The organism is Mycobacterium sp. E735, assembly GCF_001666955.1.
Taxonomy (GTDB): Bacteria; Actinomycetota; Actinomycetes; order Mycobacteriales; family Mycobacteriaceae; genus Mycobacterium.
Genome location: NZ_LZIX01000269.1, coordinates 1 through 46,152, shown reverse-complemented (window position 1 = coordinate 46,152; position 46,152 = coordinate 1). Strand labels below are relative to the sequence as shown.

Here is a 46,152-nt window from a genome sequence, read left to right as displayed (position 1 = left end):
CGCGCGGCTGGGTGTGCGTGTCCATCGGCTACCGCGTCTCCCCCCGCCACACCTGGCCCGACCACATCGTCGACGTCAAACGGGCGCTGGCCTGGGTCAAGGAGAACATCGCGGACTACGGCGGTGATCCCGACTTCGTCGCGGTCACCGGCGGCTCGGCGGGCGGGCACCTGTGCGCGCTGGCGGCGCTGACCCCCAACGACCCGCAATTCCAGCCGGGCTTCGAGGACGCCGACACGTCGGTGGCGGCCGCCGTCCCGATCTACGGCCGCTACGACTGGTTCTCCACCGAGGGCGAGGGCCGACCCGAATTCGTCTCGCTGCTCGAAAAGTTCGTGGTGAAGCGGGAATACGACGCGCACCGCGACGTCTACGTCGACGCCTCGCCGATCCGGCGGCTGCGGGCCGACGCGCCACCGTTCTTCGTCCTGCACGGCTGCGACGATTCGCTGATTCCCGTCGGGGAGGCCCACGAGTTCATCGAGGAGCTGCGGGCGGTGTCGAAGTCGCCGGTCGCCTACGCCGAATTGCCCAACGCGCAACACGCTTTCGACATTTTCAGTTCCCCGCGGGCGCATCGGTCCGCGGAGGCTGTCGCCCGGTTCCTGTCCTGGGTGTACGCGACGAACCCGCCCGAGCGCGACTAGGCCGGGGCTGGCGCCCCCAGCGTCACGCCCCCTCCGCCCAGCGTCACGCCAGCGTGGCTCAGGGGCGCGAGGGTCACGCTGGCGTGGCCGATTGTGGATAGCCGGGCCCTACTGACCTGACGTTCGTTGCGGTTTGTGCGACGCTGCCGCGATGGCGGAGCCTTTCATCGGCAGTGAGGCAGTCTCGAATGGAGATGTCGTCAAGAGCGCTTTGCGCACTCACTACCGGAAGTTGTTTCGCGACGTCTATGTCGACCCTCGCGCCGAACTCACCCCTCTTATCCGAGCCCGCGCGGCATGGCTGTGGTCGCGTCGGCGGGGCGTTGTCGCGGGCCTGTCGGCTGCCGCCGTTCATGGTGCCCAGTGGGTCGACGCCACGGCACCGATTGAGATCCTCCATAGCAACAGAAACCCATTGCCCGGACTACGGGTTCACGGTGGTCCCCTAGAAGACGACGAAATCACGCTGTTCGACGGTGTTCCCGTGACCACGCCGGCCCGTACCGCCGTCGATCTGGGATGCTGGCATCCGACGAACGACGCTGTGGCCGCGATCGACGACCTGCTTCGCGCAACGAACTGCAAGGAGGCTGAGATCGAGTTGCTCGCTGAGCGATACGCGGGGCGACCCGGCATTCGGTCGGCGCGCAATGCGATCAGTCTCGCTGACGCCGGCGCGCAGTCCCCGAAGGAAACGTGGGTGCGACTGTTGCTGATCCAAGCGGGGCTGCCCCGACCGCAAACCCAGATCCCGGTCAGTGACGAGTTCGGCGACCTAACGTACTACCTCGATATGGGGTGGGAGGATTTCAAAGTCGCAGCCGAGTACGACGGTGAGCAACATCGTCGGGATCGCTGGCAATACACGTGGGACATCAGGCGGCGCGAAACGCTCGAGCGCCTGGGCTGGATCGTCGTTCGAGTGGTGGTCGGTGATCGTCCCACGGACATCGTCGGGCGGGTACGAGCCGCGTTGGCCAGGCGCGCGGTCACGCTAGCGTGATAGTCGCTTGCGGCGGACACGCTAGCGTGACGCTCGGCGAAAGGCACGTTCGATGGTTTCCGGCTCACTCCCGGGTGGCGGCCTTCTCCAGTTCGGTGAGCGCCGGCTCGATGCGGTCGGCCATGTCGTCGATGTCGTTGGCGACCTCGGGCGTCGTCACGAAGCCGAAGTCCAGGTAGTCGGTGTAGGAGAAGCAGGTGATGTTCAGGGCGACGTCCATGACGGGCGGCCCCAGCGGCACCAGCGAATCCAGTTTGGCGCCGGCCATGTACAGCGGGAACGGTGGGCCCGGCACGTTGGACACAACCAGGTTGATGGGGGCCAGGTTTCGCGACAGCCCGCTAGCCGTGTAGGCGCGGGCGGCCAACTGCAGCAGCCCCGGCGGGGTGGTCTCGGTCAGCCCCATGATCTGGTGCGCCGACAACGCCTTGGCCATCAGCTTGGCGTTCTGGGTGCTCTCGTGGATGGCCCGGAGCCGCTCGGCGGGGTCCTCGACGTCGGTGGCCAGCGACACGGTCATCGAGCTCACCTGGTTGCCGACGTCGTCCTTGTTCTCGTCGGTCCGGGTGGAGACGGGGATCTGGGCGATCAGCGGTTTGGCGGGCAGCTCGCCCCGCTTCTGCAGGTACTCGCGGGCGGCACCGGCCACCAGCGCCAGCACGACGTCGTTGAGCTTGACGCCATAGGCATCCTTGACGGCCTTGGCCCGGGCCAGCTCCACGCGGCAGCCGGTGATCCGGCGGTGCGGCGACACGGGCGCGTTGAACCGGGTCTTGGGCGCTTCGAAATAGCGCGGGGGCCTGCCGCTCACACCGAGCGCGGCGATCTGCTGGCGCACCGTCTGCTCCACCAGTCGGGCGATGCGGAAGGGCGTCTTGACGCCGACGTTGATGAGCGCGCCCACCGCCCGCCGCTCTATGCCCGGAATCCGGTTGCCGACCAGGGATCCCACCGTTTCCTGTTGCGGTGGTCGAGGTTCCGGGGTGATGTCCAAGAGAATTTCGCCCAGCCCGGCTCCCGAGACGCCATCGACGATGGCGTGGTGCATCTTGGTCAGCGAAGCGATCCGGCCACCCTCGACCCCCTCGATCACCCACATCTCCCACAGCGGCCGCGCACGATCCAGCTTGTAGGACATCAACCGGCCGACCAGCTCCTCGAGCTCGCGCCGGCCGCCGGGCGCTGGGACGGCGATGCGGCGGATGTGGAAGTCGGGGTCCAGGTCCTCGTCCTCGACGAACCACGGCCGGTCCAGCCCGAGCGGCGCCCCGGTGACCCGCCACCGCAGCTGCGGCAGCTCCGGCAGCCGTTCGATGATCAGTTCGCGCAGCCGCTGGAAGTTGTACTCCGGTGCGTCCTTCGGGTCGCAGATCGCGAGCGCGCCCACATGCATGTGCCAGCCCGCAGTCTCGGCTGACCAGAACGCCGCATCAACACTCGAGAGCCGTTTCATCCCCCGACCGTAGCCCCCCGACCCCCGTCGCGACCAGCAATGGCAAACAAACTACCCGCAGGCTGAGCCGGGCGCGCATCCGCCCGGTCGCCAGGTCGTTGCGACCGCCTGCGCCGTTCGGGACCGGTCCCGAGGAGCCCGCCGCGCAAAGGTGCCGACGGACGCCGGCGGGCACCGCCGGCACGCGAGGTCCGCGGTTGACGTCATGCGTCGCGCGCACAGCGGCGGCGAATGACGGGAACCCTTGCGCCGCAACTCGTCGGCCGCGGATGGCTCACTGGCTTCGATCGACGGGACTCGCTTGCGGACTCGGCCATGGGGGGCTTGGCATCGACCGAGTCCACGCCCTGGGGACCGACAAGGCCCCCACCGCTGCGCGGTTACCGACGCTCACACGCGTCGCGGCGTCGTCCGCGCCGGACGCGGTAACCCACCGGGACCGCACGGCCGAGGCCCTATCCAGCGCGGCGGCCTTGTTGAGGGAACTCAGGTGGTTGAGCGCGACGTCCAGCGGCGCCGACAGTGAACTCAACCTGGACAGGGCCGCCGTTTTCGGCAGCAGGGCCACGTCGAAGGAGGCCAGCGGCGAGGAGGCCAGCGCATCGAGCGCTTCGGAGATGGTCGAGATCACCTGCGCCCCAGTCGATATGACCTCCGGCGCCACCGTCAGGCGCCATCGACGGGACGGCTCGGTGACCGCCGCAGCGTGGCGCGTCGTCTCGCTCAGACGAGCGCAAGGCGAACTGAATGGTGTAAGCGTGATGGCCGCCGAGGCGCGGGCGTAGGCAACCAGAGCGGCGGTGTCTTGGGCCCACATCCGGTCGTAGTCGGCGTCGGCGTCGGCGATGGCCGGACTCAGCTGGCCTAGGCAGTTCGCCGCGGCCAGCCAGATCCGCCGCAGCCGGTTGGCGATGATCGCACCAGGCGCCGCTGCCGCCGCACGGGTCAGACCGTAAGCGCTTGCGGCCGCCCCGGCCTGGGTGGCCGTCTGCCGGGCCTGGGCAGCGGTGGCGTCGAGCCACGCCGCGTGGGCGGCGAGGGCTTGAGTTATCGCCCTCACCGAAGCGTTCTGTTCCGCCACACCCAGCTCGGAGATCACCGCCCGGTATTTCTCTGCCATCTCACCGAGTTGAGCAGCGAGCACTTCCCACGCCCTGGCGGCTTCCATCATCGATTCGGCGCCGGGCCCCGAATGCATTCGACCGGAAATGGCTTCCGGCGGCAGGGCACCGGAATCCAGCACCGGCTCCAGCTGAATGGCTGGCGACTTGTGTTGCGACATCGGGTTTTCTCTGCGACGGGGGAACGTGAGTGCTTATCGACCGCGACTCATACCGCGGCGTTGGCTACTTGGCGTTTCAGGCACCGCCTAGCTCTTCGCGGAAGCGTCGAGTTGTCGCGGGCAGAACGACTTCGCTGATATCGTCGCGAACTGGGCGGCACCGTTGGTCGTCAGCGCGGGATTGTTGTCCCGCAGGTCATTGAGCAGCTGAAGGCCGGACACGCCACGAGAGATCAGGCCGCACACCGCCTTTCCGGCGGCGACGGCTTGATCGGGGTCCGCGAAACTGATCCCCACCCTGTGCAGGTCGGCGATGAAGACCTCGTTGTTCTCGTCGGTCGCCGCTTCGTCCTCCCCGGGGATGGCGTGCGCGGGCGCCGCGGCAACGATGCCCAGCGACACACCGAGAAGCGCTAACAACAGTCTCATCAGTCCTCCTTCGTGCGGATTGCCCGCTATGGCCCGGCCCGGCCCGCGATCACGACGCGAAACCCGTTGCGCCCCAACTATCCCGACTTGGCTTCGGCGCCGCCGACCGCGACCTCCGCGCCGTCCGTCACGTGCACGGCGTGCACGCCCGGCGTCGTTCTGAGTTTGGCGACCAGGTCATCGAGCCCGGCCTCGTCGACGTTCCAGTGCTGCACCTGGTCGGGCATCTCCTGGAGCTGGGCGATGATGCGGTCGAGCTTGACCGGTGGGGTGCGCCGCTCGCCGGTGCCGACGCGGGTCTGCTGGACGCCGGTCGAGCTGACCACGCGCGCCGCCGGGCCGCCCAGCGCGCCGCCGGCCAGGCTGCCCAACGTCGCCTCGTTGACCAGGCCGGGGAAATCCGTCGCCGCGGCCGCGGCCACGCTGGTGCCGGGCAGGGCGGCCAGCCGGATCGCCGGGGCCGCGGCCGCCCAGCCCGGCGGCACCGAAAGCTTCCCCACCGCCGGCGCGTTGCCCAGCACCGCCGACACCGGCCTGGCCGCGACCCCGGCAACGTGGCCCGGCGATGCCAGACCGGCGCCCAGCGCGCTCTTCGACATCGCGGCGCTCCACGGCGCGTAGATGAAGAAGTTCTTCCACTGGGAGACGCCCAGGCCGATGCTGGCGTTGGTGACGTTGGTCCACGTCGCCTGCGTGCCGATTTGGGAAATGCTGGAATACAACGTTTCCCACAGGGGTGCCACGTCCGGGCTTCCCGTAACTCCCCCGATCAGCTGCTGCCAGAACTTGGTGTACTGGCCGGTGAGCGAGGTGAGGTAGTCCTCGATCTGTTTCAGCCAGGATGACAACGACGTGGGCTCTGACGCGGCCTTGGCGGCCGCCTGGGCCGCCGGCCCGCCGTCGTTGGTGGTGGCCGGCGCCCCCTCGAAAGCGGTCAGCTCACCGGCCGATTCCGACGCGCCGGCGTAGCTGAACATGGCGGCGACATCCTGGGCCCACATCTGGCCGTACTCGTCTTCGATCGCCGCGATCGCCGCGTCGTTCTGCCCCAGTAGGTTCGTCTGCAACAGTTCGGCCAACGCGATGCGGTTCGCCGCGACGAGCTGCGGCGGCACGGTCGCGGCCAAGGCGGCTTCGTAGGCGGCGGCCGCGGCGCGGGCCTGGGCGCCGGTCTGCTCGGCTTGGCCCGCGGTGGTCGACATCCACGCGAGATACGGTGCTACCGCCGCGGCCATCGACTCCGCCGACGGACCCTGCCAGGCCTCGCCGACGAGGTCCGAGATCACCGTGCCGTAAGAGGCGGCGGTGGAGTGCAACTCGGCGGCCAGCGTGTCCCAGGCCGCGGCGGCGGCCAGCAGCGGCGCGGCGCCCGGGCCCGCATAGATCTGGGTGGAGATCACCTCCGGTGGCAGCGTTGCGAAATCGCTGAAGACCATTGCCGCACCCTTTCTCATTTGGCGTTCGGCGGGATCACGATGACGGTGGACGTGGTCGCGATGTCGTCGACGGCGACGGCACCCGGCACGCGAACGGTCGACCCGGCGACCGCGCGAGTCGCGGTGTCCCCCATGGCACGTCCGGCCAGACTTGACAGGGCAGCCGGGCCGAACATCCCTTGTTGGCCGTTCACGGCCATCGCGGGAGCAGCTTCCACGATCGTCTCCGGCAGCTCGGCCGCCACCGCGCGGATCGCGGGAACGGCAGACGCCCAATTAGCCGGCACCGACAACGACCCGACCAGCCCGGCCTGACCCGTCGCGGCCGAAACCGGACTCGCACTCGACAACGCGGCCGCGCCGGTCAGCAGGTCGCTGCGCAGCAGCGGCGCAAGGACCCCGGTGAGCGCTTTGGGGTGCAATAGCGGCCCGATACCTTGGATGCCCGTCCCCACGCTCGGGATGCTGAGGGCGATCTGGTACCAGTTCTTCGCGAGGTTGGCCACCCCGAGCGGGGTGTACGGGCCGGAGATCGTGCCCATGATGCTGTTGAAGGTCTTCAGGATCCCGGTGATGTCCGCCAGGCCCAACGGCAGGGCGGCCGCCGGCGTCGTCACCGCGTCCGCGCTCACCGCGAGGCTTTGCAGCCCGGCCGGCGCCTGCGAAACCGCCTCCGAGAGCGCAGATTCCACCCTCGAGGCGCTCGACGACCCGAGCGCGGAGGCCACCGCGGCCGACTGGTCGGCCTCCGCGCTGCCGTCGGTGGTCGGCGCCGGCGCCGCGAACGGTGTCAGTTGCGCCGCCGCCGCCGACGAGGCGGCATAGGCATACATGGCGCCCGCGTCCTGCGCCCACATCTCGGCGTACTGCGCCTCGGTGGCCGCGATCGCCGGGGTGTTTTGACCCAGGATGTTGGTCGCGATCAGCGAGGCCAGCAAGGCCCGGTTGGCCGCGACCACCGGGGGCGGGACGGTGGCCGCGAAGACGGCTTCGTAGGCGGCCGCGGCCGCCTTGGCCTGCACGGCGGTCTGCTCGGCCTGCACGGCGGTACCGTCTAGCCACGCGATGTAGGTCGTCGCCGCGGTCGCCATCGTCGTCGACGCGGGCCCGCGCCAGAGGGCTCTCAGCTCCGAGATCGTGGAACCGTAAGACCCTGCTGCCGAACGTAATTCGGCCGCCAAACCGTCCCAGGAAGCCGCCGCCGCCAGCAGCGGCGCCGGCCCCGGCCCTGAATAGACCCTGCCGGAGTTGATCTCCGGCGGTAACGCCCCGAAATCCATGCCATCCTCCGCCTCCGGCAGTGTCGCCACCGCCGGCCCTGTGCTTGCGTCCGCCGACCAGCCGAACGCCGCCAATCGAGCCCTTCGTGCCGCCGCCGAAACGGGATAAGAGAATTTGCTGGCGAGCGGGCGATTCCTTGCAGACAGGACACTAGCCAGCCGCGGCCGAAATGCCTTCCGCCCGACTCGCCCGGTTCGGCACCGTCGCAGCGCCCGGGGTGGACGACCGCTTCTGAGTGGGCCCGGCACGCAAAACGGCGATAAACCTCCCTACCTCGCGCGAATCGGACAAGGCGACCGCATGAATACTTGGTGAAAATGCGAGTGGGAAGCCCGGGAAGCGCCGGCGGATGAATAAAAATCTCACGAGCATAAATTGCGATCACGGCGAAATGAGACCGCTGCCGGACGCCTCCACGGGACGGGGCGACGGAGCAGTACCTGGCCATGAGTTGCGTCTGGCCCCAACGGATTCGCCGTGGCACGGGTTACCTGCGCCCGCGTGACTCACCGAAGACCGACACGTCCGAAACTCATATGATCTTCAGAGAAGATATGTGCGTTGTATGAATTCGCCAGTCACCGGCTTGCGTAACAGCGGAGCGGGCGTGCCGCAGTCAGCCGCCTAAGCGCCCGAAATGGGATTGCATGTCACCAAAGAGCGAATTTATGAATTACATGATCTATGTGAATTGAATGTGGAATGTAGATCAGCGCTGCCAGTCCCGGATTGTTTGGCACCAATCACGCGGGGCAAGCATTGCCGGCGTGATCACTCATGCGCTCGAACGGGATTTGCCAGGGACAGGGCGGCGGTTAGCTCAGCGTCGCGCCCCCGCTACAAGCCGCTGTCCGGGTCAAGCGTCTTCCAGCAGATCGGGCGTGACCGCCGATTCGGTGTCCGGGATGCCCTCGATCTTCGCCTTGCGGTCGGCCATCGACAGCAATCGCCGAATTCGGCCCGCCACAGCGTCTTTCGTCATCGGCGGATCGGCGAGCCGGCCGAGCTCCTCCAGCGACGCCTGCCGGTGCTCGACCCGCAGCTTGCCGGCCGAGGCCAGGTGGTCGGGGACCGTGTCGCCGAGGATCTCGAGTGCGCGTTCCACCCGGGCGGCCGCCGCGACCGCGGCCCGGGCCGAGCGGCGCAGGTTGGCGTCGTCGAAGTTGGCGAGGCGGTTGGCCGTCGCACGCACCTCGCGGCGCATCCGGCGCTCCTCCCAGATGAGCCGGGTGTCCTGGGCGCCCATCCGGGTCAGCAACGCGCCGATCGCCTCGCCGTCACGCACCACCACCCGGTCGGCGCCGCGGACCTCGCGGGCCTTCGCGCTGACCCCGAGCCGGCGCGCCGCGCCCACCAGCGCCAGGGCGGCCTCCGGGCCGGGGCAGCTGACCTCCAGGGCCGACGACCGTCCCGGCTCGGTCAGCGAACCGTGCGCCAGGAAGGCCCCGCGCCAGGCGGCTTCGGCGTCGGCGACGCTGCCGCCCACGACTTGGGCGGGCAGACCGCGCACCGGCCGGCCGCGGTTGTCGAGCAGTCCGGTCTGGCGGGCCAGCGCCTCACCGTCGTTGGCCACCCGCAGCACGTAGCGGGTGGTCTTGCGAATCCCGCTGGCCGACAACACATGCACGACGGCGTTGTAGCCGTAGAGCTCGAAGATGTCCTTGCGTAGCCGGCGCGCGACGTTGCCGAGGTCCACCTCGGCCTCCACCACCACGCGACCGCCGACGATGTGCAACCCGCCGGCGAACCTGAGCAGCGACGTGACCTCCGCCCGGCGCGCGCTGACCGACTTCACGACCAGGCGGCTGAGCTCGTCCTTGACTTCGGTCGTCATCGCCACGCGTCGTCACCCCTTGGTCCGCTGCCAGCCGGTCCGCTCCCACCGGTCTGTGGACTTGCACTGTCGACCCGAATATCCGCGGTGGCCGTGACCGGAGGCGCTCCCGGAGCCTTGTGGGCCGTCCGGACCCCGTCCAGGGCCGCCGCGAGTTTGCCCGGATCATGTAAAGGTGTACCAGGTCTGGCCACATCGGCGAAGTGGACCTCGGCTTGAAGCAGCATCGCGGTGCGGCGCAGGTGCTCCCGCTCCCGCTCGCCGGGCACCCGTTCGGCGTCGATGATGATGTCGTGCACGGTGAACCCCGGTGCGTGCTGGGCCAACACGTGCAGATGACGTTCGACGGAGAAGCCCGCCGTCTCCCCCGGCTCGGCCACCAGATTGAGCACCAGCGCCCGACGGGCCGTGGTCGCCCGCAGCGCCGCAGCCAGGCCCGGCACCAGGACATGCGGGATCACGCTGGTGAACCACGAGCCGGGACCTAGCACCACCAGGTCGGCGGCCATGATGGCGTCGACGGCCTGCCGGGTCGCCGGCGGGTCGGACGGGAGCAGCCGCACCCGGCGCACCTTGCCCGGGGTGGTGGCGATCGCCACCTGGCCGCGAATGAGCCGGAACATCCGCGGATCGGTCTCCAGGCCGGAGACGTCGGCCTCGATCTGCAACGCGATCGGGCACATCGGCAGGACGCGGCCCTTGACGCCCAGGATGCGGCCGAGCTCGTCGAGGGCGGCCACCGGATCGGCCAGCACCTCGGACAGCCCGGCGAGCAGCAGGTTGCCGATCGGGTGCCCGGCCAACGCCCCGTTGCCGCCGAATCGGTGTTGCAGGATGGTCGCCCACAGCCGCCCGTGGGGGCTGTCAGATGCCAGGGCCGCCAACGCCATTCGCAGGTCGCCCGGTGGCACCACATCCAATTCGCTACGCAGCCGCCCCGACGAACCGCCGTCGTCCGCGACGGTCACCACGGCGGTCACGTGTGGGGTGAGCCGGCGGGCCGCGGACAGCGTCGCGTACAGGCCGTGGCCGCCGCCCAGGGCGACGATGCCGTGATTCGTCGGCCCGCTCATTCGCGGCCCAGATCCCGGTGCAGCACCCGCACCGACAGTTGAGGATTGGCCTTCAGCAGCCCCATCAGCGCCTCGGCGATCGCGACACTGCGATGCTTGCCGCCGGTGCAGCCGATCGCCACCGTCATGTAGCGCTTGCCCTCCCGGCGGTAGCCGTCGACGACCAGGGACAGCAACCGGTGGTAGGCGTCGAGGAAGTCCGCGGCCCCGGGCTGACTCAAAACGTACTCGCTCACCGCGGGGTCCTGCCCGGTGAGCGGGCGCAGCTCGTCGACCCAGTGCGGGTTGGGCAGGAAACGTACGTCCATCACCATGTCGGCGTCCATCGGCAGGCCGTACTTGAAGCCGAACGATTCGACGGTGACGCTGATCGACGTGCCGGCGTCGCCGCCGAACGCGCGCTCGATGCTCTCCCGCAACCCGCGCACGGACAGGGTCGACGTGTCGATGATCAGATCGGCCGTGGCGCGCACCTGGGCCAGCATCCGGCGCTCGGCGGCGATGCCCTCCGCCAGGGTCGCCTCGCCCTGCAACGGGTGGCTGCGGCGGTTCTGCTCGTAGCGGCGCACCAGCATGTCGTCGGAGGCCTCCATGAACACCACGCGCGGGGTGATGTTGCGGGTGGCCAACTCGTTGCGCACCTCGTCGAGGTCGCCGGTGAAGCCGCGCGACCGCACGTCCATCACCACCGCCAACCGGGTGATCCGAGATCCTGCGTCCATGCCGAAGTCCACCATCCGCGTGATCAGCTGGGGCGGCAGGTTGTCGGCCACGTACCAGCCCAGGTCCTCGAGCACCTTGGCCGCGGTACCCCGCCCGGCGCCCGACAATCCGGTCACCAGAACGACGTCGATGCCGGCCCCGCCTTCGGGGCGGGCCTCCACCGGGTGGCCCTCCGCCACTTCACCCGTCATTCGGCTTCTCCGGGCTGCTCCGGTCGCAGCGCCTCCAGAACGGCGGTGGCGGTGGCCACACCGATTCCGGGAACGGCCGTGATCTGGTCGACGGTGGCCTCCTTGAGGCGGGCTATGGATCCGAAATGGGTTACCAGCGCCTTGCGGCGATGTTCCCCCAATCCTGGCACCGAATCCAGCGCTGAGGCGGTCATTCGCTTAGATCGCTTGCTGCGATGGTAGGTGATGGCGAACCGATGCGCCTCGTCGCGAATTCGTTGCAGCAGATAAAGCCCTTCGCTGTTGCGCGGCATGATGACGGGGTCCGGCTCGGAGGGCACCCATATCTCTTCCAGGCGCTTGGCCAGGCCGATCACCGCGACATCGGTGATGCCGAGGTCTTCGAGCACGGCGCTGGCCGCGTTGACCTGCGGCGCGCCACCGTCGACGACGTAGAGGTTGGGCGGATAGGCGAATCGGCGCGACTTCCCTTCGGGGGAAAGCATATTCGGGTCGTTCTGTTCGCTGAGGTGTCGCGCGAACCGGCGGCGGGTCACCTCGGCGATCGAGGCGACGTCGTCGGAGCGTCCCTGCCCGGCGGCCTCCCGGATCCCGAAGTGGCGGTAGTCCGACTTGCGTGGCAGGCCGTCCTCGAACACCACCAACGAGCCCACCACGTCGGTGCCCTGCACGTGGCTGATGTCGACGCATTCGATGCGCAGCGGCGCGTCGGCCAGCCCCAGCGCCTCCTGAATGTTCTGCAGCGCAGCAGATCTGGCGTTGAAGTCGCCGGCGCGCCTCAGCTTGTGTTGTTGCAGAGCCTCTTTGGCGTTGCGTTGCACCGTCTCGGCCAGCGCCCGTTTGTCACCACGGCGCGGCACCCGCAGCACGACCCGGGAGCCACGCAGGCCGGAGAGCCAGCTGGCCAGTTCATCGGAGTTGGACGGCAGGCAGGGCACCAGCACCTCGCGCGGCACCGGGTTGGCGGCTTCGTCGGCCCCTTGGTTGTCGTGGCCACCCAGTTCGGCCTGCTCCCCGTAGAACTGCGTCAGGAACTGCTCCACCAACTGCTCCTCGCCGGAATCACCGGCCTCCGCGGACTTTTCGACGATCCAGCCGCGCTGGCCGCGCACCCGGCCGCCGCGGACGTGAAACACCTGAACCGCGGCCTCCAACTCGTCGTCGGCGAAGGCGACGACGTCGGCGTCGGTGCCGTCACCGAGCACCACCGCCTGCTTCTCCATCGCGCGCTTGAGCGCCCCCAGGTCGTCCCGCAGCCGCGCGGCGCGCTCGAAGTCGAGTTCGTCGGATGCGGCCTGCATCCGCTGTTCCAGCTCGCGGGCGAAGCGGTCGGTCTTGCCGGACAGGAAGTCGCAGAAGTCGTCCACGATCTGGCGGTGCTGCTCGGCGCTGACCCGCCCGATACAGGGCGCCGAGCATTTGTCGATGTAGCCGAGCAGGCACGGACGGTCGATCTGCTTGTGCCGCTTGAACACACCGGCCGAGCACGTGCGGGCCGGGAAAACGCGGGTGAGCAGGTCCAGCGTCTCCCGGATCGCCCAGGCGTGGGAGTAGGGCCCGAAATAGCGGACCCCCTTGCGGCGCGGACCGCGATAGACCATCAGCCGCGGAAATTCCTCGTTGAGGGTGACGGCCAGCACCGGGTACGACTTGTCGTCGCGGTAGCGGACGTTGAAGCGGGGGTCGAACTCTTTGATCCAGTTGTATTCGAGCTGCAACGCCTCGACTTCGGTGTTGACCACGGTCCACTCGACCTTGGCGGCGGTGGTCACCATCTGCCGGGTGCGCGGATGCAGGCTTGCGATGTCGGCGAAGTAGGACGTCAGCCTGCTGCGCAGGCTCTTGGCCTTCCCGACGTAGATGACTCGCCCGTGCGCGTCCCGGAATCGGTAGACGCCCGGCTCGACCGGGATGGACCCGGGCGGGGGACGGTACGTGGCGGGATCTGGCACTCATCCAGGCTAGTAGCCGCCCGGGACACGCCGGCGCCGCGGGAGCACGGCTCGACGCGGCGAAAACGCCGCCCCCGGTTCGGGCACATCCTGTAACGCATTCGAGCGCTTGTTCGATAGACAAGTAGCCCACCGACCGATCCGCCAATTCCCGAAAAGGCCCAATGACCTCGGATTATGACGACCGGTCGGCGGTGTGGACGGTTTGTTCTGGTTACCAAGGGGGTAGCTGGACGTTACAGTGGGTGGCAATCAATGGAGGGAGTCCACAGATGTTCAAGCGCTCGTTGACCAGGATCGCGATGGGGGTCGGCGGCCTGGCATTGGCGTCGACCGCCGCAGCTGGGGTCGCATCCGCGGCCCCCGACTACGGCCCGATGATCAACACGACCTGCAGCTACGACCAGGCGATGCGGGCGGTGCACGCGGAAAACCCGATGGCCGCTCAGTACCTCGACCAGTCGCCGCCGAACCAGCAGTTCTTGCAGCAGTACCTGGCGTCGTCGCCGGATCAGCGCGTGAACCTGCTGCACGCCATCGAGCACAACCAGGGCGCGCAGCAGGCTTTGCCGATCTTCCAGCAGATGATGACCGACTGTAAGAACTTCTGACCCGCTCACCTGAAGGGAGCTATCCGTGCCGGCACGGATAGCTCCCTTCAGTGCGTAGGAAGGTCGGGCCGGTACTGCGCCAGCAGCGACCGCACGGTGTCCATGGCGTTGACCGCGCGTTCCTTGTCGACGGCCTGGATGGCCATCACGGGAATGTATTCGTCGTCGGGTAGATCGACGCGCGCCCACCGGTTGCCCACCGGGAACGAGACGCCGGCGACGTCCGGCCACTCGATGAGCTTGTCGCCCAACAGGTTACGCACGGAGATTCCCGCCGCCCCGATCCGCAGCCGCGGCCGGGCGAACAGCAGCACCAGCCCGGCGAGCACCAGGCCGAGCAGGGCCATCGCCACCTGGTCGGTGGTCTGGAACACCACCCCGGTGGATCCGACCTTGAGCAGGAAGCCGATCGCGATGTGCACCGCGGCGATGGTGAACGCCGCGACGTAGACGAATATCGGTGTGCGGTGGGGACGCAACTCGACGTCCCAGCCCTCGCTCGTGGTCACGACCGAGCGCGCAACTCACGCAGCGTCAGCGCCGCGGTCAATGCCGCCCCGGCCGCCTGGGCGCCCTTGTCTTCGACCGATTCCGGAAGCCCGGCGCGATCAAGCGCCTGCTGCTCGGTGTTGGTCGTCAGCACCCCGTTGGCGACCGGCGTCGAGGCGTCCAGCGCTACCCGGGTCAAGCCCTGGGTCACGGCGTCGCAGACGTACTCGAAGTGCGGTGTTCCCCCGCGGATCACGACGCCGAGGGCGATGACCGCGTCGTGGTTGCGAGCGAGCTCCTGTGCCACCACCGGGAGCTCGATGGCGCCCAGCACGCGGACCACCGTCGGGTTGTCGATGCCCGACTCGGCGGCAACCCGGCGGGCGCCGTCCAGCAGCGCTTCGCAGATCTTGCTGTGCCAGGTGCTGGCCACGATGCCGACGCGCAGGCCGGACGCGTCGAGCGCCGGGATGTCCGGCTCCCCGCTACCGCTCACCTGCGCCGTCCCCCACCAGCGGGAGGCGCCCCCGCTGCGTCGTCGCCGGCGGTCACAGGGCGCCGCCGAATTCGCCCGGCAGGTGAACCGATTCGTGGAAGTCGTCGAGACCGGCCAGGTCGTGGCCCATCTTGTCGCGCTTGGTCATCAGGTAGCGGATGTTCTCGGCGTTGGCGCGGACGGGCAGCGGCACCCGCTCGATGATGTGCAGGCCGTAGCCGTCCAGCCCGACGCGCTTGGCCGGATTGTTGGTCAGCAGCCGCATCGAGCGCACCCCGAGGTCGACCAGGATCTGCGCCCCGATTCCGTAATCCCTTGCGTCAGCGGGCAATCCGAGTTTGAGATTGGCGTCGACGGTGTCCTCGCCGGCGTCCTGCAGCTGGTAGGCCTGCAGCTTGTGCATCAGGCCGATGCCGCGGCCCTCGTGGCCGCGCATGTACAGCACGATGCCTCGCCCCTCCCGCGCGACCATCGCCATCGCGGCGTCCAGTTGGGGCCCACAATCGCAGCGCCGGGAGCCGAACACGTCACCGGTCAGGCACTCGGAGTGCACGCGCACCAAGACGTCGTCGCCGTCGGCGTTCGGCCCGGCGATCTCGCCGCGCACCAGCGCGACGTGTTCGACGTCCTCGTAGATGCTGGCGTAGCCGATGGCACGAAACTCGCCGTGCCGGGTCGGTATGCGGGCCTCGGCGATCCGCTCGATGTGCTTCTCGTGCTTGCGTCGCCACTCGATGAGGTCGGCGATGGTGATCAGTGCGAGGTCGTGCTCGTCGGCGAAGACCCGGAGCTCATCGGTCTGCGCCATCGAGCCTTCGTCCTTTTGGCTGACGATCTCGCAGATCGCGCCGGCCGGCTGCAACCCGGCCATCCGGGCCAGGTCGACGGCGGCCTCGGTGTGCCCGGGCCGGCGCAGCACGCCGCCGTCCTTGGCGCGCAACGGAACCACGTGCCCCGGGCGGGTGAAATCGTTGGCGATGCTGGCGGGGTCGGCCAGCAGCCGCATGGTGGTGGCCCGATCGGAGGCCGAGATTCCGGTGCCCACACCGTTTTTCGCGTCGACGGTGACGGTGTAGGCGGTCCCGTGCTTGTCCTGGTTCACCGCGTACATGGGCAGCAGACCCAGCCGGTCGCAGATCGCGCCGTCCAGCGGCACGCAGAGGTAGCCCGAGGTGTAGCGGACCATGAACGCCACCATCTCCGGCGTCGCCTTCTCGGCGGCGAAGATCAGATCGCCTTCGTTCTCACGATCCTCGTCATCGATGACGACCACGGCCTTACCGGCCGCAATGTCGGCAACCGCCCTCTCGACGGAGTCCAACCTCGTCATCGTCGCTACCTTGCTGTCTCAGGGGTCCGCAGGAAGAGCCCAAGTCTTGCATTCAGTATGAACCACCGGGCGAGGCCGGTTATTGCGATGCTGTTCACAGGGACGCGCGGGCGCGGGCGACCCCGGGAGGTTGTGGCCCTATACATTCGTCGCGGCTCGCACTGCATCATCGGCCTGAACCGCGGGCAAAAGCGCCCCGCTCGCGGTCGCCGGCCGCGGGTGGGCTCCAGCAATAGGCCGACTGCGGCGAAACGGCTCCCTATTCGCGGCCAGCAATCTACTCTGACCGGCATGAGCATCACAGTGAGACTGGCGGTACCGGTCGTGACCTCGATATTCGCGGCCGGACTTGGAGCGGGCATCGCCTGCCCGCAACGGGCCACGGCCGACGCGTGCGCCGACGTCGGCGGTCGGCACGTGAGCGTCGGTGGCTGCACCGACCCGGGGCGCTGGGGTAACTGGGTGCTGCCCGCCGGTGCGATGACGGTCCCGCCGCCCGACGCACCACCGCCGTGCTACACCCCGTCCGGCGAGCCGTACTGGACGCCGCCGGGCGAGCCCTGCTGACCCGAGGCGGCAGGCTTATCGCGCGGTGAGCAACCGCTCTACGTACTTCGCGATCACGTCGACTTCCAGGTTCACCTGCGTCCCGACCGGGGCGCGACCCAACGTGGTCAGCTCCCGGGTGGTGGGGATCAGCGAAACCTCGAACCAGTCGGGGCCGAGCCCGGAGACCGTCAGGGAGATGCCGTCGACGGTGATCGATCCCTTCTCGACGACGTAGCGCGCCACCGCCGCGGGGATCTCGATCCGCACCACTTCCCAGTGCTCGGAGGGCGACCGGCTGACCACCTGACCCGTCCCGTCCACGTGCCCCTGCACGATGTGCCCACCGAGCCGGCTGTTCACCGCCGCGGCGCGCTCCAGGTTGACCGGGCTGCCGACCTCCAGGGCGCCCAGGTTCGACCGGGTGAGGGTTTCGGCCATCACGTCGGCGGTGAACTGGCCGTCGGGCAGCAGCTCCGCGACGGTCAGGCAGACGCCGTTGACGGCGATCGAGTCGCCGTGCCCGGCGTCCGAGGTGACGACGGGTCCGCGGATGGTGAGCCGCGCGGCGTCGGCCAGCACGTCGCGGCCCGTCACCTCTCCGAGTTCCTCGACAATTCCGGTGAACATGCCATCAGGTTAATCGGACGCCCAAACGCGGCGGTCGCGCTGGTGAGCAGCCCCAAACCGGCGTCGCCGGGCGGGCGCCGGGCCCCCGCGTCTCCAAAGCCGGCCGGCGGCACCCTCTACGATGCAAGGTATGCAGACCCGCCGCCGTCTATCGGCCGTCATCGCATCCCTGACCCTCGCCACCGCCTTGATCGCCGGCTGTTCATCGGGTTCAAAGCAGAGCGGCGCCCCGCTGCCCGACGCCACGACCCTGGTCAAGCAGTCGGCCGACGCCACCAAGGCCGTCAAGAGCGTGCACCTGGTCCTGTCGATCCAAGGCAAGATCCAGGGGCTGCCCATCAAGACGCTCACCGGTGACCTCACCACGGCGCCGGCCACCGCCGCCAAGGGCAACGCCACCATCACCCTGGGTGGATCCGACATCGACGCCAACTTCGTGGTCATCGACGGCACCCTGTACGCCACCCTGACGCCGAACAAGTGGAGCGACTTCGGCAAGGCTTCCGACATCTACGACGTGTCGGTGCTGCTGAACCCGGACACCGGGCTGGGCAACGCGCTGGCCAACTTCAGCAACGCCAAGGCCGAGGGCCGCGAGACCATCAACGGGCAGAGCACCATTCGGGTCAGCGGCAACGTGTCGGCGGACGCGGTGAACAAGATCATGCCGCAGTTCAACGCGACGCAGCCGGTGCCCAGCACGGTGTGGATCCAGGAGAGCGGCGACCACCAGCTGGTGCAGGCGAACATGCAGAAGAGTTCGGGCAATTCCGTTCAGGTCACCCTGTCGAACTGGGGTGAGCAGGTCCAGGTCACCAAGCCCCCGGTGAGTTCATGAGTTCGCAGACCGGACGCCGCGTCGCGATCAGCGCCGGCAGTCTGGCGGTGCTGCTGGGCGCGCTGGACGCCTATGTCGTCGTGACGATCATGCGCGACATCATGAGCGACGTTCACATCCCCATCAACCAGCTGCAGCGCATCACGTGGATCATCACGATGTACCTGCTGGGCTACATCGCCGCCATGCCGCTGCTGGGCCGGGCCTCGGACCGGTTCGGCCGCAAGCTGGTGCTGCAGGTCAGCCTGGCCCTGTTCATGGTGGGCTCGGTGGTGACCGCCCTCGCCGGGCACTGGGGCGATTTCCACCTGCTGATCGCCGGCCGCACCATCCAGGGTGTGGCCAGCGGCGCGCTGCTTCCGGTCACCCTCGCCCTGGGCGCCGACCTGTGGGCGCAGCGCAACCGCGCCGGCGTGCTGGGCGGCATCGGCGCCGCGCAGGAGCTCGGCAGCGTGCTGGGCCCGCTGTACGGGATCTTCATCGTGTACCTGTTCCACGACTGGCGCTACGTGTTCTGGATCAACGTGCCGCTCACCCTGATCGCGATGGCGATGATCCAATTCAGCCTCCCGTCGCACGAGAAGGTCGAGAACCCCGAGCGGGTCGACCTGGTCGGCGGAGTGCTGCTCGCGGTCGCCCTGGGCCTGGCCGTCATCGGCCTGTACAACCCGCAACCCGACGGCAAGCAGATCCTGCCGAGCTACGGGCTCCCGCTGGTCATCGGGGCGGTCGTCGTCGCGGTGCTGTTTTTGCTCTGGGAACGGTTCTCGCGCACCCGGCTGATCGAGCCGGCGGGGGTGCACTTCCGCCCCTTCCTGGCCGCGCTGGGCGCATCGTTGGCCGCAGGTGCGGCGCTGATGGTGACGCTGGTCGACGTGGAGCTGTTCGGCCAGGGCGTGCTGCAGATGGACCAGACGCAGGCCGCCGGCTTGTTGTTGTGGTTCTTGATCGCGCTGCCGATCGGGGCCGTGCTGGGCGGCTGGATCGCCACCCGCGCGGGCGACCGGGTGATGACGTTCATCGGGCTGCTGATCGCGGCCTACGGTTACTGGCTGATCCACTACTGGCGCCAGGACGTATTGAGCCAGAAGCACGACATCTTCGGGGTGTTCAGCGTTCCCGTGTTGCACGCCGACCTTCTGGTCGCCGGCATCGGCCTGGGCCTGGTGATCGGGCCCCTGACGTCCGCGGCGCTGCGGGTCGTGCCGTCGGCACAGCACGGCATCGCCTCGGCGGCCGTGGTGGTGGCCCGGATGACCGGCATGCTGATCGGGGTCGCGGCGCTCAGCGCGTGGGGCCTCTACCGGTTCAACCAGATCGTCGCGGGGCTGACCGCTGCGATACCGCCCAACGCCTCCCTGCTGGAGCGGATCGCCGCGCAGGGGACGATGTACCTCAAGGCGTTCGCGATGATGTACGGCGACATCTTCAGCGCCACCGTGGTCATCTGCATCGTGGGAGCGCTGCTCGGCCTGTTGATCGGCGGTCGCAAAGAACACGCCGAGGAGCCGGAAGCCGTTGAGCCGCAAGCGGTTTCGTTGGGCGAGCGCTAGCGCTACGCGCTTCCGATCGTCACCGGCGGACCGGTAGCACACCCGACAGGGTGGCCGGCACCGGCGCTTGGGTCCCGCACGGTGGCCCCGGGTCTCCTATTCTGGCTGCGTGCCGTGGCGCATTGATCCTCAACCGTCAGCCGAACGGTTGCACGCGATCGGCTGCACGGCGTTCCTTGCGATGCTCGGCTTATACGCCGCGGCCGGAGCGCACGCCGGAACCACCGGCCGCGACACCACCCTGAATTGGGCGCTCGGCGCGGCCGCGTTGCTGGCGGCGTTCGTCGCGCTGACGGGCCGGCTCCGCGGTTGGCAAGGCCGGCGCGGATTGCTGGTGGGATGGCCGGTGGCGTCGCTTGTCGTCACCCTCCTCGCCGGAGCCATCGAACCGGCCGCCACGCGCGACTTCCCCGGCACGATCACGATCACCTTCGCCTACCTCGGCCTCACCGGTCGGCGGTGGCGCTCACTGGCCCTGCTCCCGCTCGGCGCCGCGGCGTTCGTGGTGGCCTGCGTGAAACCGCTTCCCGCCTCGACGCTGACCGTGGTGCTGGCCGCGACCATGTGGGTCCTCGTCGCGGAGGTGCCGGCCTGGCTCATCGACCGGCTCGTGCAGCAGAGCCTGTTACTGCGCGACATCGCGCAGACCGACGCGTTGACCCGATTGCTGAACCGGACCACCCTGGCACACCGGCTGTCGCAACACGCCGGCCGGTGCGCCGTGGTGCTCGCCGATCTCGACAACTTCAAGCGCTACAACGACCGTCACGGCCACGAGGCCGGCGATGAAGTTCTGGTCGCCTTCGCCGACGCGCTGCGCCGGTCGGCCCGCAAGAATGACGTCGCCTTCCGCATCGGCGGCGACGAATTCCTCCTCCTGCTGATCGATGCCGATACTCCAGAGGCCGGGCGGATCCTCGATCGGCTCCGCCGCCGGTGGGCCGAGGTCGGCGCGCCGGTCGACTTCAGCGCAGGCATTGCCGCCGGCGAGCGCGACGTCATGCGTCTTGCCGACGCAGACATGTATGCCGACAAGCGTGCGCGCGGCCTAACCGGCAAGGACCCGATGCAAGGCGATTCGGCCGGTCACCGCTAATCGACGCGTGGAACCAGGCTGAGCACGAGATCCGGCCCGAGCCGGTCCACTCCGTCGAAATGCCAGCGCAACGCCCGCGCGATGGTGGGCACCCCGACGTCGTCGACGACGGAGATCGGGCCGCCCAGCAGCGTCGGCGCGACGTACGCCAGGATGCGGTTGACCGCCCCCGCCCGCAGGAACGCGCCCGCGAGGGTGGGACCGCCCTCCAGCAGGACGTCGGTGCGGTCCGACAACGCCTTGATCACCTCCATGGGGTCGTGCGTGCGAATCACCATGGTCCGCGAGTCGTCGTTGAGAACCTTTGCCTCCGAAGGTATTTCGCGCATTCCCACCACCACGCGCAGCGGTTGCCGGTCGGCCAGCGAGCCGTCGGGCAACCGGGCGGTCAGCGCCGGATCGTCGGCAAGCACGGTGCCCGTGCCGACCACGATCGCGTCGGCCGCCGCGCGGCGGCGATGCAGGTCCAGCCGCGAGGCCTCGCTGGAAATCCATTGGCTGGTGCCATCGGCGGCCGCGCTGCGGCCGTCGACGCTGCCGGCGTACTTCCAGGTGACGTGCGGCAGCCCGGTCCGCTGCTTGTGCAGCCACTCCCGCAAGGGCCCGCCGGCCACCTCGTCGCCCAGCACCCCGGCCGTCACCCGCACGCCGGCCTCGGTCAGCCGGGCCGCGCCACCGGCGGCGTCCGGGTTCGGGTCGGCGACGGCGTAAACCACCGCCGCGAGCTCGGCGGCCAGGAGGGCGTTCACGCACGGCGGGGTCTTGCCGTAGTGGTTGCAAGGCTCGAGGGTGACCACCGCGGTTCCACCGGCCGCCAGGTCGCCGGCCCGCCGCAACGCCAACACCTCGGCGTGGTCGCCGCCGGCGGGTTCGGTACCACCGACGCCGACGACCACGCCCGCGGAGTCCAGGATGACCGCACCCACGGGCGGGTTCGGATAGGTGGTGCCCTTGACGTGGTTGGACTGCTCGATCGCCAGGCGCATGGCCGCGTCGAGGCCGCCCGCGGGCTGGTTCATCGGCGCAGGTGCGGTGAGGCGGCGGCGGCCTGCCTCCGCAGCGCCTCGATGGCGGCCTCCGGGTCCTCCGCGCCGTAAACGGCCGACCCGGCGACGAAGCAGTCGACGCCGGCCTCGGCGGCCTGCTCGATGGTGTCGTCGTTGATGCCGCCGTCGATCTCGACCAGGATCGTCAGCTCCCCGGCGTCGATCAGCTTGCGCGCGGTGCGCACCTTGCTCAGCACGTCGGGGATGAAGCTTTGGCCGCCGAAGCCGGGTTCGACCGACATGATCAGCAGCGTGTCGAACTGCGGCAGGATCTCCAGGTACGGCTCGAGCGGGGTGCCCGGCTTGACGCTGATGCCGGCCTTGGCGCCCGCGGCGCGGATATCGCGCGCCACGCCGACCGGGTTGTCGGTGGCCTCGGCGTGGAACGTCACGTTGTAGGCGCCGGCCTCGGCGTAGCCGGGCGCCCACCGGTCGGGGTCCTCGATCATCAGATGGCAGTCCATCGGGATGTTCGTGGTGGCCAGCAGGCTTTCGACCACCGGCAGGCCGATGGTCAGGTTCGGCACGAAGTGGTTGTCCATCACGTCGACGTGCAGCCAGTCGGCGCCCACGACGGCGGCGGCCTCGTCGGCTAGCCGCGCGAAATCGGCGGACAGGATGGACGGCGCGATCAGCGGCCTACCGGTGTTGCCAGACATGTGCGCCAGACTACTGAGCGCCGCCGGCGGCTTCACGCCGGCAAGCCGCGCCGTTCCCCGCCCGCGCCCGATTGCCCGGGCGCTCGCCGCGGCCCTACCCCGCTTCTCGGCGCACCGCGGCCGCGAACATCGCATCGGTGCCGTGTCGATGCGGCCAGAGCTGGACGTGCGGCCCATCCCCCAGCCCGGTGACCGGCTCGAAGAGCGGCCGAGTGTCCAACGCGGACACCGGATGCCGGCGCAGCGCGTCGGCCACCACGCCGACGGTCTCGGCGAGATGCGGCGAGCAGGTCGCGTAGAGCACCACACCGCCCGGCCGGGTCAGCTCGATCGCGGCGCCCAGCAGCTCGCGCTGCAATTTGGTGAGCGCGGGCACGTCGCCCGGCTGGCGTCGCCACCGGGCCTCGGGCCGGCGCCGCAGCGCGCCCAGCCCGGTGCACGGCGCGTCGACGAGAACCCGGTCGAACGTCGGCTCGAGTCCGCTTTGCCGCCCGTCCACCCGCAGCACGTCGACCGGGAGGCCGCGGGTGTTCTGCACAACCAGGTCGGCGCGGCGGGGCGCGGGCTCCACGGCCGTGACGCGGGCCCCGGACTCCGAGCCCAGCGCGGCCAGCAGCGCGGTCTTGCCGCCCGGTCCGGCACACAGGTCCAGCCACCGCCCCGCATCGCCCTCGACCGGCGCCAAGGTCAGCGCCCGCGCGACCAGCTGGCTGCCCTCGTCCTGGACCAGCGCGGCGCCATCGCGTACCTGGGCCAGCCGACCCGGGTCGCCGCCCGGCAGGTACACCGCGTAGGGCGAATACCGGCCGACCGTGCCGCCGACGGCGTCGGCCAGCTCGGCGGCGCTCAGCACACCGGGGCGGGCCGCCAGGTGCACCTGCGGGCGGTCGTCGTCGCTGGCCAGCACCGCGTCGAGCTCGGCCGCGGCCGGCCCCAGCGCATCGGCGAAGGCCTGCGCGATCCAGCGCGGGTGCGCGTGCACGAAGGCGGCATGACCGACCGGATCGCGCGCCGAATCGGGCGCCAGCTCCTCGACCCAGGACTTCTCGTCCCGGGCGGCGACGGCGCGCAGTACGCCGTTGACGAAACCCGCTCGCGCCGAATCGAATTCGATCCCCGCCTGTTCCACCGTCGTCGAGACCGCGGCGTAGGTGTCGACCCTGGTGCGCAGCAACTGGTAGGTGCCCAACCGGAGCAGATCGAGCAGCACCGGGTCGATGGTGTCCGGCGACCGGTTGGCGGCGGCCCCGATGACCGCGTCGAGCAGGCCCCGGGTGCGGCAGGTGCCGTAGGTCAGTTCGGTGGCGAACGCGGCGTCGCGGCCGCCGATTCCGCGTTCGCGCAGCAGGGCGGGCAGGGCCAGGTTCGCGTAGGCGTCGCGCTCGCTGACCGCCCGCAGCACGTCGAACGCGGCGGCGCGTGCCGGGTCGAACGGCCGCCGCCGCCTGCCGCGCCCGCGGTCGGTGGGCCGCGGCGGGCTCATGTCGCCCGCGCCGCGGAGTCGAGACGCGCTCCCCGGGCCCAGTCGACCGCGCTCATGAGCTTCTTGCCGGGTGGTTGAATTTGGCCCAGCCGCACCGCCTGCGAGCCGGTGCCGATCCACACGTTCTTGCGGTCAACGTGAATAGCGCCGGGCGCCAACGGTTCTGGGGCATCGGCGTCGATACTCACCGGGCCGAGCTTGATGCGCAGGTCGCCGATCAGCGTCCAGGCGCCCGGATTGGGTGTGACCGAGCGGATCCGGCGCTCCACGACCGGCGCCGGCAGGTCCCAGCGCACGCGGGCCTGCTCGACGGTGATCTTCGGCGCGATGCTGACCCCGTCGGCGGGTTGCGGTCGCGGCGTCAACGTCCGGTCTTCGATGCCGTCCATGGTGGTCGACAGCAGCGCCGCGCCCGAAACGGCCAGTCGCCCAAGCAGTTCCCCGGCGGTGTCGGTCGGCCGGATCGTCTCGGTGACGACGCCGTAGACGGGCCCGGAGTCCAGGCTGGGCTCGATCTGAAAGGTCGTCGCGCCGGTGACGGTGTCCCCGGCCGCGATCGCCGCCTGCACCGGCGCCGCCCCGCGCCAGGCTGGTAGCAGCGAGAAGTGCAGGTTGATCCATCCGTGCGGGGGCACGCCGAGCAGGCCGTCGCGCAGCAAGGCGCCGTAGGCCACGACGGCGCAGCAGTCGGGCGCCAGCTCTCGCAGTTCGGCGACGAATTCGTCCGAGTTCGGCCGCGCCGGCCGCAGCAACGGGATGCCCCGGTCGAGCGCTTCGCGGGCCACCGGCGACGGCTGCGGCCGACCGTGTCGGCCGACGGCCGCGTCGGGCCGGGTCAGCACGGCGATCACCTCGTGACGGGGCGAGTCGATGAGGCGGCGCAGCGCGGGCAGCGCGGGTTCGGGGGTGCCGGCGAAGACGAGACGCACCGGCACAGTCTAGAAAGCGGCGCCCGCCACCCACCAAAAACTTGCGCGGGTCGATTATTTCTCATGCATACTGTTTCTAGCGGTTACCATCTGCCGATGTGACCGCACTGCCGTGCTGGTGACAACGGGGTCGAGTGGGCAGCCCTTTTCCTTACCACGAAGGAGGTCTGATGACCCTCGACACGACGATCAGCGACAGCGCCGTGCATCGCACCGTATGGGCGCTGGGAGACTACGCCCTGATGGCCGAGGAAGTGATGGCGCCGTTGGGCCCGGTCCTGGTCAGGGCCACCGGCATCGGCCCCGGCGTCCGCGTGCTCGACGTCGCCGCCGGCTCCGGAAACATCTCGCTGCCCGCGGCCGCCACGGGTGCCACGGTGGTGTCCAGCGACCTCACCCCCGAGCTGCTGCAGCGGTCGCGGGCCCGCGCCGCGGCGCAGGGCCTGACGCTCGACTACCGGGAAGCCAACGCGCACGCGCTGCCCTTCGGCGACGGCGAGTTCGACGTCGTGATGTCCGCGATCGGCATCCAGTTCGCCCCCGATCAGCAGCGGGCCGCCGACGAGCTGGTCCGGGTCTGCCGGCCGGGCGGGACGATCGGCGTGATCAGTTGGACGCCGGAGGGATTCTTCGGCCGGATGCTCGCCACCATCCGGCCGTACCGCCCCAGCCTGTCGCAGGCCGTGCCGCCCGCCGCGCTGTGGGGGCGCGAGGGCTACGTCACCGGACTGCTGGGCCGCCGCGTCGGGCGGGTGACCGCGGTGCGCGGACTGCTCAAAGTGAACCGGTTCGACAGCGCCGAGGCGGTGCACGCCTACTTCAAGAACCACTACGGCCCGACGATCGAGGCCTACACGAACATCGGCCACAACCGCGTGCTGGCCGCCGAGCTGGACGCGCAACTCGTCGAGCTCGCGGAGCAATATCTCGCCTACGGCAGCATGGACTGGGAGTACCTGCTGGTCACCGCCGAGAAGCGGTGACGGCTAAAGGTCGATCTCGGCGTCGAGGTGAACGTCCGGCTCGCCGCCGGCGGCGGTGAAGGCGGTCAGGGCCCGCACCAGCCCGTGGCGCTCCGCCGGCGGCATCTTTTCCACGATGGCCGCGATCTCGGCGCGCCGGTAGGAGGTGACCTGGCGAACGACCTCGCGCCCGCGCTTCGTCAGCGCGGCCAGCAGCTCGCGCCGGGAGGTCGGGTGCGGGAGGCGGTCGATCAGCCCGGCCGCGACCAGCCGGTCGACCATCCGCCCGGTGGCCGACGGCTGCACCCCGAGCAGGCCGGCCAGCGTGGCGAGGTTCACCGAGCCCCGATTGGACAGGATCACCAGCGTCCGGAACTGCGGAATCGTGATGGTCTCGTCCACCTGCCCGATGGACCGCGCCGAAATGGCGACCAGCAAGCGGGAAGCCGTCAGCAAAGCGTCGGTGATTACGTCCAGCGAATCGTCCGCCGTGGTCACGTTCTCCGCTGCCATCTCGCCCCTTCTTCGGGATCGTCTCCGGCCTATCGGCGGCAGAAGACCAGGAAGTGTAACAACCTTCCAATGTCGTAGTCAGGCATTATTTCCGACGCATACTATCGCCTCGGGCAGGATTTGGCGAGGTCATCCGATGTGCAGCGGATCGATCTGCACCCGGACCGGCTCGTGGGTCTGGCGCGCGGACAACACGCTCACGCCGCGGCGCAGCGCCGCGGCCAGCGCCAGCCCCTGCTCCCGGCGGGCGCGCACCAGCATCCTGGTCACCGGCACGCCGGCCGGGGTCCCCGCCGGCCGGCGGATACCCGCCGGCAAATCCACCGGCCCCAACACGTCGGCGCCCTCCGGTAACCCGGCCTCCTCGAGCAGCGCCGCCACCGCGTCGGCGGCGCCGTCCAGGGCCGCCATGTGCACGCTCGGCGGCAGGCCCACCTCTGTCCGGGCCGCCAGGTCGGCCTCGGCATGACCCACCGGATCCCAGCGGATCAGCGATTGCACCGTGGGAATCGACGATTCGGCCACCGCCAGCACCACCCCGCCGTCGCCGCGGGCACGCACCAGCGCCGCGGCGGACATCCAGCGCCACAGCGCGTCCTCCGCGGCGCGCAGGTCCTGGCGGCCCAGCAGCGCCCAGGTGTCCAGCAGCAGCGCCGCCCCGTAACCGCCCGCCGCGGCGGGCTCCGCCCCCGGCGTGGCCACCACCAGCGCCGGGCCCGCGGCCACCTGCGGAACGACGCCCTCGCCCGACGAGGTGACCACCGCGGTGCCGGGAAACGCGCGCCCGAGTTCCTCGGCGGTGCGGCGCGCCCCGACGACCACGGCGCGCACCGCGTCCGACCCGCAGCGCGCGCAGCGCCGCGTCGGCTCAGTCCGCCCGCACCAACGGCAGACCAGCGCCGGGCCGCCCTCCCGCAACGACTCGGCCAGGGAGAGCGGACCCGTGCAGTGCCGGCACCGGGCGATGGTGCGGCAGCGCGCGCAGGCCAGCGACGGGACGTATCCGCGCCGCGGCACCTGCACCAGCACCGGCGCCCCGGCCTCCAGCGACGAGCGGGCGGCGCGCAGCGCGATCGACGGGATGCGCGCGGTCCGCGCGGCCGGGTCGCGTTCGTCGGCGTAACCGGTGTCGTCGAGGGCGACCACCCGCGGCGTGCGGGCGCGCACCACCGCCCGGGCCGCGACGATGTCGTGCGCCCACCCGCTGCGCACCAACGCCTGCGCCTCGGCGGTGCGCGCGTAGCCCCCGATCAGCGCCGCGCACCGCGCCTGGTGGGCGCGCAGCATCGCCACCTCGCGGGCGTGCGGGTACGGCGCCCGGGGCTCGGCCAGGCTGTCGTCGGCGTCCGCCCACACCATCACCAGACCCAGATCGCTCAGCGGCGCGAAAGCCGCGCTGCGGGTGCCGATCACCAGCCTGGCCTGACCGCGCAACGCTGCCAGCCATCGCCGGTAGCGGGCCGCCGGCCCCAGCCCGGCCGACAGCGCCACCACGCCGCTCTCGTCGATCCGCGCGGCCGCGGCCCGCACCAGCGAGTCCAGGTCGCGCTGGTCGGGCACGATCGCCAGCACCGCCCGACCTGCGCGGATCGTCTGCACGGCGGCCTCGGCGAACCGGTCCGCCCACGACTCCCCCGGCAGGGCCTGCCAGACGGCCCGCGCGGCGCGGGACTCGGCCAGGGCGTCCAGGAACTGGGCGCCCCGCCCGTAGACCGCCCACGCCGACGGGTCGACCGGCGCGGGTGGCGGCGGCCGCACCGCCGCCGTCGGTTCGCGCTCCACCCGCGCGTGCCGGGGCGGCACCGCCAGGCGCAGGACGTCCGGCCGGGTGCCGGCGTAGCGCGCCGCCACCGCGTCGACCAGCCGGCGGATCTCGGCTGTCAGCACCGGTTCGGCCGAGACGACGCGGTCCAGGTAACCGAGCTTGCCCTGATGGTCGGTGTCGTTGCGGCGCTCCAGCACGAACGCGTCGACCAGCCGGCCGTGAAACCGCACCCGCACCCGCACCCCCGGCTGGGCGTCGTCGGACTGCTCGGCCGACACCAGGTAATCGAACTCGCGGTCCAGGTGCGGCACCGAGAGCATCGGCAGCACCCGGGCAATGGGCTCGACCTGAACGGGTGTGCGCGCGCTGCCGCTCAAGGCGCTCTCATGGCCCGGCTGGTGCTCAACCCCGTACCGTCCGGGTCAGCTTTCGGCCGGTTCCGGGGTGCCGGCGTCGGCCGGCACCTCACGACCGAAGAAGAACCCCGCGGTCATCAGGATCAGCGCCGCGGCGTACGACCACCAGATCGGCACTGCCAGCGCCTCGTTGCCCAGGATGAAGCGGCCGATGGCGATCAGCGAATCCGACGCCGCGAAACACACCGCCCCCACCGCCGTCCAGATCGTCGGCAGCTTCGCCACCAGAGCGGCGCACACCATCGCGGTCAGCACCAGAATGTAGGCCGCCACCGGGAGCGTCAGCTTGCCCAGGTGCGGCCAGAACCAGGCCAGCAGCGCGACGGTGGCCACACACATCGCGACCACGGCGGCGATGCGCAACCGCGACGGGCGCCTGGCGGCCAGGGGCAGCAGCGCGCCCAGGAAACACAAGTGCGCCAACAGGAATGCGCCAAGGCCCACGACGAACGACTGGGCCCACCACGGGATCGCCAGCGACCAGTCACCGACGGCCGACAGCAGCAGCGCCGGCATCAGCCAACGCCGCTCACGCACGACGGCGTGGCCCGCCGCGGCGGCGGTCAGCAACAGCGCCATCGAGGCCTTGAACAGCGGCTGCGCCACCCAGTGCCCGGTCAGCTCGGCCCCCGGCTCCGAACCCAGCGCCAACACCGTCAGGTACACGCCGTAACCGAGGGCCGCCCAGCCTGCCAGCACCCAGCCGCCGAACACCAGCCGAGGTGCGTACGGTACGTCCATGCCCAGCTTGGACAACACAGCCGACGAAAAGCCCGCTATCGACCCCATCCTGCAGAAGGTACTGGATGCGGTTCCGTTCCGGCTATCCACCGAGGACGGCGTCGACGCGGCGCGGCAACGGTTCCGCGACCTGCCCCGCCGGCCGCTGCACCCCGAGCTGCGCGTCGAGGACCGCGCCATCCCCGGTCCAGGAGGGTCGGTCGGCGTCCGGATCTATTGGCCGCCAATCGAATCCGAGAGCGCCACCCCGCCCGTCGTGCTGTATTTCCACGGCGGCGGATTCGTGGTGGGCGACCTCGACAGCTACGACGGCACGGCCCGCCAGCACGCGGTCGGCGCCGACGCCATCGTGGTCTCCGTCGACTACCGGCTGGCGCCGGAGCACCCCTACCCCGCCGCGATCGAAGACGCCTGGGCCGCAACGCTTTGGGTCGCCGAGAACGCCGCCGGGCTGGGCGGTGACCCGAACCGGATGGGCGTGGCCGGGGATTCGGCCGGTGGCACGATCAGCGCGGTGATGGCCCATCGGGCGCGGGACCACGGCGCACCGGCCATCGCGTTTCAGCTGCTGTGGTACCCGTCGACGATGTGGGACGCGTCGCTGCCGTCCTTCACCGAAAACGCCGGCGCGCCGATCCTCGACGTCAAGGCCGTCGCCGAGTTCTCGCGTTGGTACGCGGGCGAAGTCGACCTGTCCGCCCCGCCGCCGGGCATGGCGCCCGGGCGGGCCGGCGACGTGTCCAACCTGCCGCCCGCCTACATCGCCGTCGCGGGTCACGACCCGCTGCGCGACGACGGCATCCGGTACGGCGAACGCCTTGCCGCCGCCGGCGTGACCGTCGAGGTGCACAACGCAGAGACGCTGGTGCACGGTTACCTCGGCTACGGCGGCGTGGTGCCCGCGGCCACCGCCGCGATGGAACGCGGGCTGACGGCCCTGCGAACGGGGCTACGCCGCTGAAGCCGGAGCGTACGGTGAATCCATGACGGAGCCCACCTTCGCCCGACCGGGGATCGACCCGACGTTCAAGGCGTTGCTCGACGCCTTCCCGATGACCTTCACCGCAGCCGACGGCGTGGAGACCGCGCGCTCGCGGCTGCGAATGCTCAAGGTGCCACCCGAGATGCTGCCCGACCTGCGCGTCGAGGAGCGCACGATCGGACATGGCGACGTCAGCGACGTCGGAGTGCGGATCTACTGGCCGCCCCTGGAACCCGAAGAGCCGCTGCCCGTCGTCGTCTTCTATCACGGCGGCGGCTTCTGCCTCGGTGACCTCGACACCCACGACCCCCTGGCCCGCGCGCACGCCGTCGGCGCCGAGGCCATCGTGGTGTCCGTGGACTACCGGCTCGCCCCCGAGCACCCGTTCCCGGCCGGCGTGCACGACTCCTGGGCGGCGCTGCAGTGGGTCGCCGAGAACGCCGCGGAGCTGGGCGGTGACCCCGGCCGGATCGCCGTCGCCGGCGACTCGGCCGGCGGCAACCTGGCCGCCGTGATGGCGCACCTGGCCACCGCGAACGCCGGGCCGGAGCTGAGCTTCCAGCTGCTCTGGTACCCGGTCGTCACCGCCGACCTGTCGCTGCCGTCCTACACCGACAACGCCAACGCGCCCATCCTGGACCGCGACGTGATCGACGCCTTCCTGGCGTGGTATCTGCCCGACATCGACATCAGCGACCCGACGGTGCTGCCCACCACCCTGGCCCCGGCGAACGCGACGGACCTGTCCGGGTTGCCGCCCGCCTACATCGCGACCGCCGAACACGATCCGCTGCGCGACGACGGGGCCCGCTACGCCGAGCTGCTCGACGCCGCCGGCGTGCCCGCGGAATTGAGCAACGAGCCCAACCTGGTGCACGGCTACGCGAGCTTCGCCCTGGTGATCCCCGCGGCCTCCGCTGCCACCGACCGCGGGCTGGCCGCGCTGAAGAAGGCGCTACACCCCTAGGCGGTCACGATGAGCAGCACTCCCGACTACCACACGCTGATCGTCGGCGCCGGCTTCTCCGGGATCGGCGCCGCCATCAAGCTCGACAACGCCGGGCTGTCCGACTATCTCGTCGTCGAGGCGGGCGACGGGGTCGGCGGGACGTGGCACTGGAACACGTATCCCGGTATCGCCGTGGACATCCCGTCGTTCTCCTACCAGTTCTCCTTCGAGCAGAGCCCGGACTGGTCGCGGACCTACGCGCGGGGCCGCGAACTCAAGGCCTACGCCGAACACTGCGTCGACAAGTACGGCATCCGATCGCGAATCCGGTTGAACACCAAGGTGCAATCCGCCGAGTTCGACGACGAGCGGTCCCTGTGGCGGGTGCAGACCGACCCCGGCGGAACCGTCACCGCCCGCTTCCTGATCAGCGCGTGCGGCGTGCTCACCGTGCCCAACCTGCCCGACATCGACGGCGTGGACAGCTTCGGCGGCGTCACGATGCACACCGCGCGCTGGGATCACGACCAGGATCTGAGCGGCAAGCGCGTCGCGATCATCGGCACCGGCGCCTCGGCCGTCCAGGTGATTCCCGAAATCGCGCCGATTGTCAAGCAGCTCACCGTTTTCCAGCGCACCCCGATCTGGTGCTTCCCCAAGCTGGACGTCGCGCTGCCGGCCCCGGCCCGCTGGGCGATGCGGATCCCGGGCGGCAAGATCGTGCAGCGGCTGCTCAGCCAGGCCTTCGTCGAAGTCACCTTCCCGATCTCCGCGCACTACTTCACGGTGGTGCCGCTGGCCAAGAGGATGGAGTCGGCGGGGCTGGCCTACCTACGCAAACAGGTGGACGACCCCACGGTGCGCGACCAACTCACCCCGCGCTACGCGGTCGGCTGCAAGCGCCCCGGCTTCCACAACGAGTACCTGGCCACGTTCAACCGCGACAACGTGCGACTGGTCACCGAGCCGATCGACAAGATCACGCCCACGGCGGTGGCCACCACCGACGGCGAAGCCCATGAGATAGACGTGCTGATCCTGGCCACCGGTTTCAAGGTGATGGATCCCGACGACGTCCCGACGTTCGCGGTGACGGGCAGCGGCGGCAAGTCGTTGAGCCGGTTTTGGGACGAGCACCGGCTGCAGGCCTACGAGGGCGTGAGCGTGCCCGATTTCCCCAACCTGTTCACGGTTTTCGGCCCGTACGGCTACGTGGGCTCGTCGTATTTCGCGCTGATCGAGACGCAGACCCACCACATCGTGCGGTGCCTGAAACGGGCGCAGCGCGACGGCGCGACGCGCGTGGAGGTGACCGACGAGGCCAACGACCGGTACTTCGCCGAGATGCTGCGCCGACGGCACCGGCAGATCTTCTGGCAGGACAGCTGCCGACTGGCGAACAGCTACTACTTCGACAAGAACGGCGACGTCCCGCTGCGGCCCACCACCACCGTCGAGGCCTATTGGCGCAGCCGGCGCTTCGACCTCGACGACTACCGATTCACCGGCAGTTCCGCCTAGCGAACGCACCGAAAACAGGGTGATGGCTGTCACCACCCGGCGCTAGGCTGCACGCGTGGCCAAGGAGTTTCCGCGTCTCGACGAGTCGCTCACCGAGTTCATCAACGATCAGGCCATGTTCTTCGTCGCCACCGCGCCGTCCGAGGGAGGCCGAATCAACCTCTCCCCCAAAGGGTATCGGGACACCTTCGCGGTCATCGACGATCACACCGTGGCCTATCTGGACCTGTTCGGCAGCGGGGTGGAAACGATTGCGCACTTGCGTGACAACGGCCGGATCACCATCATGTTCTGCTCGTTCACCCGCAACTCGCGCATCCTGCGGCTGTTCGGCACCGGACGGGTGGTCCGCCCCGACGACGCCGAGTTCGGCGAATTCGTCGGCAAGTTCGGGAACCCGCACGCGGGCGTGCGCGCCGTCATCGTCGTCGATCTCGAGCGAATCGCCGACGCGTGCGGGTTCGCGGTGCCGTACTACGAGCTCGTCGACGAACGCCCGGTGCTCGACGACTACCACAGCAAGGCGCCCGGCGAGGCCTACGTTCGCCTGGTCGGGCGCAACCGGCGAAGCATCGATGGATTGCCGGCGCTGGACGCCGACCACCCGCTGCCTAGATAGCGCGCTTGAGGTCGTCGACCTTGTCGAGCTGCTCCCACGGCAGTTCGACGTCGGTGCGGCCGAAGTGGCCGTAGGCGGCGGTCTGCGCGTAGATCGGACGCAGCAGGTCCAGGTCACGGATGATCGCGCCGGGCCGCAGGTCGAACACCTCGGGCACGATCTTCTCGATCTTGACCGGGTCTACCGTCGCGGTGCCGAACGTCTCGATGAACAGGCCGACCGGGGCCGCCTTGCCGATGGCGTAGGCCACCTGCACCTCGACGCGCTCCGCGAGCCCGGCGGCGACGATGTTCTTCGCCACCCAGCGCATCGCGTACGCCGCCGACCGGTCCACCTTGGACGGATCCTTACCGGAGAAGGCGCCGCCGCCGTGGCGGGCCCAGCCGCCGTAGGTGTCGACGATGATCTTGCGGCCGGTGAGGCCGGCGTCGCCCATCGGCCCGCCGAGGACGAACTTGCCGGTCGGGTTGACCAGCACCCGGGTCGACGACGAATCCAGGGTGTCGTGCGCCAGCTCGCTCAGCACGCTCTTGAGCACGTGCTCCCGGATGTCGGGGTCGAGCGTCTTCTCCAGGTCGATGCCGTCGGCGTGCTGCGTCGAGACGACCACGGTGTCGAGGCGTACGGGGACGTCGTCCTCGTAGGCGATGGTGACCTGGGTCTTGCCGTCCGGGCGCAGGTATCCCAGCGTGCCGTTCTTGCGCACCTCGGTCAGCTTCCGTGACAGCCGGTGGGCCAGCGCGATGGGCAGGGGCATCAGCTCGGGGGTGTCGGCGATCGCGTAGCCGAACATCAGGCCCTGGTCGCCGGCGCCCTGGGAGTCCAGCGGGTCCGCGGCGCCCTCGACGCGCGCCTCGTGGGCGGTGTCGACGCCCTGGGCGATGTCGGGCGACTGGGCGCCGATGCCGATGTTCACCCCGCACGACGCCCCGTCGAAGCCCTTGTCCGACGAGTCGTAGCCGATGTCCAAAATGCGCGCGCGGACCGTGCTGGTGATGTCGGCGAACGCCTCCTTCGCCGTCGTCGTCACCTCACCGACGACGTGCACCTGACCGGTGGTGACCAGCGTCTCCACCGCGACGCGTGAGCGGGGGTCCTGCGCCAGCAGGGCGTCGAGGACCGAGTCGCTGATCGCGTCACAGATCTTGTCGGGATGTCCCTCAGTCACCGACTCACTGGTAAACAGGCGACCCTTTTCGCTCACAATCGAATCCTTCCGAATAGTTAGTTAACCGAATTATATCGGCTGGCATCGGGCCGGCCGGCGCCTGGCCCCGCGCCACAGCAAAATCGAACCGTATTACCCGCCGCCGTGCAGGAACGTGGCGATCGCATCCACGATACGACTGGCCATCAGCGTCTTGGAGCCGTGTTGCAGCGCCGACTCGGTGCCGTCGGAGGCCAGCAGCCAGCCGTCGTTGCTGTCCACCTCGAACGCCCTGCCGTCGCCCACCGCGTTGACCACCAACAGGTCGCAACCCTTGCGGCGCAGCTTGGCCCTGGCGTGAAACAGCACATCGCCGTTGGCGTCGCCCGTTTCGGCGGCGAACCCGACGATGGCCCGCATGTTGGGCAGCTCGCCGCCGGCGCGCGCCCGCACCGCACCGGCCAGCACGTCGTCGTTGCGGACCAGCTCGATCGTCGGTGGCTGTTCCCGGTCGTTCGAGCCCTTTTTGATCTTCGCGGCGGAAACCTGCGCGGGGCGGAAGTCGGCGACGGCCGCGGCCATCACCAGCACGTCGGCCGCGGGCGCGTGCTTGGCCACCGCGTCGCCGAGTTGCTCGGCCGAGCTGACGTGGACCACCTCGACGCCGGCCGGGTCGATCAGGCCCGCGGTGTGCCCGGCGATCAGCGTGACCTCGGCGCCGCGCTGGGCGGCGACGCGCGCCACCGCGTAGCCCTGCTTACCGGAGCTGCGGTTGCCGATGAAGCGCACGGGGTCGATCGGTTCGCGGGTGCCGCCCGCGGTGACCAGGAGCTTGCAGCCGGCGAGGTCGTACGGGAGCGCGTCGTGGCGTTCCAGCAGCAGTTGGGCGAGCGTGGTGATCTCCTCGGCCTCGGGCAGCCGGCCGGAGCCGCTGTCGGACCCGGTGAGCCGCCCGAACGCCGGCTCCAGCACCACCGCCCCGCGGCGGCGCAGGGTGGCCACGTTGTCGACGGTGGCCGGGTGCAACCACATCTCGGTGTGCATGGCCGGCGCGAACAACACCGGGCATCGCGCGGTGAGCAGGGTGGCGGTCAGCAGGTCGTCGGCGCGGCCGTGCACCGCGCGGGCGAGCAGGTCCGCGGTGGCCGGCGCTACCACCACCAGATCGGCCTGCTGGCCGAGCTGGACGTGCGGCACCTCCGGGACGTTCTCGAAGATGCCGGTGTGCACCGGCTGGCCGGACAGCGCCTCGAACGTGGCGGCCCCGACGAACCGCAGCGCGGACTCGGTGGGCACGACCCGGACCAGATGGCCGGCCTCGGAGAGCTGACGAACTACCGTGCACGCCTTGTAGGCGGCGATGCCACCGGAGACGCCGACGACAATCCGTTTGCGGTCCACAGTTGGCCGGCCCTGCCCTGTTACTCGCCCTCGGTGTGCTCGAGCAGGTCGGCGTGGATCTCGCGCAGCGCGATCGACAGCGGCTTCTCCTGAAGCCCCGGCTCGACCAGCGGCCCAACGTATTCGAGGATGCCCTCGCCGAGCTGGTTGTAGTAGTCGTTGATCTGACGGGCCCGCTTGGCGGCGTAGATCACCAGGGCGTACTTGCTCGACACGCGGTCGAGCAGCTCGTCGATGGGCGGGTTGGTGATGCCCAGCGGGGTGTCGTAGGCGCCCTGCCCCCCGGCCGATGGGTCGAACCGGTCGGGGACGGCGGCCAGCGCCGCGTCGGACTGCGGAATGCTCACTTAGGTCAAACTCCTTGGCGGTCAGAGCCCCGAAACGGATTGGCTACCGCTGATGATTCGAATGCTCAATCTCGATTGGATCTGGTCTGGCTCCTGGTCTGGCCAGGTGGGTCATGCGGACTCGGCGCAGTTCCTAGCAGCAAGGATACCAATTCGGCGCACGCGGACTCCAATTGACTGTTGACCACGACCTCGTCGAAGTCGTCCTGGGCCGCCATCTCGACGCGGGCGGTCTCCAGGCGGCGCTGCATGGCCTCCGGCGTTTCGGTGCCGCGGCCGACGAGTCTGGCCTCCAGGTCCTCCCAACTGGGCGGCGCCAGGAACACCGTGATGGCCTCGGGCATCGCCCTCTTGACGGCCCTGGCGCCGGCCAGGTCGACCTCGATGAGTACCGGGATCCCGGCCGCGGTGGCGGTCCGCACCGGCTCGGCCAGGGTGCCCGACCGGTGCAGTCCGCCGTGGATCTCGGCCCATTCCAGCAGCGCGCCGTCGTCGATGAGCTGCTGAAAGCGGTCCGGGCTGACGAAGTGGTAATCGACGCCGTCGACCTCGCCCGGCCGCGGCGCCCGCGTCGTGGCCGAGACGGAAAAATGCAGCTCCGGAATTCGCTCGCGCAGGCAGCGGACGACTGTCGACTTGCCGACCGCGGAGGGACCGGACAGCACGACCACACGCCCCTTACCTGGTGGTGCGGGACGCGTGCCGTGCTCGACGTCCGGTCCCCCGCTAGCGCTCACTGGCGCTCCTGGGCTGGTGGCCCATAGCGCGGGTTGGCCGGGGCCGGGCTAGGAGCCGAACTTTTCCAGCAGGGCCTTGCGCTGGCGGTCGCCGAGGCCGCGCAGGCGGCGGGTGGGGGCGATCTCCAGCTCAGTCATGATTTCCTGCGCCTTGACCTTGCCCACCTTGGGCAACGCCTCGAGAAGCGCAGAAACCTTCATCTTGCCAAGGACTTCGTCGGTCTCGGCGTCCTTGAGCACCTGGGTGAGGTTGGTGCCGCCGCGCTTCAGCCGGTCCTTGAGCTCTGCTCGTGCTCGACGTGCGGCAGCAGCCTTCTCCAACGCGGCCGCGCGCTGCTCGTCGGTCAACTGGGGAAGGGCCACGATTCCTCCGTATCTGATCAATCAATTTCAATCGATCTCTTTTTGTCTCGCCGGTTCTTCTGCCAGCGGAGACGACCGTACTCAGGCCTCCTGACGAAATCTAACCCGGCCCCCTGGTTCAGGGGACAAACTCCCAGCATGAGCCCCGCCTGTGGCCGGAAAATGCCGTCCGGCGGACGCATGCGATGACCGCCCGGCCGGGCCCCGCCTGCGCTTTGCGAGCGCCCGGCCCTGATCCGAAATATGGGCTCTGAGCTGCGGTTTTACCGAGTGGGCCCGGCGTCCGGCCGGCCGCCGGGGCGGCGGCCAAGGGCGGCCGCGGCGCGGCGAAACGCCTCGTGCCGGGGATCACGCATTTTTCGTTGCGTGTCGCGCGTGTCGCACCCGCGCGGCCCCCGCGTGGCGCGACGACGCCCTTCGCTGGTACGGCCGCCAGCTAATACCCCGCGAGTTACCATCTAGCGGTGTCGAACCTGCGGATCCGTCAGGCCGCTGAACTGCTCGGAGTCAGCGACGACACCGTCCGGCGCTGGATCAACCAGGGATCGCTGACGGTCAGCCACGACGCGGCGGGCCGCAAGGTCATCGCCAGCGAAGATCTGGCCCGGTTTTCCCGGAACAACGCCCCCGCCCCGCCGCCCGACCCGCTCAGCATCGGCAGCTCGGCCCGCAACCGCTTCGTCGGGCTGGTCACCAGGGTCACCAGCGACAAGGTGATGTCCCAGGTCGAGATGCAGTGCGGCCCGTTCACCGTCGTGTCGCTGATGAGCACCGAGGCCGCCGAGGAACTGCAGTTGCGGCCCGGCAGCGTCGCCGTGGCGGTCGTCAAGGCGACCACGGTGATCGTGGAGACCGCGCGGCCAAGTACGGCCCTAGCGTCCGACTGAGCGCCGGGGCGGCCCTACGGCGCGCCCAGATAGGCGACGGCGTCCAGCATCCGCTCGCCCGCCGCCCGCAGTTCGTCCACGCCCGGCCCGGCCCGCAGCACCTCGCGGGCCACCGCGGGCAGCAGCTGGCCGGGGGCCGCCCCGCCCAGCCCGGCGAGCGCGTCGGGCCGTCCGCCCTGCACACCGAGCCCGGGCACCAGCACCGGCCCGCCCAGCGCGCTGAGATCGGGCGCCTCGAGCACCGTCGCGCCCACCACCACGCCGACGTACCCGGGCCCCGACGGCGTCGCCGACTTGTTCACCACCGCCGCCTGGTCGACCACCAGCTGGGCCACCGTGCGGCCGTCGAACGCGGCGCGCTGCACGGTGGCGCCCTCCGGGTTGGAGGTCGCCGCCAGCACGAACACGCCCCGGTCGTGAGCGGCGGCGGCTTCCAGCAGCGGCCGCAACGACCCGAATCCCAGGTACGGCGAGGCCGTGACGGCGTCGGCCGCCAGTGGCGAGTCGCCGGCCCAGGCGGCGGCGTAGGCCGCCATCGTGGTGCCGATGTCCCCGCGCTTGGCGTCGGCCAGCACCAGCACCCCGACCGAACGCAGGGCCTCGACGGTGCGTTCGAGCACCGCGAACCCGGCGGCGCCGTAGGCCTCGAAGAACGCCACCTGGGGCTTGACCACGGCGAAGCCGGCGAACGCCTCGATGCAGATGTCACAGAAGGCGGCCAGTCCGTCGGCGGTGGTCGGCAAATCCCAGGCGCGGAGCAGCTCGGGATGCGGGTCGATGCCCACGCACAGCGGGCCGCGTTGCGCTTTCGCCTCGGCCAGGCGGACGCCGAACCCGGTCACCGGGCGCCTTCGCCGGGCGCGGCGCCCAGGCCGATCACGCTGTGCAGTTCTTGCAGGGACCGCACGCCGATGTCGCCGCGGATGCCCGCCTCGATGCCCTGGATGGCGGCGGAGGCGCCCTGCACCGTGGTGACGCAGGGGATGTTGACCGACACCGCGGCCGAACGGATCTCGTAGCCATCGATGCGTGGCCCGGAGTTGCCGTACGGCGTGTTGATCACCATGTCGACCTCGCCGGCCTTGATCGCGTCGACGGCCGACGCGGCCGGGCGGCCCGCCTGGGGGGGCTCGAAGTGCTTGCGGACCTCGTCACACGGAATGCCGTTGCGCCGCAACATCTCCGCGGTGCCCTCGGTGGCCAGGACGCGGAAGCCCAGGTCGGCCAGCCGCTTGACCGGGAACACCAGGGAGCGCTTGTCCCGGTTGGCAACCGAGACGAACACGGTGCCCTCGGCCGGCAGCGAGCCGTAGGCGGCCGTCTGACTCTTGGCGAAGGCGGTGCCGAAGTCGCGGTCGATCCCCATCACCTCGCCGGTGGACTTCATCTCCGGGCCCAGCAGCGAATCGATGGCCGCCCCGTCGATCCGGCGGAACCTGTGGAACGGCAGGACCGCCTCCTTGACGGCGATCGGGGCGTCGAAGGCCGCGTGGGCACCGTCCCCGGACGCCGCCAGCATGCCTTCGTCACGCAGCTGGGCAATGGTGGCGCCCAACATGATCCGGGCGCACGCCTTGGCGAGCGGCACGGCAGTGGCCTTCGACACGAACGGAACGGTGCGGCTCGCCCTCGGGTTGGCCTCCAGGACGTAGAGCACGTCGTCCTTGAGGGCGTACTGCACGTTGAGCAGCCCGATCACCCCGATGCCGTGGGCGATGGCCTCGGTCGCTCGGCGCACCTTCTCGATGTCGCTGCGGCCCAGCGTGACCGGGGGCAGCGCGCACGCCGAGTCGCCGGAGTGGATGCCGGCCTCCTCGATGTGCTCCATGATGCCGCCGATGTAGACCTCCGCGCCGTCGCACAGCGCGTCGACGTCGATCTCCACCGCGTCCTCGAGGAACCGGTCGACCAGCACCGGGTGCTCGGGCGAGAGCTCGGTGGCGCGGGTGATGTAGCCCTCCAGCGTCTCCTCGTCGTAGACGATCTCCATCCCGCGGCCGCCCAGCACGTATGACGGCCGCACCAGCACGGGATAACCGATGCCCTCGGCGATCCGGCGGGCCTGCGCGAAAGTCGTTGCCATGCCGTATTTCGGTGCGGGCAGGCCGGCGCCGGCCAGCACGTCGCCGAACGCGCCGCGGTCCTCGGCCAGGTCGATCGCCTCCGGCGGGGTGCCCACGATGGGGACCCCGGCGTCGGCCAGGCGCTGCGCCAGCCCGAGCGGGGTCTGGCCGCCCAGTTGCACGATGACGCCGACCACGCCGGGGCCCGCGCCGGCCGATTGCTGCTCGGCGCGGTACACCTCGAGGACGTCCTCGAACGTCAGCGGCTCGAAGTACAGCCGGTCGGCGGTGTCGTAGTCGGTCGACACCGTCTCGGGATTGCAGTTGACCATCACGGTCTCGAAGCCGGCCTGGCTCAACGTGGTTGCGGCGTGCACGCAGCTGTAGTCGAATTCGATGCCCTGGCCGATGCGGTTGGGTCCCGACCCGAGGATCAGCACCTTGGGCCGCTCGGCCTGCGGCGCGACTTCCGTCTCGGCGGCCGGGTCGAGTTCGTAGCTGCTGTAGTGATACGGCGTCTTGGCCTCGAACTCGGCCGCGCAGGTGTCGACGGTCTTGTACACCGGGTGGATGCCGAGCCGCTCGCGCAGCGAACGCACTCCGTTCTCCCCCGCCAGTTCCGGCCGCAGCGAGGCGATCTGGCGGTCCGACAGCCCGCTGTGCTTGGCCCGCCGCAGCAGGTCGGTGTCGAGCACCGGGGCGTCCACCAGCTCGGCGCGCAGCTTGCCCAGCTCGCCGATCTGGGCCACGAACCACGGGTCGACGCCGCTGGCCTCGGCGACCTGCTCGATCGACGCGCCCAGCCGCAGCGCCAGCTCGATGTCGTAGAGCCGGCCCTCGGTCGGGGTGCGCAGCCGGTCCAGCACCTCGGCGACATCCCCGTCCGGGTCGGGCTTGGTCCAGAAACCCGCGCGGGTGGTCTCCAGCGACCGCATCACCTTGCCGAGCGCCTCGATGAAGTTGCGGCCCAACGACATCGCCTCGCCGACCGACTTCATCGTGGTGGTCAGGGTGGGGTCCGCGCCGGGGAACTTCTCGAACGCGAACCGCGGCGCCTTGACGACGACGTAGTCGAGCGTCGGTTCGAAGCAGGCCGGCGTTTCCTTGGTGATGTCGTTGACGATCTCATCGAGGGTGTACCCGATGGCCAGCTTCGCGGCGATCTTGGCGATCGGGAAACCGGTGGCCTTGGAGGCCAGCGCGCTGGACCGCGACACCCGCGGGTTCATCTCGATGACGATCAGCCGCCCGTCGACCGGGTTGATCGCGAACTGGATGTTGCAGCCGCCGGTGTCCACCCCGACCTCGCGCAGGATCGCGATGCCCAGGTCGCGCATCCGCTGGTATTCCCGGTCGGTCAGCGTCATCGCCGGCGCGACGGTGACCGAGTCTCCGGTGTGCACGCCCATCGGGTCGAAGTTCTCGATCGAGCAGACCACGACCACGTTGTCGTTGCCGTCGCGCATCAGCTCGAGCTCGAATTCCTTCCAGCCGTAGATCGATTCCTCGATCAGCACGTTGGCGCTGGGGCTTTCGGCCAGGCCGGCGCCGGCCATCCGGTCGACCTCCTCGACGGACCGCGCCATGCCCGACCCCAGCCCGCCCATCGTGAAGCTGGGCCGCACCACGACCGGCAGCCCGAGCTCCTCGACCGTCTCGCGGACCTCTTCCATGGTGAAACACACTCGGCTGCGGGCGGATTCACCACCGACCTTGGCGACGATGTCCTTGAACATCTGCCGGTCCTCGCCGCGCTGGATGGCGTCGATGTCCGCCCCGATCAGCTCGACGCCGTGGCGCTCCAGCGCGCCGTTCTCGAACAGCGCGACGGCGGTGTTCAGCGCGGTCTGCCCGCCCAGCGTGGCCAGCAGCGCGTCGATCTTGTTGCCGCGCTCGGCCTGCTGGGCGATCACCCGCTCCACGAAGGCCGGGGTGATCGGCTCGACGTAGGTGTGGTCGGCGTACTCCGGGTCGGTCATGATGGTGGCCGGGTTGGAGTTGATCAGGCTGACCTGCAGCCCCTCCGCCCGCAGCACCCGGCAGGCCTGGGTGCCGGAGTAGTCGAATTCGGCCGCCTGGCCGATGACGATCGGCCCCGAGCCGATCACCAGCACGTGGTTGAGGTCACTGCGCCGCGGCATCAGTTGCTCCCTTCCATTGCGCGAGGGTGCGTGTTGCCACGGCGACACGCCGTGCACCGCGTACAACTGCGCACGCTCGCGGCGAGGTACATCAGCGCCCCTCTGCCATCAGGTCGATGAATTGGTCGAACAGGTATTCCGCGTCGTGGGGTCCGGCGGCGGCCTCCGGGTGGTACTGCACCGAGAACGCCCGCCCGTCGGCGAGTTTGACGCCCTCGACGACCCCGTCGTTGGCGCAGGTGTGGCTGACGACCGCGGGGCCGAACGGGGTGTCGAAGGACTGGCCGGCCTCGCCTTCCAGCGCGAAGCCGTGGTTCTGCGCGGTCACCGCCACCCGCCCGGTCGCGTGGTCCATCACCGGGATGTTGATGCCGCGGTGGCCGAACACCATCTTGTAGGTGGACAGCCCCAGCGCGCGGCCCAGGATCTGGTTGCCGAAACAGATGCCGAACAACGGGATTCCGGCGCCCAGCACCTCGCGGGTGAGCGCGACGACGTGGTCGGCGGTGGCGGGATCGCCCGGGCCGTTGGACAAGAACACCCCGTCGGGTGAGATGTCGGCGATCTGGGAGAACGTGGTCGACGACGGCAACACGTGGCTGCGTACCCCGCGGCGGGCGAAGTTGCGCGGCGTGTTGGTCTTGATCCCCAGATCGAGCGCGACCACCGTGAACCTCGAAGATCCCGGTGGTCCTTCGGGTTCCACGATGTAGCGCTCCGGCGTGCTGACCTCCCCGGCGAGATCGGCGCCGAGCATCGACTGCTGTCCGCGCACCCGCTCGACCAGCTCGGCGGGGTCGGCAAGCGCCTCACCGGAGAACACCCCCGCCTTCATCGACCCACGGGTGCGCAGATGGCGCACCACCGCGCGGGTGTCGATGCCGGCGATCCCGACGATGTGCTGGCGCACCAGCTCGTCCTCCAGGGTGCCGGTGGCGCGCCAGTTGGACGCCCGCGGCGACGGGTCGCGCACCGCGTAGCCGGCGACCCAGATCTTGTCGCCACGGCTCTCGGCGTCCTCGGTGTTCCAGCCGGTGTTGCCGATCTGCGGAGCGGTGGCCACCACGATCTGCCGGTGATAGCTGGGATCGGTCAGCGTCTCCTGGTAGCCGGACATGCCGGTGGAAAAGACCGCCTCGCCGAGCGTTTGGCCGACCTTGCCGAACGGCGTGCCCGTGAACACGCGGCCGTCTTCGAGCACGAGCAGTGCTTTGTTGTTCACGCGGCTCCCTCCTGCTGGGACTCCAGCCACTCGGTGTATTCCTCGCGGTGATTCGCCCGAAAGCCGGTGTCGATCTCGGCTCCCGACGGCAGCCGCCACCGAATCGCCAGGATCCCGATCCGGGCCGTGGCCCTGCCGCCCATGCTGCGCTCCATGCGGATACCGGTGATCGCGTCTTTCGGTATCCAAATCGGTTGGGCGCGCAAGCGTTCCACCATGATCCCGCCGGCATAGCGGGTCAGTACCGCCTTGCTGCGGAAACCCATGTCGCCGGCCGCGATCCGCTCGTGCCAACCCGGCGCCATCATGGAACCGCAATAGTGGCCCCGGGTGGTGATGAGCGCCGCGCCCACCTGGTCGGGCACGTCGGGCAGGTCGCCGATCAGCTCCTCCTGCCGCTCCGAGCGACGCCGCCAGCTGCGCATCATCAGCTGGATCACCACCGCGATCACCACCACCAGCACCGCCGCGAAGATCAGCGACCCCACCAGCGTGCCTGAATTCATGCCGGGCACTTCCCGTCTCGAGCGGTGACCTTGCCCCGCAGCAGCGTCGCCGTCACGGTGGCCGGCAGGGCCATCGACTCGAACGGCGTGTTGGCCGACCGGCTGGCCAGATCGGACCCGGCGACGGTCCAGGTGGCCTCCGGGTCCACCACCGTCAGGTTGGCCGGCTCCCCCACCTCCAGCGGGCGGCCGTGATCGGGCAGCCCGACGATGCGCGCGGGGTTTTCGCTCATCACCCGCGCGACGTCGCGCCAGGTCAGCAGCCCGGGCGTCACCATGGTGTGCACCACGACCGACAGCGCGGTCTGCAGGCCCAGCATGCCCGGGCGGGCCGCGGCGAATTCCACGCACTTCTCGTGTTCGGCGTGCGGGGCATGGTCGGTGGCCACGCAGTCGATGACGCCGTCGGCCAGGGCCTGACGCAACGCCACCGCGTCGGCGGCCTCCCGCAGCGGGGGGTTGACGCGGTTGCGCCCGTCGTAGGTGGCCAGCCTGCTGTCGTCGAGCAGCAGGTGATGCGGGGTGACCTCGGCGGTGATCGAAATGCCTTGATCCTTGGCCCATTTCAACAACTCGACGGTGCCGGCGGTGGACGCGTGGCAGATGTGCACCCGGGCGCCCGCGTCGCGCGCCAGCAGCGCGTCGCGGGCGACGATCGATTCCTCGGCGGCCCGCGGCCAGCCCGAGAGCCCGAGCCGGGCGGCGGCGGGCCCCTCGTGGGCGACGGCGCCGACGGTGAGCCGGGGTTCCTCGGCGTGCTGGGCGATCAGCACGCCCAGGCCGGTGGCGTACTCGAGGGCGCGGCGCATCACCAGCGGGTCGTGCACGCAGACGCCGTCGTCGGAGAACATCCGCACCTGCGCGGCCCCGGCCGCCATCATGCCCATCTCGGTGAGCTCGGCGCCGGCCAGTCCGACGGTGACGGCGCCGACGGGGTGGACGTCGACCAGTCCGACCTGCTGGCCGCGGTGCCAGACGTGGTCGGTGACCACCGGGCTGTCGGCGACGGGATTGGTGTTGGCCATCGCGAACACCGCCGTGTATCCGCCCAGAGCCGCTGCGGCCGAGCCGGTTTCGATGTCCTCGGCGTATTCGCGGCCCGGCTCGCGCAGGTGGGTGTGCAGGTCGACGAACCCGGGCAGCAACACCTGCCCGGTCGCGTCGATGACGTCGGCCGTGTCGGGGACCGCGAGCTCCGCGCCGATTTCGGCGATCTGGCCGTCATCGACGAGCACGTCGACCCGGTCGCCCTCGCCGTACAACCGGACCCCACGGATCAGCACGCTCACGCCGCACCCTCACTTCCGGCCGACTCGGCGCCGACCAGCACATGGAACAGCACCGCCATGCGCACGTGCACACCGTTGGACACCTGTTGCAGTACGGCCGATTGCGACGAGTCGGCCACCGAGGACGCGATCTCCATGCCACGCAGCATCGGACCCGGGTGCAGCACCACGGCGTGGCCGGGCAGCATCGCCTGGCGGCGATCGGAAAGCCCGAAGCGCGAGGAGTATTCGCGCACCGACGGGAAGAAGCCGCCGTTCATGCGCTCGGCCTGCACCCGCAGCATCAGCACCGCGTCGGCGGCGGGCAGCTCGGCGTCGAAGTCGTTCGCGACGGTGACCGGCCAGCCGTCGACGCCGACCGGCAACAGCGTCGGCGGCGCCACCAGGACCACCTCGGCGCCCAGGGTGTTGAGCAGCATGACGTTGGAACGGGCGACCCGGCTGTGCAGGATGTCGCCGACGATCACGATGCGCCGGCCCTCGATGCCGCCGAGGCGCTGATCATCCGGCACCCGGCCTCCGGTGCCGCGCACCTGCTGGCCGAATGGACCGGCAGCGCGAACGACGGCCC

General features: G+C 70.1%; 43 protein-coding genes and 1 pseudogene. 13 read left to right on the top strand and 31 right to left on the bottom strand.

All coding sequences use genetic code 11. From position 1 onward, the window contains the following. On the top strand, positions 1 to 647 hold a 647-nt coding region (locus A5704_RS22210), incomplete at its 5' end, for an alpha/beta hydrolase (RefSeq protein ID WP_156737730.1). A 151-nt stretch (positions 648 to 798) separates the two neighbouring features. Continuing rightward, a complete protein-coding gene (locus A5704_RS22205) occupies positions 799 to 1,650 on the top strand; it encodes a hypothetical protein (RefSeq protein WP_067752994.1) in 852 nt (283 codons plus the stop codon). 64 nt (positions 1,651 to 1,714) lie between these two features. Here A5704_RS22205 and A5704_RS22200 read toward each other — a convergent pair whose 3' ends face one another. The 9 genes from A5704_RS22200 to uvrC all read right to left on the bottom strand — a co-directional run bounded on the left by A5704_RS22200 (position 1,715) and on the right by uvrC (position 13,304). Further along, on the bottom strand, positions 1,715 to 3,103 hold the full coding sequence (locus A5704_RS22200) for a wax ester/triacylglycerol synthase family O-acyltransferase (protein ID WP_067752991.1): 1,389 nt from the start codon (positions 3,101 to 3,103) through the stop codon (positions 1,715 to 1,717). Between the two features lie 274 nt (positions 3,104 to 3,377). Beyond that, on the bottom strand, positions 3,378 to 4,385 hold the full coding sequence (locus A5704_RS22195; RefSeq protein WP_156670052.1) for a PPE family protein: 1,008 nt from the start codon (positions 4,383 to 4,385) through the stop codon (positions 3,378 to 3,380). An 87-nt stretch (positions 4,386 to 4,472) separates the two neighbouring features. After that, positions 4,473 to 4,814 (bottom strand): DUF732 domain-containing protein, encoded by a 342-nt coding sequence (locus A5704_RS22190; RefSeq protein WP_067752988.1) that lies wholly within the window; start codon positions 4,812 to 4,814, stop codon positions 4,473 to 4,475. Between the two features lie 77 nt (positions 4,815 to 4,891). Beyond that, complete coding sequence (locus A5704_RS22185) at positions 4,892 to 6,250, bottom strand: PPE family protein (RefSeq protein WP_067891079.1); 1,359 nt, start codon at positions 6,248 to 6,250, stop codon at positions 4,892 to 4,894. Between the two features lie 14 nt (positions 6,251 to 6,264). Next, positions 6,265 to 7,530: a PPE family protein gene (locus A5704_RS22180; protein ID WP_067891088.1), complete on the bottom strand. Its 1,266-nt coding sequence runs from the start codon at positions 7,528 to 7,530 to the stop codon at positions 6,265 to 6,267. 857 nt (positions 7,531 to 8,387) lie between these two features. Then, positions 8,388 to 9,365, bottom strand: a complete 978-nt coding sequence (gene whiA / locus A5704_RS22175) for a DNA-binding protein WhiA (protein ID WP_139272911.1) — start codon at positions 9,363 to 9,365, stop codon at positions 8,388 to 8,390. Further along, positions 9,362 to 10,438 (bottom strand): uridine diphosphate-N-acetylglucosamine-binding protein YvcK, encoded by a 1,077-nt coding sequence (gene yvcK / locus A5704_RS22170; RefSeq protein WP_067752982.1) that lies wholly within the window; start codon positions 10,436 to 10,438, stop codon positions 9,362 to 9,364. The genes whiA and yvcK overlap by 4 nt, the downstream gene beginning before the upstream one ends. Continuing rightward, positions 10,435 to 11,352: an RNase adapter RapZ gene (gene rapZ / locus A5704_RS22165; protein WP_067752979.1), complete on the bottom strand. Its 918-nt coding sequence runs from the start codon at positions 11,350 to 11,352 to the stop codon at positions 10,435 to 10,437. The genes yvcK and rapZ overlap by 4 nt, the downstream gene beginning before the upstream one ends. Continuing rightward, complete coding sequence (gene uvrC, locus A5704_RS22160; RefSeq protein ID WP_067752976.1) at positions 11,349 to 13,304, bottom strand: excinuclease ABC subunit UvrC; 1,956 nt, start codon at positions 13,302 to 13,304, stop codon at positions 11,349 to 11,351. Before uvrC ends, rapZ begins: the two co-directional genes overlap by 4 nt. Positions 13,305 to 13,576: 272 nt before the next feature. Here uvrC and A5704_RS22155 point away from each other — a divergent pair, with 272 nt between their 5' ends. Then, positions 13,577 to 13,915: a hemophore-related protein gene (locus tag A5704_RS22155; protein ID WP_067275840.1), complete on the top strand. Its 339-nt coding sequence runs from the start codon at positions 13,577 to 13,579 to the stop codon at positions 13,913 to 13,915. A 47-nt stretch (positions 13,916 to 13,962) separates the two neighbouring features. Here A5704_RS22155 and A5704_RS22150 read toward each other — a convergent pair whose 3' ends face one another. The 3 genes from A5704_RS22150 to A5704_RS22140 are packed head-to-tail and all read right to left on the bottom strand — an operon-like array spanning position 13,963 to position 16,230. Beyond that, positions 13,963 to 14,424, bottom strand: coding sequence for a PH domain-containing protein (locus A5704_RS22150; protein WP_067891077.1), 462 nt, complete (start codon positions 14,422 to 14,424; stop codon positions 13,963 to 13,965). Beyond that, positions 14,421 to 14,900 (bottom strand): 6,7-dimethyl-8-ribityllumazine synthase, encoded by a 480-nt coding sequence (ribH, locus tag A5704_RS22145; RefSeq protein WP_067275845.1) that lies wholly within the window; start codon positions 14,898 to 14,900, stop codon positions 14,421 to 14,423. Before ribH ends, A5704_RS22150 begins: the two co-directional genes overlap by 4 nt. A gap of 52 nt (positions 14,901 to 14,952) precedes the next feature. Next, positions 14,953 to 16,230, bottom strand: a complete 1,278-nt coding sequence (locus tag A5704_RS22140; RefSeq protein ID WP_067752970.1) for a bifunctional 3,4-dihydroxy-2-butanone-4-phosphate synthase/GTP cyclohydrolase II — start codon at positions 16,228 to 16,230, stop codon at positions 14,953 to 14,955. A 291-nt stretch (positions 16,231 to 16,521) separates the two neighbouring features. Here A5704_RS22140 and A5704_RS22135 point away from each other — a divergent pair, with 291 nt between their 5' ends. Further along, positions 16,522 to 16,797, top strand: a complete 276-nt coding sequence (locus A5704_RS22135; protein ID WP_067891074.1) for a hypothetical protein — start codon at positions 16,522 to 16,524, stop codon at positions 16,795 to 16,797. A 15-nt stretch (positions 16,798 to 16,812) separates the two neighbouring features. Here A5704_RS22135 and A5704_RS22130 read toward each other — a convergent pair whose 3' ends face one another. Beyond that, complete coding sequence (locus tag A5704_RS22130) at positions 16,813 to 17,406, bottom strand: riboflavin synthase (protein ID WP_067891072.1); 594 nt, start codon at positions 17,404 to 17,406, stop codon at positions 16,813 to 16,815. A 130-nt stretch (positions 17,407 to 17,536) separates the two neighbouring features. On the opposite strand from A5704_RS22130, the gene A5704_RS22125 reads away from it, so the two are divergent. The 3 genes from A5704_RS22125 (at position 17,537) to A5704_RS22115 (ending at position 20,893) form a co-directional block, all read left to right on the top strand. Then, positions 17,537 to 18,244, top strand: a complete 708-nt coding sequence (locus A5704_RS22125) for an LppX_LprAFG lipoprotein (protein WP_067891069.1) — start codon at positions 17,537 to 17,539, stop codon at positions 18,242 to 18,244. Further along, positions 18,241 to 19,797 (top strand): MFS transporter, encoded by a 1,557-nt coding sequence (locus tag A5704_RS22120; RefSeq protein ID WP_067891066.1) that lies wholly within the window; start codon positions 18,241 to 18,243, stop codon positions 19,795 to 19,797. Before A5704_RS22125 ends, A5704_RS22120 begins: the two co-directional genes overlap by 4 nt. Before the next feature lie 268 nt (positions 19,798 to 20,065). Next, positions 20,066 to 20,893, top strand: coding sequence for a GGDEF domain-containing protein (locus A5704_RS22115; protein ID WP_231969201.1), 828 nt, complete (start codon positions 20,066 to 20,068; stop codon positions 20,891 to 20,893). Here A5704_RS22115 and ribD read toward each other — a convergent pair. The 4 genes from ribD to fmt form a co-directional block, all read right to left on the bottom strand. Then, positions 20,890 to 21,912, bottom strand: coding sequence for a bifunctional diaminohydroxyphosphoribosylaminopyrimidine deaminase/5-amino-6-(5-phosphoribosylamino)uracil reductase RibD (gene ribD / locus A5704_RS22110; protein WP_067891063.1), 1,023 nt, complete (start codon positions 21,910 to 21,912; stop codon positions 20,890 to 20,892). The genes A5704_RS22115 and ribD overlap by 4 nt on opposite strands. Beyond that, the gene (gene rpe / locus A5704_RS22105; RefSeq protein WP_067753097.1) at positions 21,909 to 22,598 is read right to left on the bottom strand and encodes a ribulose-phosphate 3-epimerase; all 690 of its coding nucleotides are present in this window, start codon (positions 22,596 to 22,598) and stop codon (positions 21,909 to 21,911) included. Before rpe ends, ribD begins: the two co-directional genes overlap by 4 nt. A gap of 94 nt (positions 22,599 to 22,692) precedes the next feature. Beyond that, positions 22,693 to 24,081 (bottom strand): RsmB/NOP family class I SAM-dependent RNA methyltransferase, encoded by a 1,389-nt coding sequence (locus A5704_RS22100; protein WP_067891060.1) that lies wholly within the window; start codon positions 24,079 to 24,081, stop codon positions 22,693 to 22,695. Next, positions 24,078 to 25,010 carry a methionyl-tRNA formyltransferase gene (gene fmt / locus A5704_RS22095; protein ID WP_067783058.1) on the bottom strand — a complete coding sequence of 311 codons (933 nt, stop codon included), beginning with the start codon at positions 25,008 to 25,010 and terminating at the stop codon, positions 24,078 to 24,080. The genes A5704_RS22100 and fmt overlap by 4 nt, the downstream gene beginning before the upstream one ends. 170 nt (positions 25,011 to 25,180) lie before the next feature. On the opposite strand from fmt, the gene A5704_RS22090 reads away from it, so the two are divergent. Next, entirely contained in the window at positions 25,181 to 25,993 is an 813-nt protein-coding gene (locus A5704_RS22090) for a class I SAM-dependent methyltransferase (RefSeq protein WP_067783044.1), read from the top strand. 3 nt (positions 25,994 to 25,996) lie between these two features. Here the strand turns inward: A5704_RS22090 and A5704_RS22085 are convergent, their stop codons facing one another. The 3 genes from A5704_RS22085 to A5704_RS22075 form a co-directional block, all read right to left on the bottom strand. After that, a complete protein-coding gene (locus tag A5704_RS22085; protein WP_067783046.1) occupies positions 25,997 to 26,485 on the bottom strand; it encodes a MarR family winged helix-turn-helix transcriptional regulator in 489 nt (162 codons plus the stop codon). 129 nt (positions 26,486 to 26,614) lie between these two features. After that, entirely contained in the window at positions 26,615 to 28,627 is a 2,013-nt protein-coding gene (locus A5704_RS22080) for a primosomal protein N' (protein ID WP_231969200.1), read from the bottom strand. A gap of 45 nt (positions 28,628 to 28,672) precedes the next feature. Beyond that, complete coding sequence (locus A5704_RS22075) at positions 28,673 to 29,407, bottom strand: lysoplasmalogenase (RefSeq protein WP_067891082.1); 735 nt, start codon at positions 29,405 to 29,407, stop codon at positions 28,673 to 28,675. On the opposite strand from A5704_RS22075, the gene A5704_RS22070 reads away from it, so the two are divergent. From A5704_RS22070 to A5704_RS22055, 4 genes are read left to right on the top strand one after another with little or no spacing between them, the layout of a single operon-like run. After that, positions 29,406 to 30,368, top strand: coding sequence for an alpha/beta hydrolase (locus A5704_RS22070; protein ID WP_067752930.1), 963 nt, complete (start codon positions 29,406 to 29,408; stop codon positions 30,366 to 30,368). The genes A5704_RS22075 and A5704_RS22070 overlap by 2 nt on opposite strands. A 22-nt stretch (positions 30,369 to 30,390) precedes the next feature. Then, complete coding sequence (locus A5704_RS22065; protein WP_067752927.1) at positions 30,391 to 31,356, top strand: alpha/beta hydrolase; 966 nt, start codon at positions 30,391 to 30,393, stop codon at positions 31,354 to 31,356. A 9-nt stretch (positions 31,357 to 31,365) separates the two neighbouring features. After that, entirely contained in the window at positions 31,366 to 32,859 is a 1,494-nt protein-coding gene (locus tag A5704_RS22060; protein ID WP_067783411.1) for an NAD(P)/FAD-dependent oxidoreductase, read from the top strand. 55 nt (positions 32,860 to 32,914) lie between these two features. Further along, positions 32,915 to 33,478, top strand: a complete 564-nt coding sequence (locus tag A5704_RS22055; RefSeq protein ID WP_067752920.1) for a pyridoxamine 5'-phosphate oxidase family protein — start codon at positions 32,915 to 32,917, stop codon at positions 33,476 to 33,478. Here A5704_RS22055 and metK read toward each other — a convergent pair. From metK to mihF, 5 genes are all read right to left on the bottom strand, one after another. Then, positions 33,471 to 34,682, bottom strand: a complete 1,212-nt coding sequence (metK, locus tag A5704_RS22050) for a methionine adenosyltransferase (RefSeq protein WP_067783408.1) — start codon at positions 34,680 to 34,682, stop codon at positions 33,471 to 33,473. The genes A5704_RS22055 and metK overlap by 8 nt on opposite strands. Before the next feature lie 96 nt (positions 34,683 to 34,778). Then, positions 34,779 to 36,026 (bottom strand): bifunctional phosphopantothenoylcysteine decarboxylase/phosphopantothenate--cysteine ligase CoaBC, encoded by a 1,248-nt coding sequence (coaBC, locus tag A5704_RS22045; protein ID WP_067783404.1) that lies wholly within the window; start codon positions 36,024 to 36,026, stop codon positions 34,779 to 34,781. A gap of 20 nt (positions 36,027 to 36,046) precedes the next feature. Then, complete coding sequence (gene rpoZ / locus A5704_RS22040; protein WP_067752911.1) at positions 36,047 to 36,373, bottom strand: DNA-directed RNA polymerase subunit omega; 327 nt, start codon at positions 36,371 to 36,373, stop codon at positions 36,047 to 36,049. Positions 36,374 to 36,438: 65 nt separating this feature from the next. Then, positions 36,439 to 37,110, bottom strand: coding sequence for a guanylate kinase (gene gmk, locus A5704_RS22035; RefSeq protein ID WP_156670051.1), 672 nt, complete (start codon positions 37,108 to 37,110; stop codon positions 36,439 to 36,441). Positions 37,111 to 37,158: 48 nt separating this feature from the next. After that, entirely contained in the window at positions 37,159 to 37,473 is a 315-nt protein-coding gene (mihF, locus tag A5704_RS22030) for an integration host factor, actinobacterial type (protein WP_007171927.1), read from the bottom strand. Positions 37,474 to 37,937: 464 nt separating this feature from the next. Here mihF and A5704_RS22025 point away from each other — a divergent pair, with 464 nt between their 5' ends. Further along, positions 37,938 to 38,360, top strand: a complete 423-nt coding sequence (locus A5704_RS22025) for a molybdopterin-binding protein (protein ID WP_067752906.1) — start codon at positions 37,938 to 37,940, stop codon at positions 38,358 to 38,360. Between the two features lie 14 nt (positions 38,361 to 38,374). On the opposite strand, the gene pyrF is transcribed toward A5704_RS22025, so the two are convergent. From pyrF to A5704_RS21995, 6 genes and pseudogenes are all read right to left on the bottom strand, one after another. Beyond that, positions 38,375 to 39,202 carry an orotidine-5'-phosphate decarboxylase gene (gene pyrF, locus A5704_RS22020; RefSeq protein WP_067783401.1) on the bottom strand — a complete coding sequence of 276 codons (828 nt, stop codon included), beginning with the start codon at positions 39,200 to 39,202 and terminating at the stop codon, positions 38,375 to 38,377. Beyond that, positions 39,199 to 42,564, bottom strand: coding sequence for a carbamoyl-phosphate synthase large subunit (gene carB / locus A5704_RS22015; protein ID WP_067753085.1), 3,366 nt, complete (start codon positions 42,562 to 42,564; stop codon positions 39,199 to 39,201). Before carB ends, pyrF begins: the two co-directional genes overlap by 4 nt. Before the next feature lie 91 nt (positions 42,565 to 42,655). Further along, the gene (gene carA, locus A5704_RS22010; RefSeq protein WP_067783398.1) at positions 42,656 to 43,786 is read right to left on the bottom strand and encodes a glutamine-hydrolyzing carbamoyl-phosphate synthase small subunit; all 1,131 of its coding nucleotides are present in this window, start codon (positions 43,784 to 43,786) and stop codon (positions 42,656 to 42,658) included. Further along, a complete protein-coding gene (locus A5704_RS22005; RefSeq protein ID WP_067753082.1) occupies positions 43,783 to 44,292 on the bottom strand; it encodes a transporter in 510 nt (169 codons plus the stop codon). The genes carA and A5704_RS22005 overlap by 4 nt, the downstream gene beginning before the upstream one ends. Then, positions 44,289 to 45,581, bottom strand: coding sequence for a dihydroorotase (locus tag A5704_RS22000; protein WP_067783395.1), 1,293 nt, complete (start codon positions 45,579 to 45,581; stop codon positions 44,289 to 44,291). The genes A5704_RS22005 and A5704_RS22000 overlap by 4 nt, the downstream gene beginning before the upstream one ends. Further along, positions 45,578 to 46,152 (bottom strand): annotated as a pseudogene (locus A5704_RS21995) (hypothetical protein); the annotation flags it as partial. The gene A5704_RS22000 and the pseudogene A5704_RS21995, both read right to left, overlap by 4 nt.

Coding starts and splice junctions, on each gene's coding strand:
- A5704_RS22075 (WP_067891082.1), bottom strand. CDS start 29,407: ATGGACGTACCGTACGCACCTCGGCTGGTGTTCGGCGGCTGGGTGCTG.
- A5704_RS22155 (WP_067275840.1), top strand. CDS start 13,577: ATGTTCAAGCGCTCGTTGACCAGGATCGCGATGGGGGTCGGCGGCCTG.
- A5704_RS22180 (WP_067891088.1), bottom strand. CDS start 7,530: ATGGATTTCGGGGCGTTACCGCCGGAGATCAACTCCGGCAGGGTCTAT.
- A5704_RS22060 (WP_067783411.1), top strand. CDS start 31,366: ATGAGCAGCACTCCCGACTACCACACGCTGATCGTCGGCGCCGGCTTC.
- A5704_RS22125 (WP_067891069.1), top strand. CDS start 17,537: ATGCAGACCCGCCGCCGTCTATCGGCCGTCATCGCATCCCTGACCCTC.
- A5704_RS22130 (WP_067891072.1), bottom strand. CDS start 17,406: ATGTTCACCGGAATTGTCGAGGAACTCGGAGAGGTGACGGGCCGCGAC.
- A5704_RS22090 (WP_067783044.1), top strand. CDS start 25,181: ATGACCCTCGACACGACGATCAGCGACAGCGCCGTGCATCGCACCGTA.
- A5704_RS22100 (WP_067891060.1), bottom strand. CDS start 24,081: ATGAGCCCGCCGCGGCCCACCGACCGCGGGCGCGGCAGGCGGCGGCGG.
- rapZ (WP_067752979.1), bottom strand. CDS start 11,352: ATGACGGGTGAAGTGGCGGAGGGCCACCCGGTGGAGGCCCGCCCCGAA.
- A5704_RS22065 (WP_067752927.1), top strand. CDS start 30,391: ATGACGGAGCCCACCTTCGCCCGACCGGGGATCGACCCGACGTTCAAG.
- A5704_RS22120 (WP_067891066.1), top strand. CDS start 18,241: ATGAGTTCGCAGACCGGACGCCGCGTCGCGATCAGCGCCGGCAGTCTG.
- A5704_RS22205 (WP_067752994.1), top strand. CDS start 799: ATGGCGGAGCCTTTCATCGGCAGTGAGGCAGTCTCGAATGGAGATGTC.
- A5704_RS22200 (WP_067752991.1), bottom strand. CDS start 3,103: ATGAAACGGCTCTCGAGTGTTGATGCGGCGTTCTGGTCAGCCGAGACT.
- rpe (WP_067753097.1), bottom strand. CDS start 22,598: ATGTCTGGCAACACCGGTAGGCCGCTGATCGCGCCGTCCATCCTGTCC.
- A5704_RS22195 (WP_156670052.1), bottom strand. CDS start 4,385: ATGTCGCAACACAAGTCGCCAGCCATTCAGCTGGAGCCGGTGCTGGAT.
- A5704_RS22185 (WP_067891079.1), bottom strand. CDS start 6,250: ATGGTCTTCAGCGATTTCGCAACGCTGCCACCGGAGGTGATCTCCACC.
- ribD (WP_067891063.1), bottom strand. CDS start 21,912: ATGAACCAGCCCGCGGGCGGCCTCGACGCGGCCATGCGCCTGGCGATC.
- A5704_RS22085 (WP_067783046.1), bottom strand. CDS start 26,485: ATGGCAGCGGAGAACGTGACCACGGCGGACGATTCGCTGGACGTAATC.
- A5704_RS22070 (WP_067752930.1), top strand. CDS start 29,406: ATGCCCAGCTTGGACAACACAGCCGACGAAAAGCCCGCTATCGACCCC.
- A5704_RS22135 (WP_067891074.1), top strand. CDS start 16,522: ATGAGCATCACAGTGAGACTGGCGGTACCGGTCGTGACCTCGATATTC.
- A5704_RS22190 (WP_067752988.1), bottom strand. CDS start 4,814: ATGAGACTGTTGTTAGCGCTTCTCGGTGTGTCGCTGGGCATCGTTGCC.
- A5704_RS22140 (WP_067752970.1), bottom strand. CDS start 16,230: ATGACGAGGTTGGACTCCGTCGAGAGGGCGGTTGCCGACATTGCGGCC.
- carB (WP_067753085.1), bottom strand. CDS start 42,564: ATGCCGCGGCGCAGTGACCTCAACCACGTGCTGGTGATCGGCTCGGGG.
- yvcK (WP_067752982.1), bottom strand. CDS start 10,438: ATGAGCGGGCCGACGAATCACGGCATCGTCGCCCTGGGCGGCGGCCAC.
- A5704_RS22005 (WP_067753082.1), bottom strand. CDS start 44,292: ATGAATTCAGGCACGCTGGTGGGGTCGCTGATCTTCGCGGCGGTGCTG.
- whiA (WP_139272911.1), bottom strand. CDS start 9,365: ATGACGACCGAAGTCAAGGACGAGCTCAGCCGCCTGGTCGTGAAGTCG.